Genomic DNA, 57671 nt, shown 5'->3' on the forward strand with positions numbered 1-57671 from the left:
GAGGTGGAGGATGTCATGCAGGAGACTTATATGAAGGCTTTTGAAAAGCTGGCGCAGTTCCGTAGCGATGCCATGTTTTCTACCTGGCTTATCCGGATTGGGATCAACAAAGCGCTGGCAAGGCTGCGGGAGCAGAAAAAATTGTCTTCAGCCACGTACCTGCTTGACCAGCCGGAGGGTTTGTCTTCTCTCTTAAGCCAGATGAACGCTGCGAACCCGGAGCAGGCTGCTATCCGGCAGGAAGTAAAACAGCTGGTGGAAAGCGCCATCGATAGCATACCTGAAAAGTATAGGATTGTCTATACGCTCCGCGAAGTGGAAGACTTATCTATTCATGACATCGCACAGTGCCTCGTTCTTTCTGAAAGTAACGTGAAGGTGCGCCTGCACCGGGCAAAGTCCATGCTCAAGGAGAGTCTGTTCAAGCTGTCGATCGTTGGTGATGTGTTTGAGTTCGGCAACAGGCGCTGCGATGCAGTAGTGATACGTGTGCTCCGTGCCTTGCCTCCGGACTGGAAGGTATAGAGCTAAAATAAGCAGAGTCTGAGACGGAGTGCTATGCCCTGGCTGGCAGAAGACGTAACGCAAGTGTAGTTTATAGGAAGTGCTGATGCTAAGTAGTTATGGATTAATAAGATAAGGAGAATGCGATCTGTTCGTGAGCAGAAGCACCAAAAAAAACAGAGCCTGGGGGCAGGAATTAGGCTGGGGCATGACCGAAAAAGCCGTAATTTGCAGTCGGTTTTTTCAACTATTACACCATTACCATGCACATTGCGATCGTCGGCAATATTGGCGCCGGCAAAACCACCCTGGCCACTAAACTTTCCCAGCATTTTAAGTGGGAGCTATACCTGGAGGCAGTAGAGAACAATCCTTACCTGAAGGACTTTTATGAAGACATGGAGCGGTGGTCCTTTCACCTGCAGGTGTTCTTTTTGAACAGCCGCTTTGGTCAGGTGCAGCAGATCCAGTCCAAAGACGGGCATGTGATCCAGGATCGCACCATTTATGAGGATGCTTACATCTTTGCCAAGAACCTGCACCAGTCAGGCTTGATGAGCACGCGTGACTACGATAACTACTTCGCCCTGTTCCAGTCGATGATCAGCATGGTGAAAGCGCCTGACCTGATGATTTACCTGAAGGCTGACCTGCCTAAACTGATCGGACAGATCGAGAAGCGCAACCGCGACTACGAAAACAACATCAGCATCAACTACCTGCGTAACCTCAACGAGCACTACAACAACTGGATGAGCACTTATGATCAGGGCAAACTGCTGGTGATCGATGTGAATAACATGGACTTTGTGGCCAATCCCGAGGATTTAGGTTCTATTATAGAGAGAATCAATAGTGAACTGTTCGGATTGTTTTAGGTATACTGAAGCAGTTTCAAGATATAAGCCGCTGTGCCGTAAGGTGCAACGGCTTTTTCTTTTAACTCAAATCCTGTATCTTCCATCTTGAATATTTCTCATCTTGATAAACACTAACCTTATACCTACATGAAATCACGCCACCTGATACTGGCCTCTGCTGTGGCCGCCATGACCGCCGCCTGCACAAGTAGTACCACCAACGAAGCGCAAACAACTGAAACTGTGCAGACCGATGCTACAGCCACTGACCTACAGCAGAAGCTAGGCATGTACACCAATGTGCGCCTGACCGCTGACCTGAGTGGACTGAACGAAAAAGAGCGCCAAATGATACCCCTGCTGATCGAGGCCGGTAACATCATGGACGAACTGTTCTGGTACGAAGCTTATGGCAAGAAAGACTCTTTGCTGAATGCGCTGACTGACGATGCCGCACGCCAATTCGTGATGATCAACTACGGCCCCTGGGACCGCCTGAACAACAACGAGCCTTTTATACCTGGCGTGGGACCGAAGCCGGATGCGGCGAATTTCTACCCGCAGGACATGACAAAAGAGGAGTTTGAAAAAGCGAATCTGAAAGACAAAGCCAGCCAGTATACCTTCCTGCGTCGCGACGCCAATGGTAACCTGATCACGGTGCCTTACCATGTGCAATTCAAGGAGCAGGTGAAGCGTGCCTCTGACCTATTGCGCCAAGCAGCCGGGCTGGCCGAGGAGCCGGGGCTGAAAAAATACCTGACCCTGCGTGCGGATGCCCTGCTCAACGACAATTACCAGCCAAGCGACCTGGCCTGGATGGACATGAAAAACAACCGCATAGACGTGGTGATCGGTCCGATCGAAACGTACGAAGACAAGTTGTTTGGTTACAAAGCAGCACACGAGGCTTATGTGCTCATCAAGGATATGGACTGGAGCAAGCGCCTCGAGAAGTATGCGGCCTTCCTGCCAGAACTGCAGCGCGGTTTGCCAGTACCTGCCAACTACAAGAAAGAAACGCCCGGCACTGACTCTGACCTGAATGCCTACGACGTAGTATACTACGCCGGTGACTGCAATGCAGGCAGCAAGACCATTGCCATCAACCTGCCCAACGACGAGGAGGTGCAGCTGAAGAAAGGCACGCGCCGTCTGCAGCTCAAAAACGCGATGCAGGCCAAGTTCGACAAGATCATGCTGCCTATCGCCGATGAGCTGATTGCCGACGATCAGAAGCAGCATATCACCTTCGACGCTTTCTTCGCCAACACCATGTTTCACGAGGTAGCGCATGGCTTGGGTATCAAGAACACCATCAACGGTAAAGGCACTGTACGTGAGGCTTTGAAAGAGCACGGCTCTGCCCTGGAAGAAGGCAAAGCCGATATTCTGGGTCTGTACATGATCACGCAGCTGCACAAGAAGGGCGAGGTGAGCGGCAGCCTCGAAGATTACTATACCACCTTTATGGCGGGCATTTTCCGTTCGGTGCGCTTCGGAGCGGCCAGTGCACACGGCAAAGCCAACATGGTGCGCTTCAACTTCTTTAAAGAGAACGGAGCCTTTGAGCGTGATGCCAATACTGGCAAATACCGTGTGAACTATGTAAAGATGGGCGAAGCGATGGACAAATTGTCCGAACTGATCCTGACGCTACAGGGCAATGGCGACTACGCGGGCGTGGGCAGGCTACTGAACGAACAGGGGCAGATAAGTACCGAACTGCAGGCCGACCTCGACCGCCTCAGCCGCAACAACATTCCGGTGGATGTGGTGTTTGAGCAGGGCGTGGATGTGCTTGGCTTAAAATAACAGGTATGGAGTTGCTGCACTGGAAACAGGAGAACTTAGCTTCACGAAGGTATACCGTGAGCGGAGAAGACGGGCTAGTTGGGGAGCTTGCTTTCAGAGGCTGGGCCAGCAACGACGCCGACTTCAGTTCGGAGCGCATCAATCTTTATTTCCAGCGAAAGGGTTGGCTTGAGCATGATGTCACGATTCATTTCAAAGATGAAGTGATCGGTATGAGTAAGACGTCCGGCTTTGGCAAAACCACGACAACCTTGGTTACAGGGGAGCAGTTTACTTTTCAGGGCAAGTCATTAGACCCCAGCAGAGACCTACTGGACGAAGCTGGCAACATCCTGATGCATTTCGAGCAAGGTAGCTTAAGCATAACAAACGGTCGGATTTCCGTTGCCCGTGACATTCCAGAGCTAACCAAGCTGTTGCTGGTAGCAACCGGGCTTTACTTTAAACACCTCGGGCGATAGCGCAGTTACTCTTTCTGACATACATTATTATCAGATCCGAGTATATAAGTATTTGATATTCTGAATAAAAGGCCCTGCTGATTGGTGGGGCCTTTTCTATTTTTATCTCCTCTAGCAGTCTTTTAGGGGTTTGCAGACACTGAGGGCTTATTGTGGAAAATTGCTTCTGAATATAGACAACTTTAAAAGTAGCATGGGAGTAAAACTGTTTTCCAACTCACTTTAAATCAAATATTTAATCATGAAAAATTTTGTAAGATCCTTTTACGATTTTAACAGAGACAGTCCGCAGGAGCGCCAGGAACGCAATCAGCTATACCCTGAACTGGCCAAGTTTCATATTGCCCTTCGCGAAGAAATGAGCGAAGAAGAGTACCAGGAGTTTTTTAGGGCAGAAAAAGAAGCCAACAAACACCTGATGATCCCCAACCCTAATCCCTCGAATCAATGGATACGAATGTAACTCGTACTGACTATAATATTTGAAAAAGGTAAACCGCTGATGGTTTACCTTTTTTGTTTTAGGAAAATGCCTAAAACACTTTTTTATTGGCTTTGAATGATGGTCTAAAATCTTTTGAGCTTAAAGAAAAGTGTGATGATTAAAGTTTCTCAAGCACCAGGGCTGCCCCTTCTTCACCTACCAACGAACCGATCGCTACGCCCATGCCGCCCATGCGCACGGCGCAGCATATATGCTGCGATACAGGCTGCACAATGGTGGTCTTGCTTGACCCTACGCCCATAATGCCGCTCCAGCGCTGCTCTACTTCGTAGGGTGTACCAGGCAAAATAACTTCCCGGAGCAGCTCGTCGAGTTTGTTTTGCACGAGATTAGTCAGCCCCATTTCGGTAGTTTCTTCGGTTTTGAAGTCAAGGTTGCGGCCACCGCCGAACAGCACCCGGTTGCCAATGTTGCGGAAATAGTAGTAACCCCTGTCGTAGTGGAAGGTGCCTTTGAAGCGCAAGTCAGGTATAGGCTTGGTGATGAGTACCTGCGCCCGGGCCGGGGCCACCTGCAACTGCGGCAGCAACTGGCGGGCGAAGCCGTTCGTCGCAACCAGGGCCGCGCGGGCAGTTATAGCAATGCCTTGTTTGGTGAGGGCAGTTATACCTGCGCTCTCTTCCTGCAGACTTGCAATCTCCAACCCGTTCAGCACGATCACACCCAGGGCCTGTACCTTCTGCGTGAGCGCCAATATCATCTTGCCCGTATCAATCTGCCCTTCTGCAGTACTCTCAATCAGGTGCGCTACCTGCTTAAAACCGAACTCACCTATTTTGTGATCTGCCTGACGGTAGATGTCCTGCTCACCCGTTACCTGCTGCAACTGCTTGTTGAGGTAGGTCATTTGCTCGAGGCAGGCTTCATAGAGCGGTTGCTGGCTTTCCTCAAACAGTTCGTAGCCGCCCCAGCGGTGGAAGTCGATGGCCTGGTCGCCGAGGTTCTGGCGTAGGCGCTGCAGTCCACGCCAGCGGCGCTCTACCAGTGCAAACACCTCCTCTTCGCTGTGGTGGCTCAGGTCATCGAGCAGCTCGGAGGGGCTGCCGAAGCAAGCGAAGCCGGCGTTGCGGGTACTGGCCCCGGTGGGCAGCAGGCCGCGCTCCACCACCAGTACTTTCAGGGCAGGCTGCTGCGTTTTCAGGTAGAGCGCCGCATTCAGACCCACGATGCCGCTGCCCACGATCAGCACATCCACGTGGCTGAAATACGATTCCTTTTCCCAAAAACTCAACTCCATGGCTACTCGTCTTCGCGGGTGTAGGTATGCTTATAGTTACGAGCCGTCGCTTCGTCTATGATCTCAAAGCCGGTCAGCATGATCTCACGCTCGCCGCTGTTATAGCCGCGCACAAATACGCCTTCCGGACTTTCGTAGATGGAGTAGTTGTGACGTCCGAAAGGGTAGAGGTTATTGCTTCGGAGGGTAGTCGCATTGGTGAGGTCAGCCGTTTGTCCGTCCGGCGTTCTGATGATGAATTTCTTTTTATCTGTTGTCATGTTTCGCAATCTTCTAAAATCTTATCCAAGATAGCACTTATCTCGGAAGCATGGCTCAAAACCATGAGGTGGCCAGCTCTTTTTACCTTGATAATGCCCGGGTAAGTGCCCATCGGCAGGATGCGGTCGGCGGTGCCATGGAGCATCACGCAGTTCTCGTAATGGTCTGGTTGGTGCCAGTTGAGCAGCTGCCCGAGGGCCCAGCGCAGGAATTGGGGATCGGTTTCGAGGATCACCTGCTTGAGCAGCGCTTTTTCGGCTTTAGTGCTGGCTCCAAACAGCAGAGGGCCCATAAAATGGAAGCGCTTGAGCCAGGGCACAGGTATAATGCGGTGCAGCCGAAGGAAACCCATCAGGCGGTAGTACCAGGGGAGGACTTTGCTGCTGGCGATGCTTGAGATCAGGATGGTTTTGCGCGGGTTCAGGAATTTGGAAAGCTCAATTGCCACCACACCGCCAAAGGACATGCCTATCAGCACCGGGTTGGGTTCGGTGATCTGCTCTGCCAGCCGCACGGCATAGTCGTGTAGCGGTTCATCGTCATAGGGCTGAATCCAGCGCACGTATACCTTGCTGCTACACTTGAGGTGCAGAAACTGAAACATGCGCTCGTCCGCTCCGAGGCCGCTGATAAAATAAACGGTGCTCATACAGCTTTGCGTTTACGGCAAGTGGCCGTGTACGGCAGCAAAGCTACAAAAAAGCAGCCTGCCATACCTGACAGACTGCTTTTCAATTATGCTTTAGGGTTATTCCTACAAACCGGACTCCTTCTTGAACTTGCTTCCGAAGAAATAATAGACAGGTATACCCAGCGCTACGATGATCAGGCCCGGCCAGGTATAGACTGGCTTGTAAATAAGCAGGATGATGCAGATGCCGGACGCAATCAGCACATAAAGCGCTGGCAGAATTGGGTAGCCGAATGCTTTGTATGGGCGCTTCAGGTCTGGCCGGCGCACACGCAGCACAAACACACCAGTCACTGTGATGATGTAAAAGAGCATTACTGCAAAGATCACGTAGTCGAGCAGGTCGTTGTAAGTGCCGGAGAGACAGAGCATGCAGGCCCATATGCACTGTAGCCACAGAGCCGCAGCTGGTACGCCGTTTTTGTTCAGATGCCCCATCTTCTTGAAGAACAGGCCGTCTTTGGCAATGGCATAGTATACCCTCGCCCCTGACAGGATGGCGCCGTTGTTACAACCGAAGGTCGAGATCATGATCAGAATGGCGATGCCTACCGTAGCTGGATACCCGCCGATCACTTCCGCCACGGCTGTGGCTACACGGTCGTTGGAGGCATACTTAATGCCCTGGCCAATCACGTCTGTTGCGTTCGGGTCGCCGTTGAGGGGGAGCACGAGCAGGTATACCAGGTTGATGATCAGGTATAGCCCCATCACAATGGCACTACCGATCACCATGCTGAGCACGATGGTGCGCTTCGGGTTCACGATCTCATCGCCCGAAAAGCCGATGTTATTCCAGGAGTCAGCCGAGAACAAGGCGCCTACCATGGCAATGCCGATGGCTGTGATCAGCGCCATACCTACCGGAGGTGCTTCGCTGGTTCCAGTGGCCGCTGCGGCAGATCCCCAGAAATCAGAGAAGTTGGCCTGCACCGCCGTGTCGTTGATACCGAACAGCAGACCAAACAGAATCAGGCCAAACAAAGCGATTAGTTTCGTGCTGCCAAAGATGTTCTGGATCAATTTACCGCTCTTCACGCCGCGAGAGTTGATATACGTCAGGTATAGGATGCTCACAATCGCCAGCAACTGCACGGAAGTGAAGTTAAATCCTGCCAGGGAAAACAACACATTGTCTTCGCTGAACCAGGGTATGAGCACCCCGGTAAAGCGGGCGAAAGCCACGGCCACCGCTGCGATCACACCAGTCTGGATCACCAGAAACAGCGTCCAGCCATAAAGGAAGGCCACCATTTTGTTGTAGGCTTCCTTCAGGTATACATATTGCCCACCCACCTTCGGGAACATAGACGATAACTCGCCATAGCTGATGGCGCCCACCATGGTCAGGAATCCCGAAAGCACCCAGACCAGCAGCATGTTGCCTGGACTTACGACCGCCCTGGATATATCGGCTGTCACGATGAATATGCCGGAACCGATCATACCGCCGGTTACGATCATGATGGCGTCGAAAAGGGTGATCTCCCGTTTGAAACCGCTTTCCTTCTCTTCTTTCTGTATTTGCTCTACTTCTTCTAAATCCTGCATTGTAGCTGTCTGATACTTGCTTGTAAAGCCGGTTGCCCAACAAAATGGCAAAGGCCGGAAGGCAAAATTAAAGCTAATTTTTGGGGAAAGGATAATTACGGGTGATTATCTGTAGGAAAGCCAATAGCTAGTAAATAATATATAACGATACCTGGTAATTATTGCTCTTTTTGGCCTTTGTAAACTGTGGTCGTTCGTCTGATTTTTTGGGTCCTTCACGGATATTTCAAGCCCCTTGGTATAAAATAGTAGTAATTGTAGTAACAGTACCTTGCATAACAAAGTACTATAGAATAACTTTGTCACAGTAATTAATTGATAACCACTAAATATTAAAGCCATGAAAGTATTATTCTTAATCGCCGCCACTGTATCATGCTTCGGTCTTGCATTGCAACCAAATACTCAAAACACACAATCAGTAGATGCTGCTGTTGCCAGCACTGTCGATATGGAAATAGAAAAACCTGTGATGACTGTGCTGCTTGACACAGTATTGATCACACCTGTTGCGCCAAGTGCGGTAGCTGCTAACGTGCGCTAAGCCGTTGCAGCCCGCTGGTCGGCAGCCGCAGTGTCATCCTGCTTTCGCAGCCATTCCTCCGCAAGGGGACGTTCGTAAAAGCTTTTCATGCTGACTTCAGGTGTAATTCGCTCCTGGAGCTCACGGGCTGCAAGTTGGCTGAACATATTAAAGGAGTATACATGCGCCATAAACCGCAGGCCGGCTTCCATAGCGCAGGGCAGCCATTCAAACTGAAGCCAGTCATTTGCTTCCTGCCAGTCGCCGGTTACATCTGACTTGTCGTTTAGCAGCTTGGAGCAGCGCTTGCTTTTAAGAAGTTCCAAAAAGGCAAGTGAAGCGCTTACAACATTATCAGCGGTTATGTGCCCTTGCCATTTAGCCTCGATGTACTCTTCCTTATGTTGGATGGTGACATACACATCACCCATTGCATGGTGCAACTTTATCGGTGCAGTTGGTGAGATCTCCGGTCGAATTATTCTGGGTGTCATAGAGGTAACATCAGATGGTTGCACCGCGCAATGTAAGCAAATTGGCCGCTTTGCCGACAAAAATGCGCTTAATTTGAGTGGAGTGCCACTATTGAGGGGTAAAAAGCACCTTTTCAGGCAGTAGAGGCTGTCTGCTCTATTCCCACAAACACACCTTCTTCCCTTAGCTCCACCCGGTGGAGAACTGCCTTGCGTGTGCGGAACTCGCACTCTCGCCCATTCTGCATGTTATACCTGTAGCTGTGCCAGGGGCATACCACTTCATCCAGATAGTTAGTAGTACCTTTACTAAGCGCATATCCCAGGTGCGGACAGGCATCATCGAGCGCAAAAAAGCCGGAGGCAGTATGCGCAAAGCAAATAGTCCGGCCATCCAGCACGAGTTGTTTGAGTTTACGGAGGGGCACCTGCTCGCGGGCTTCAGTCACGCTGTCAAATACTTTGTGCCAGGTATAGCTTGCTTCACTTTGTTCCATCTGTTCTGCTAGTGGCTTACCCGTATGGCAGTGGCATGGGCCTGCACCGGAAATGACTCCATGACCTGCTCGTCAAACCAAGCCTCGACTAAATGACCTTCACGCAAGTGCTCTAATCGGAGTGTTGCTCCTTCGGTGTTCTCAATGTGCGTCTTGCCATCTATGCGGAGAGTCGCTTTGGCGTGATTGGTTTGCATACCTTCCACTGACTCAACCAGTATGACGGCCACGCCTTCTTTCTTTTTGGAATTCGTTTTTTTGATGTTGGTGATGTTGCCCTTTATGTCGGGCTGTGTGTTGGGAATCTGGAAGCCGTCCTGGGTCTGGCATCCAACCAGTAGGAGAGCAGCAAAGGGTAGTATATACAGGTATCTTCTCATGGGTTCAAGCGTCGTCTCAGGCCTTTACCTAGCAGGCAGGGCATACTTTTGACATTTGTACGCATGAGGGAGATGATTAGTAATGGCTCAGGCGCAATTTATTTAAGGCCTATGCTACCCGCATAAACTGGTCTGACAATTCTCTGCGCAGGTTATCGCCCTGTGTGTAGTATGAGAGGAAGTCAGTGCGGCGGCAGGTGGCCAGGCGTGGTTCCTGGCGCAGCGTGAGGCGTGAACGCTTGCCTACTGTCAGCAGACCTATGCCTTTTCGCTCACATAGTTTGGATAGGTAGTCCGCCATGGCGTTACCGCGCCAGCACAGGCTGCTCACCTGTAAGCCCAGCCACTGGTGGTCGGCGGGCTGCTGCTTGAGTTGGTCCACTGCCGCTTTCAGTTGCTGCTGCATGTAGCGCTTGCGCAGATTGGAATGTAGTATAAAACCAGTCACTGCTAGTATAGCAGGTATGAGGGCCATCATCAGCCAATTGCCGGTCAGGTAGCAGAGGTAGGCTGCTGCGCCAAAAATAGAGGCAGCAGTTAAATAACGACTTCTGCCCAGTCCTTTTTTCTTGTAAGTGCTCAGCAGGTGCGCCAGTTTGTTAGAGGCGGAAATATTAAGTGACACGGCAAAAAAGCAATTGTCGTGTTTCTGATAGGCAAACAGCGCATCGGCAAAAGTGCCCTGGTGCGTAGGCACCAGTCTGTTTATAAGTAAGCCAGATTTTTTTTCATGTTTGGCATAGTAGGAACCAAGAAATTCAATAGCTTGGTCTCCAATTCTGTTTTCTGCCATATACGTCAGATGTTTGTAGCCTTCAGATATATTGTTTCATAGTTGGGGCTACCCAGTAAAACTGACGAGCCTTAGGCAGGATGCGGTAAGTGTCTTCCACTTTTTTACAAATATAGGAAGCGTAAAATATAAAGCTAATAATTTGATTATTTTTTTGTAAAATTTACTTTAACCCATAGTATTCTTGGCTAAGTCCTGACTAGTCATATTACAAGACTATATCGCCTGAATTTGAACCATGAAGTAACAGGCTGTTTTAAGTGCAAAATAAATGTGCCAATTGTTATATGTCGGGTTGGAGCGACTTTCTGTCTTGTATAAACAGACAAAACTGGTTAGGCTGACACAATTTTTTTAGATTTACAGCATAGTGATGAAGGTTCAATTCACTGCTTCTTTAACTAAAACCATGAAAAAAAGTTTTTCGCTCTTTTTTGTCTTGTGCTCGCTGCTTTCTGTAGGGATACTCAAGGCGCAGTCACCTGCTAAACCGCATGCTGCCGAGCTACTGCAGGATATCAAAAAGCTGAACGTGCTGGGTACCGTGCTGTATGTGGCAGCGCATCCCGACGATGAAAATACCCGCTTTATTGCCTACCTGTCTAACGAGAAACTCTACAACACAGGCTACCTGTCGGTGACCCGCGGTGATGGCGGGCAAAACCTCATCGGACCAGAGATCCGGGAGGGGCTGGGCCTTATCCGCACGCAGGAGTTGCTGCAGGCCCGTCGCACGGATGGAGGGCAGCAGTTTTTTACCCGCGCCAACGACTTTGGCTTTTCAAAAAATCCTGAGGAGACTTTTGCGACCTGGGATAAGGAGAAGGTGCTGCACGATGTGGTATGGGCGATCCGCAAGTTCAGGCCTGATGTGATCATTACCCGCTTCTCTCCCCGTCCATCTGAAACGCACGGGCACCACACCGCTTCGGCTATGCTGGCCAATGAAGCGTTTGAAGCAGCTGCTGACCCAAAACGCTTTCCCGAGCAGCTTAAGCACGTGCAGGTATGGCAGGCCAAGCGGGTGCTTTGGAATACCGGCGTATGGTCCTTCCGTAGCCAGAAAGAGTTTGAGGACTATGGTTCACAACTATTAAAAGTGGATGTGGGTGGCTATAATCCGTTGCTGGGCAAGTCCTACCCGGAGATCGCCGCCCTGAGTCGCAGTATGCACAAGAGCCAGGGCTTCGGCTCGACAGGTACACGTGGTGTTACGATAGAATATTTGGAGCATACTAAAGGCGAGAGAGCTAAAGAAGAACTGTTTGAAGGTATAAATACCAGCTGGAGCCGCGTGAAAGGCAGCGAAAAAGTAGCAGCACTTTTGCAGCAGGCGGTAACAGAGTTTAAGCCGGAGCAACCGGCAGCCGTAGTGCCGACGCTGTTGGCAGCCCGAAAAGAACTGGCCAAGCTGCCTGATAGCTATTGGAAACGACTCAAGACGCAGGAACTGGAGCAGGTGGTGAAGCATAGCCTGGGCCTATACCTGGAGGCTGTGGCTACGGAATATGCCGTAACACCGGGCGAGCAACTGAACCTGCAGCTGGAGGCTATCAACCGCTCGGCTATACCTGTGCAGCTAGTGAGCATGCGCCATAGCTTTGCTGCCAAAGACAGCAGCCTGAATAAAACACTCGCTCCGAACGAAGGGCATCTTATACCTTTCAGAATGCAGGTTCCGGTTTCGGCACCACTCTCGCAACCGTACTGGCTACGGCAGGAGGGAACGCTGGGCCTGTTCCGGGTAGATGACTTGCAGGAGATCGGAGCACCTGAAAACCAACCGGCCGCTGAGGTACAGCTTGACCTGCTGATCAGCGGCGAGCCTTTCCGCTATACTGTGCCGGTGGTGTACAAGCGCAACGATCCCGTGGATGGCGAACAGTACCGACCGCTGGCCATTACGCCGCCCGTGTTTGTGAACATCTCCGAGAAAGTACTGATGTTCGCCTCGCAGGAGCCAAAACCGGTGCACGTGCTGGTGAAATCGGGCAAGGCAGGTATGAAAGGCAATCTGGCACTGCAGCTGCCGAAAGGCTGGCGGGCGGAGCCGGCGCAAGTGGCATTTGATCTGGAGCAAAACGGAGCCGAGCAACTGGTGCGCTTCATGGTGCATCCACCCAAAGGGCAGCAGGAAGTAGAATTGAAAGCCGTGGCCACGGTAGCAGGCAAGCCCTATACCCGTGGACTCAACGTGATCCAGTATAGCCATATCCCAACACAGACCACTTTCCCGGAGGCTGTGACCAAAGCCGTGCGCCTCGACCTGAAGCGCAATGGAGAGCAGATCGCCTACCTGATGGGAGCCGGTGACGACATTCCTGCGAGTCTGCAGCAGATCGGGTATAACGTGACCCTACTCAAAGACGAGGATATTACAGAACAGAATCTGAAGCGCTTCGATGCTGTGATACTTGGGGTTAGGGCCTACAACACGGTGGAGCGCATGAACTTTTACCAGCCACGTCTGCTCAATTACGTGCAGCAGGGCGGTACAGTCATCGTGCAGTATAACACCGGGCACAGTCTTAAGACGAATAACATCGCTCCTTATCCTTTGAAGATTTCCAGTCAGCGGGTGACGGTAGAAGATGCTGAGGTTCGTTTCCTGAAACCGAATCACCAGGCACTGAACAGCCCGAACAAAATCACTAAAAAGGACTTTGAAGGCTGGGTACAGGAACGCGGCTTATATTTCCCGAGCGAATGGAGCAAGGAGTTTGAAGCGATCCTTTCGAGCAACGACCCGGGTGAGCCAGCCCGCGACGGTGGCCTTTTGATTGCCCGCTATGGCAAAGGGCACTTCGTGTATACCGGCTACTCCTGGTTCAGACAACTGCCCGCCGGTGTGCCAGGTGCCTACCGCATCTTCACCAACCTGATCTCGCTTGGAAACGGTCACGGTGGCCAGGGAAGCAGCGCTGAAAGTGCTGTTAAATAAAAGGAGCCATTCAAAATCTGCAGTTCAAGATACCCAGTGAGTAGTCCTGTACTTTTTGCTACAATGACTACTGTCTAAAGAAAACCATGAAAGAAACCGATAGTAAGCCTAACGAGGAGCTCGACAAGCCGCCTTTTTTTGAGAGTTGGAAAAGTATGTACTGGCTGGTGCTGGGCAATCTCGCTTTTCTGATCACCCTGTTTTACATCATCACCCGCATCTATTCATGAGGCTGCTTGACTGGATTGTACTGCTCGGTACGCTGGGCTTTATTGTGAGCTACGGCGTCTGGAAAACCCGCGGAAGCAAGGATATTGAAGGCTACCTCAAAGGCGACAACAGCATGAAATGGTGGACCATCGGTTTGTCTATCATGGCGACCCAAGCCAGTGCTATTACTTTCCTTTCCACGCCTGGCCAGGCCTATGAGGATGGTATGCGCTTCGTGCAGTTTTACTTCGGACTCCCGATCGCGATGGTCATCATTTCGATCACGGTCATCCCGATTTTTTACCGGCTCAAGGTATACACTGCCTACGAGTACCTCGAGAGCCGCTTCGATCTGAAAACCCGCTCTTTGGCTGCCCTGCTCTTTCTGGTGCAGCGCGGACTGGCGGCCGGCATCACTATCTATGCGCCGGCGATCATTTTGTCCACTATCCTGGGCTGGAACCTGACGGCAACCAATCTGCTGATCGGCATACTGGTGATCATCTATACTGTGTCGGGCGGCACCAAGGCGGTGAGCGTGACACAGAAACAGCAGATGGCCGTGATGATGGGCGGCATGCTGGTGGCAGGTTTTATGGTGGTGCGCTACCTGCCCGAGAGCGTGTCCTTCGGCGATGCCGTGGCTGTAGCCGGTAAGATGGGCAAAATGAATGTGGTGGATTTCTCCTTCGACTGGAACGACCGCTACAACTTCTGGTCAGGGATGACGGGCGGACTGTTTCTAGCCCTTTCCTACTTCGGTACCGACCAGAGCCAGGTGGCTCGTTATCTGGGTGGCAAATCGGTAGGGGAGAGTCGGTTGGGTTTGCTGTTCAACGGTTTGCTCAAAATCCCGATGCAGTTTATCATCCTGTTTATCGGCGTAATGGTGTTTGTATTCTACCAGTTCAACCAGCCACCGCTTTTCTTCAACGAAGCCGCTAAAGACAAGGTATACGCCACCGAGTTTGCCCCGGAAATGGAGGTGCTTGAAGAACAACACACCACGCTGTTCAACCAAAAGCAGGAAGCAGTGCACGGTCTGGTTGCCGCCCTGCGAACTGATGACGAGACGGCCATTGCCGCTGCCCAGGCTGAGGTGCAAGGTATAACCGATGCCTCCAAAGCGGTGCGTAATGATGCAAAAGCACTTATTGCCAAGGCTACGCCTGATGCCGAGACCAAAGACACAGACTACGTGTTCATTTCCTTTGTGATGAAATACCTGCCGGCCGGTCTGGTAGGCTTGCTGTTGGCTGTGATCTTTTCAGCGGCCATGTCATCCACGGCATCGGAACTCAATGCGCTGGCCTCCACAACGGTAGTGGATATCTACAAACGATCTGTCAAAAAGGAGAAAGATAATTTCCACTACCTGCGGGCATCCCGTGTTTTCACCGCAGCCTGGGGTACGTTGGCGATTATTTTCGCGACCTATGCCTCCCTGCTCGACAACCTGATACAGGCTGTCAACATCATCGGCTCCATCTTCTATGGCACTATACTGGGCATCTTCCTGGTGGCCTTCTATGTGAAGTACATCAAAGGACACGCCGTGTTTATTGCCGCGCTGCTAGCTGAAGCAGTAGTGCTGTACTGCCACTTCTACACTGACATTGCCTTCCTGTGGTTCAACGTGATCGGCTGTGTAGCAGTAGTGGTATTCGGAGCGATCCTTCAGTTTTTCATAGGGCAGAAAGATGAGAGGTTGTATGCTTAGCAGTTGAGTTGCTAATAGCGCGAGCGAAGACGACCCGAATTAAGTATGGGATCCTCAGCTCGCGCCATTGGACTAATATCGCGGCTTCTGCCCCGCCACAATATAAACCAGACTACCGCCTGCCGAAACATACTCTTCGTTCAGCAGCCGTTGCTTAAGCGCAATCTTGTTGTAAAGCAGCCGCTGCCAGTAGGCGTCAAACTTGTCTTTATCGCCACCACCCGCCATGAAGTAATTCAGGTTATCCTGGTAGTCGTAGCCCATGGAGTCGGAGTCGATCCATTGCAGCATCTGCTCTACGCGCAGCATTTTCTCCTGCGTGTCGTAAGGCGGGATGATCGAGAGGGCTTTGTCGGAGATCCATACTTTGATGTTCTCGAGACCTGCCTTCAGGTATAGGTCAGGTATAACGTCGCCGAGTGAGTTGAAGCCCTCACCGAGTCGCTTTTTGCCTTTCTCAATGCGCAGCTTTATCTCCAGCACTTCGAGGGTGCTTTCCACGTCAAAATCCGTTTCGCCGTAGCGGTCGAACATCAGGTTAGGCACGAGGTTGTTGGGCTCCAGCGCCAGCACCCAGCCGCCCGGCTTCGTAATCCGGATCATCTCGTCGATCACCTGCCTCGGATCCTTCACATGGATCAGCAAGGTTTGGCAGAGGGTAATGTCAGCCAGGTTATCAGGTAGGGGAATATTGGAGGCGTTGCCCACCCGGAAGTCGTAAGAGATGTCGTTGTGCAGGTAGATGCTCTGGGCTTTCTGCTTGGCCTCCTCAATGTACTCCGGCTCAAAATCGACGCCGTATACCTTGGCGCCCGGTGGCATGTGCCGCGAGAACATAAAGCCCATCATGCCTTTTCCACAACCGATATCCACCAGCGAGCCGGTATAGTCCAGGTGCAGACGATGGGCCAGCAGCTCCAAGTAGTCGTCGTTCCACCAGTACTCACGGGCCGGGCCTAAGTGATCTTCTGAATGTTTTTTCTCTTCCAACAGGTATAATTTAACAGGTAATAAAAAGGAAAGCCCCTGCCAGAGCAGAGGCTTTCGGTAGTGAGTAGGCAGCTAGGCGCTTACTTCATTTTCTTCCACTCGGCTATGGCTTTTTCATTCATACGCACATAGTCGGCATTGTTTTCCTTCTGGGCCAGTGCCATTGACTGCTCAGCTGTTTTCACTGCGCCCTTATAGTCTTTCATCTTTGCCTGGATTTTGGCCTGCGTGTGCAGGTGCCAGAACTTCGGGTCGTTGGCATTGGCTTTTTTCATCCACTCCAGCGCCTGTTTCAGGTCTTTGTCATTATCATAGTAGTAGCTGGCAGCTTGCGCGTACAAACCAACCGGTACTTCTTTACCGTTTACAACACGCTCCTGGATCTGGGCCATTACCTTGCTGTCCACGTCGGTTTCGATGGTGAATCTAGCAATCGTTTTGTCCCACAGAATCTCCAGATCAGCGCTGTTCGCTTTCAGGTTAGCAAAGTTGATTGTGAAGGTCTCAATTGTTCTTGGGTTCGTCTGTGGCTTTATAGTAAAGCGTGCCTGATCTTCCTCCTGCTTGTAAGCCTGTCCGCCATCACCCCAGTGTTTGGTGTTTTTGTGGATGATGATTGTCCACTCGTTCTGATTTGGAATGGTATAAAGTGCGTACTCACCAGCCGGAATCTTGTTGCCCTGGATGGTCACATCTTCGCCGAACGTAATTTTAGTAGCAGCATTAGCACCCGTGCGCCACAGTTTACCGTAAGGCACCACGTCGCCTCCATAAATAGAACGGCCTTTCATAGAAGGGCGGGAGTATTCTACTTTAATATCCGAAAGACCAACTTTCTGAGTCACAGTGGCCATCGGGCTAGCGGCCGGCATGGCAATGCCTTGTTGTTGGGCCTGAACGGTTACGGCTGTACCGCCAACAAGCGCAGCAGACAGCAGCATGCTGAATAAAATCTTTTTCATGGTTTTATATTTGAATATGAAGGTTTGCGACTCGAAAATAGTGAAAAATGCTGATTATTCCCCTTAACCGTATCTTTCAGAATAAGTTTTGGTGTTTTGTTAAAAACTTCGCCCTACACTGAAGCCAAAGCGGGGAATGAAAGCAGGTCCTGGCGACTTGGTGTTACTTTCTGTGGAAAGAAAGGGTGTAAAGCCAACCCGCACCACAAGTCCTCCGGTTGGGTTCTGATACCGAAAACCGATGCGGCTGAAGTACATATTGCGCAGCAGGTCAGGCTCGTTGGTGAAGCGGCGGGTATAGCCCAGCCCGAATTCAAAGTGCTTCTGAAAACGCCCGATCATGCCCAGGGCTTCTACCGGCACAACCGGATAAAAGCCTGGTTCCTCTGCAGAGAAGAAGGTATTGCTGGCTATGCCTATCCTGAAAGCTGCCTTCAACATGGACTTCTGGTACACGATGCGGTCAAAATTAGCGGACAGCAGGTCGCCGTTACCCCCCAGTTCAGCATACACTGCATTGCGCGCCCTGAAAGTGTCACGGAAGTTCTGAGCCGAAGCTGTTAGACTGATCAGCAGTAAGAAGCAGAAGAGAAAGCCTCGGGTGAAAGCGCTGGTTAAGTGCATAAAAAGGTTTAGGGGCGACTAATGCAGGTATAGATAATTTACACTTCGCAAATTAGTGATTAATTAGGATATATGAATGTATGAATCAGGATTTACAGGATTTGAAGATGTTCAGGATTGACAATGTTTGAATGTTAAATGCTTTGTATGGATAGGTCGCGACCCAATGCCATCAACTTAAGCTTTTTTCTGTCATTTCGAACGCTAGTGAGAAATCTGAAATGATGCCATTGCTCTAATTTAATCCAGATCTCTCCATACTGTCGAGATGACAGGTTCGGTATAGCGTTTCTTAAGTTGACAACATTGGGTCGCGGCCCTGCCTTTACAGAAGATTGAAATAAAAGAGCCCTGTCAGTTCTACACCAACAGGGCTCCTATACCTGATAGATTCAAATCTTAACTCATTTCAAACTGCAGCCTGAGCAAATTCGCATAGATACCATTGTCATTAAGCGACAGTACTTCGTGCGAGCCTTCCTCTACAATTTCCCCACCATCAATTACCAGAATCTTGTCCACTTTGCGGATAGTAGCCAGGCGGTGCGCGATCACGATGGTCGTACGGTTCTTCATCAACTCATCCATGGCCTGCTGCACCAAATGCTCTGACTCTGAGTCGAGGGAACTGGTCGCTTCGTCGAGCACGAGGATAGCCGGGTTTTTCAGGATAGCACGGGCAATGGCCACTCGCTGACGCTGACCGCCAGAAAGTTTGATGCCGCGCTCGCCTACCAGCGTATCAAGTCCTTCCGGGAAAGACGAGATAAAGTCGTATGCATTGGCTTTGCGGGCTGCTGCTATGATTTCTTCTTCGGTAGCCTCCGGACGGCCATAGGCAATGTTCTCACGGATAGAGCCACCGAAGAGCAGCACTTCCTGCGGCACGATGCCCACATTGGCGCGAAGCTCTGTCAGGCTCATCCGGCGGATGTCCTGTCCATCGACAGTGATGCTGCCCTGGCTCACGTCATATAGTCGAAGCAAGAGCTGTACAATAGTAGACTTGCCGGCACCACTCGGGCCCACCAGCGCGATCTTCTCACCGGAGTTGATGCTGAAGCTGATGTCGCGGAGCACCTGAATGTCCGGTCGGGTAGGGTAAGAGAAGGCCACCTGGTTGTAGCTGATATCGCCACGTACGCGCCTGATCTCGCTCAGCGGACGCAGGCTCTTATCGGTTGGCTCTTCAGTCTCAGCCAGTATTTCCTGTATGCGCTCCGTTGCACCCAGGGCCGACTGGATCTTACCGTAAAGTTCACCCAGACCACCCACGGAGGCGCCGATAAACACGGTATAAATGATAAAGGAGATCAACTCGCCAATGGTCAGGTCGCCGTTCTGCACCAGGGTGGCACCATACCAGATCACGAGGATGATACCGCCAAACAGACCCACGATCACAAAGGAGATAAAAGCACCCCGATAGTTTGCCGCCGAAAGGGCAGCCTTTACAGCTTTGCCAAGCGAATGTTGGTAACGACCAATCTCAAAGTTTTCGTTTGTATAAGCCTTCACGGTGTTGATCGCCTGCAGGGTTTCCTCCACGATGACGTTCGTATTGGCCAGTTCGTCCTGTGTTTTCTTGGAGAGACTCTTGATCTTGCGTCCGAAAACCAGCGTGAGTGCCACCAGCACCGGGAAGGTCGCGAGCATGAACATGGACAGCTTAATCGATGTCCAAAGGATGATGATGATACCTACCAACAGCGTCGTGATCTGGCGGAAAAGCTCGGCCAGCGTGATGGACATAGCATCCTGTACCTGCGCCACGTCCGTGGTGATGCGGCTGGTGATTTCGCCTACGCGTCTTTTTTCATAAAACGGGATCGGCAGCATCATGAACTTGCTGTAGAGGTCTCGACGGATGTCGGCCACGGCGTTTTCGCTTACCTGCGCAAAAAAGTATACCCGGAAAAAAGAGAAAATGCCCTGCGCCAGAATCACGGCGAACAGGCCAAGGGCAATCATGTCGATGTCTTCGAGGAACCAGTCGGCGTTGCCGGTGGAGGAGTCAACCAGCTTGCCGGTAAGCAGCGGGAAGATCATGAAAGTCAGGCTGGAGAGCACCAGGAAGCCCAGACCGACCAGGAATTTAAACTTGTAGGGTAGTACGTAGCTAAAGATCCTGATGCCGCGACGAAAGCTATCTTTGCTGATCTTCTTTCTGCCTTCTTTCTCCTGCGTGCCGTCGTTTAGCCCGATTCCGCGTTTTGCCATTAATGAAATCTATACTTAATAATATGTGCCAACCACAGGTATGACTGCGCCGGCCCGGGAATGTGCAGGTATAACAGCTGATGCGTGCTAAAAATGCCACATACCCGAAAAATCTTACAAAGGTAAGTAAAGTATGGGATATAGCGGCTCTATTTGCGTTATGACAGTTATCATTAATCTAATTCTGGGCATATCATCCTGTGAGTATAGTGGTAGTGCAACTTGTGGATGTGTATGGAGTAAGTTTTCTATTGGCATAGCAGTGGCTGTAGGTATAGCAGCCTGACTTGTTTCATAGCTTCGCCTATGCGGCGGGCACTCACTTTTTTCCTTGATGAAAAAAGTAGGCAAAAAAATCAAGACGCTCCAAACTCGCTGAACGCTCAAACAGTGGAGCGTCGCAACGCGCACATGGCACTGCTGCTTGTGTCATAGCCACCGTGCGAGTTAGTCTTCTAATGCGTGCCAGTGGTACGTAATGGTAATTACAAAACTTATAACTGGGAATTGACAGATATAGAAAAGTCCCCCTTTGAAGGGGGCAGGGGGATGACAATCGTGCACAAAAAAATCACTCTCGGGCTGAGATTCCACTCTGAAGGTAGGCCCCTCTGCAAAGAGAGGGGCAGGTTGATCGTTCACTCAGACATTATCAATCCTGTAAATCCATGGGGGTAGGGAGGCTTTTAAATCCTGAAAATCCTGATTCAAACGATATTGCCCATAGACCCACAAACGTCAAAAACCCGTTCAATATCAATACTTCAAAACCGAAGGTATAGCCGTTGAACCACTCGGCGGAGTTGGCGCTGATGAGGTAGGTGAGCATGGGAGCAACCAGGCAGATGGCCGGCACGAAGCGGTCGCGGACCTGGCGGCGGGTGTAGAGGCCGAAGGTATAGAGCCCCAGCAGCGGCCCGTAGGTATAGCCCGCCACTTGCAGTAGCGTCGAGATCAGGCTTTGGCTGTTAATTTCATTTACTGCTAAGATCACAAGCATCATCACAACCGAAAAGCCAATGTGCACGATGTAGCGCAAACGCACCCGCTCGTGTTCGTTGCGCTCTTTAAAGTTGAGGAAGTCCACGCAAAAAGAGGTGGTGAGCGAGGTGAGGGCGGAGTCGGCGGAGGCGTAGGCGATGGCGATGATGCCCAGAATAAAAGCGATGCCTACCACAGCCGGGAAGTGGTTTAGTGCCAGGAAAGGGAATACATCGTCGCCACGTGCAGGGAGGTCTATACCTTTAGCGGAGGCGTACAGGTATAGCAGCGCACCCAGCGAAAGGAACATGACATTCACGACTACCAATATCACGCTGAACCAGAACATGTTCTTTTGCGCCTCGCCGATATTTTTGCAGCTCAGGTTCTTCTGCATCATATCCTGGTCGAGTCCCGTCATCACGATTGTGATAAAAGCGCCTGAGAAGAATTGCTTCAGAAAATAGGTGTTCTCCTTGTACTCCCAGTTAAACACATTGCCGTACTCACTGGCTGATATCGTGTCGACCATCCCCTGAAAGCCCAGGTTCAGTTCATCCGAAACCACCCAGATGCTTACCCCAACCGCCAGTAACATGGCCGTGGTCTGGAAAGTGTCAGTCCAGATGATGGTCTTCATGCCACCCCTAAAGGTATAGGCCCAGATCAGCAGAATCGTAATACCCACCGTCACCGCGAAAGGAATGCCCATCTCATCAAACACTGCCAGTTGCAGCACGCTGGCCACCAGAAAGAGGCGTATGGCAGCCCCCAAGGTGCGCGAAAGGAGAAAGAAGCCTGCCCCGGTTTTATAGGACCAGAAGCCAAAGCGTTGGTCCAGGTAGGTATAGATGGAAACCAGGTTGAGGCGGTAGTAGAGCGGCAATAGCACCGTAGCGATGACCACATAGCCTGCCAGGTAGCCCAAGACGAGTTGCATGTAGGTGAACTGCAGGTCGCGCACCATGCCCGGCACCGAGACAAAAGTTACGCCTGAGAGCGTCGCGCCGATCATCCCGAAAGCCACAACATACCAGGGCGATTTGCGGTTGGCCAGAAAAAAGGTGTCGGAATCAGTGCTCTTGCCCGTCAGGAAAGAGATCAGGATCAGGATGCCGAAATAGCCGATGATCAGGCTGAGGATAAGCGTTGCAGACATGTGGGTTGCCGTCGTGAGGCTGCAAATATAGCACAGCCAGCCGATTTTCGGGCTATAGCAGCTCGCGCAGCAGCACCGGCTCCCCGATGGCAGGTATACGCAGGCCCTGCATTATGCCCGAAGTAGCTATCTGCTTCAGCAGCCGCACCGGTTCACCGGCCGGCTCGTCCGACAGGTCGAAGGTGCCGTAGTGCATCGGGATGAACGTACCCCCTCGCAGTACATTATAGGCGCGAACCGCTTCATGCGGGTTCAGGTGACTCTTCTGCATCAGGAAACTCGGACGATAGGCACCCACCGGCATCAGGCACACATCCATCGGACCAAAAAGCGCCTCGATTTCCTCAAAGTGCCCGTTGTAGCCCGTGTCGCCTGCAAAGTAGAGCTGCATGGTCGCGGTTTTGATTAGAAAGCTTCCCCACAATACCTTGTTCATGTCAAACATACCGCGGCGATGCCAGTGTGAAGCCGGTAGAAAGTAGATCTCTATCCCTTCCGGGGTAAGGTCGAACTTCTGATACCAGCCTGCTTCCTGATAAGGCATATGCGGCTCAGCACTGCGCAGCAAATCACCGGCCCGAAGCGGCAACAGCGCCTTCAGGTCAGGGTTTTGACGGTACAGGGTTTTGATGGACCGCTCGTCGAGGTGGTCGCGGTGGCCGTGCGAGAAAAGCACCAGGTCTATACCTGTCAGTTGCTCCGGCGCACAGGGCAGCCCAATGCGGCGCTTTATCATGGGCAGGTCGTAGAACACGGGGTCTGTGATCATGGTCAGCCCGTTTACCCGGATCAGGAAAGTAGCATGCCCCAGCCAGACCACCATGTCTTCTGTGGAGTCGATAAAGTCGGTTCCGTAAACTATGGGAGGGATATAATTGTCGGCTTTTTTCTCCTCCCGCTGTGGATTGCGGGTAGTTTTCCAGCGCAGCACTTTGCTCAATTTAGGGGTATAGAGCTCGCTGCCGTTTACAAACTGTCCGTTAATGGTCTTGTTGCCGCGGAAATCTGGCTTCACCACATCCAGTTTGTCGTTTTTCAGATGTCTTACTGTTTCGTTCTTCTGCCTCAAAATCTGAATAAGCTTGTTTTCAGGGATTATAAACACGATAACGCACCCGAAAGTTGAAACGTGTGCGGAAAATTAATTAAAATACGGCAGCAGGCATAAAAAAACGCCTTCCCTGTTCAGAAAAGGCGCTTTTAATTTTTTATGCGATGCAGGGAGCTGTTACCAAAAGCTACCGCCTCGGCCTACAGATACCGGATGCTGGAAAGGCCCATAGAAGGGGGAAGCACCATTGGAGTAGCGCATGCCACCTGTCACCGAAAAGTGCTCCGTAATTTTATAGGTTGCCCGGAAATCCATGCCCTGACGGCCTGGTGTCATAAAGTTCATGTAAGCCGGATTCTGGGCCGGAACATTCGAGAAGTCCTTCCACACGCTGCCACTCAAAATAAGGCGGTCATTTACCAGGTAGTCAGCACCCACATGGGCAATGTAGTGGTTGCTCGGACTGGTGCGCATCAGCGTTGTGCCTCCGTCTGAAGTAGGTACGCTGTACTGGCCCGGCATCACCGACATATAGGTCAGGCTGCTGAACACACGCAGACGCGGGTTAAGCTGATAACGAACCGTTGGCTCCAGGTAGGTGGCGCCAAAACCACTGCCAAAGCTGGCGCCAGCGGCCAGACTATAGCTGAGGCGTTTTGCCGGCATCTCAAATTTCGTCGGCCGCTCCTCTTCAGAAGCCGGGGCTGGCCTTTCCTGCAGGGCAGGGGCCGGGGCAGCTTCCAGACTGGCTTTCTGGCCTGTCTGTGCCAGGACGCTACCTGCAAAAAGCAGGCTGCAGGTCAGTATGGTGCTTAAAAATATTTTCACGTGAAAACTCGCTGTTGAATGTGGTACTAAGTTAAGGCACAAATGCTTCTGAAACAAACAGGTGTCTATTTCCAAACGAGGCCGCAAGTCTTTTGTTGTCAGTGGCTATACCTGTTGCGTAGAGCCGGCACCAGGAAACGTGATTGCCTGCCCAAGTGCTTTTATCCGGAAACTTATTTCTTGTCTTTCACAGGTATAAGCCTGCCCGTAAAGGCCAACCAGAAGCTGGAACCCAGCAATAACAGGTAGTTCAAGGTATAGGTCGTTGCAACGGAATCAGAAACCAGTCTGCCGGGAGCGAAAAGGATGCCCTTTATCATCCCGTTGTCTAACAAACCCAGGAGCGCGAATACAATGGCGATGACCAACACAAGTCCTGCATGTTGCAAACCCAGTTTCTTGCGCCTGATGGCGATAAATGAGAGTATCACACCAAACAGTGCCCCGGCATAAGGCGCACCCTGTAGCACCAGCTTAAATCTGTCGATGCGGGCATTGTTCACGCCATACCTAGAGGCGCTTTCCTCAAAGGCTCCTAAGTTGTCCGTTTCCAGGTATAGCTCGGCCAACGGCATATCGTAGATGTAGCCCAGCGCAACGAAGGCGTAAGAAGTCAGCAGCACGATCAGACTATACAGCAGGATTACTTTTGGGTTTATACCTTGCATAGTTACTTTGTCTTGGCTCCCAGCCAAGCCTGTCTGAATTGCTGCATGGCCGGCGTCAGCTCTTTGCCAGCCGCCTCAAATGGTACAACCTCCAGGGTTGGGATTTCTTCCATGATCAGGGTGGCCTTCCGGACGGTGCCGTGGCGTTGGTAGGTAAGGGGCACGCTGTGGGTTGGCTTGAGCCTCTTCATGATCTTCTCCATTTCCTTTTCGCTGGTTACCTTCCTGCCATCGATTGTCAGGATGACATCCCCACGGTCGAGGCCGGCTTTATAAAGCGGAGAGGTCACATAGGTGCCGTTCATGAGTTTAGCGCCTTGCTTGCTGTAGGCAAAATTGGCCATGCCAAGGCCTGCTTTGCCCGGGTTGTCTTTCCGAACCTGTAAACCGGCCTCGGCTAGTAGCGCGGCGTAGTCCGGCAATTCACTGCCGTATACCTGTCTTCTGAAAAAATCAGCGGCCCAGGCAGTGTCTTTAGTCACTTCGGCCAGCGTCTGCTCCAGATCGTGCAAGGTATAGGGCTTCTCCGGTTGACCGTATTTCTGCCAGAGCGCCTGCATGTAAGCATCCAGGGTGGTGTTGAAGTCGCGGCGCAGGGTGAGATCCAGTCCCAGGCCCAGCACACTGCCATAGGTATAATAGGAGATGAAGGTGTTGTGACGGTTGTGCGGATCCACGGAGCGGGCGGCATCCACGAAAGGAGCCTGCAGGCTCATCTCCACCAGACTGTGGTAGTGGCGGCCTGGTGAGAGCAGCACGTAGTTCAGGTCTCCGGCCAGGTCGCTGCTGTACTTTTTCAGGTCGAAGATGCCGGTGCGGCGCATGGTTAGGTCGCCGTAGTAGGTCGTAAAGCCCTCGGCCAGCCAGAGCGCCTCCGACATGTTGGCTTCCTGAAAATCAAATGGCTCCAGACTGGCAGGGCGCAGGCGCTCCACATTCCAGGCATGGAAAAACTCATGTGACACTGTGTTGAGCAGTGGATTCATAGAGGTGAGTAATGGCCTTGAGCTGGTCAGGATGGTGGAGTTGCGGTGTTCCATGCCATCGCCCACCGCCTGTGGCCCGTAGCAGGCAATGAAGGTATAGCGGTCAAAGTCGAAGTCGGGCAGCTTACCGAAAACGGCCTGCTGCTCGGCCACAATCTTTTTGGTGCTGGCCACATAGCTATCAAACGCCGCCTGCGTGCCCTGGTGGTGCATGGCCACCTGTATAGTCTTGCTTTTGGCACCGTCCTGTACCTGCCACTCCGCAAAAGCAAAGTCGCTCAGCTCAGTCGGGCTGTCCATCAGGTACTGAAAGTTCGGCGCCTGGAATGTCGAGTCGTTCAGAGGCTGCAGCTGCGTGGCCACTTTCCAGTTGCTGCCCTGCGGCATGCGGAAAATTACACGGGCGGGTGCCTGCTCAAAGCCGCGGGCATACGTGAGCGTAGCGGGCATATTCAGGTGTGCATGTGTCTCGTCGATGCCGGTATAGGTGCCGTCGGCGTGGTCGCCAAACAATGTATAGCTCAGCGTGACTTCTCCCTGGTGTCCGCTCACATGCCACTCATGCGGACTAAAGCGGCTGACACGTAGTTCCTGCCCTTTGCTGTCGGTGGCTTTGACGCTGTACACGTTTTTGGCAAACTCATGCAAGGCGTAGCGGCCCGGCGAACTGCGCGGCATGAGCACCTGCAGTGTATCGCTTTTTATACCTGTAAACGTCACGCTGATCTGTGCCTCGTGGTGCACGGCGTTCGGGAAGGAGAGGTGGTAGCGCACTTGCTGCTCCTGTGCCAGCAGCGGCGTGAGCGTCAGCGACAGGGCAGCACACAGGGCGCCAAAAAGTCTCGTGGACATAAGGGAGTGTTTGGTTCGAAAATAAAAGTAGGGATTTTATAGCTGTTGCGCAAAGCCGCTATACCTTGCGATAGACCTTGGCCTGCACCAGTCCGCCGTAAAATGAAGCTGCCTGTAACTCCTCCAGGGGTAGCCTGGCGAAATGGTGTTCAAAATCAGGCAGGCGGGTAGCGCTCACCTGACTCACTTTTCCGAAGAAGGTGTACATGCTTCTTAGTAAAATCCGCTGCCAGGCCGGAGCCGGTACCTGCGTAGGCCAGAAATCACTGAACAGCCAGAGCCCCTGCGGGCGTAGCGCAGCGCACAGCCGGTCCATCAGGTATGCCAGCCGCTTATACGGAAAGAGGTCGAGCAGGAAAGGGGTGAGGATGACGTCAAAGGTTTCGCCATGCTGTAGGCTGTCTTCTGTGCCAAGCCGGAAGGTGATGTCAGGAAGAGCAGACGGGATTCTCTGCCCGATGCGCCTCCGGGTCATCGCCAGCATTTTCTCCGAGGCCTCCAGGTAAGTGACTTCCGTCAGCGGTCTATACTTGAGCAGCTGCTCCAACAACCAACCCGAGCCTCCTCCGATCAGCAGCACGTTCGCTTTTGCAGGTATAACCGACAGGTGTTCTACCTGTGCCCGCCGCAACGCATTACCAAACACCAGACGCGAAAGGCCGTCATAAACTGGGGCGATGCTGTTGAAATTGGTGTTGCTCACATTTTTTGTCATTTCGACCAAAGGGAGAAATCTGGAGCGTTTCAAACTATTATTTTCTTTTACCGGTTGAATGGCAAAAACCTTTATTGATGTTATGTCTGGTCATAACTATTTCGTTTACATAACCTCTAATCCAAAGAAGACCACACTCTACATTGGAGTAACAAATGAATTGACTCGCAGGATGGATGAACATGTCTTAAATGCGGGCGTCCCTACTTCCTTCGCTGGTCGATACTATTGCTTTAATCTCGTTTACTATGAGCGTTTTACTTACGTACAGCACGCCATAGAACGCGAAAAACAATTGAAAAAGTGGAGCAGGAAGAAAAAGGATGAGCTAATAAGAGACTTCAATCCTGAATGGAAACCATTGAATGACGAAGTTAAGGATTGGGAGGATTAACATGCTGTTTTCGCTCCAGATTTCTCACTGGCGTTCGAAATGACAAAAATGAACAATCATAATGCACAGTCAGAATTTCACCGATCATAATGCTCCTCTACAATCCCTTTGAGTTTCTCGAGCACATACTCTGTGAATTGTTTGAGCAGGCTCTGGCTGTTGCCTTTGAAGACTTCCCTGAACTCCTCTGCCTTGCCATCATATAGAAAAGACACGAAAATAGTGCCCACCGGCTTCTCAGAAGTTTCAGAGCCTCCCTCGCCGGCAAGTCCCGTGGTAGCGACGCTGATATCGGCATCGAGCGCCTTCTTCAATCCCATCACCATCTCATTTGTTACCTGCTGCGACTCGGCGGTGTAGAGGTCCAGGGTATCCTGTTTTACGCCCAGCAGTTTTTTCTTGGCTTCCACATTGTAAACCACCAGGCTGCCGATCAGCACATCGCTGCTGCCTTTGGCTTTTACCAGTTCAGAAGATAGCATGCCAGCCGTGCAGCTCTCTGCAAAGGCAATGGTCAGCCCATTGTCTTTCAGCATCATGGTCAGTTCGGTAAGCTCCGTTTGATTCATAAGGTATAGTCGTATTCAGATAAGGGTGCTTCTCATACTGTTTTGTCCTCCGCGGGGTTACCTGTCAGCGGGTAGCGTTGCAGGATGCTGTAGCGGGGATGCGGCGAACCTAACTCCGAATGCCAGACCGCGATCTCGTTCACCTCCAGCGTGACAGGGTAATGCGGGTGGAAGGGCTCCAGGTTGTGGGGCACCGGACGGTCTTTACGGAAACGGGCCAGCGTGACATGCGGCTTGGGTTCCCGGCTAAGGGGTGGTTCTGCAGAAAGCGCCTGTGTGAGGCTGCGGCTCAGTTGGGCAAAGACGTCATGGCTTTTAAACCGGGCCCAGATCAGGCGTGGGGATCGGGGTTTGGGTCCGGGCTCTATCGCTTCCAGTTGCAACGTAAAAGGGGCAAACTGCTGCGCCATGTGTGCGGTGACATCCTGAATAGTGTCTAACTGACTGGCGGGCACGTTCCCGATAAAGTAGAGCGTCAGGTGCAGGTTGTCGATCGGAACCTGGCGGATGGCTTCGTGCTTATACCTGCCTGCCTGTTCGCTAAAATACTTCTTTAACTCCTCGGGCAGTGGTGCTGCAATGAATAGTCTGGTGGTCTGGCTCATGTGCTGCGGGTCTATCCTGTATGGCTTCGCATACGTAATTAGTCGGCAGGCGTATACTAAACCTATGCTAAAACCAAGAACCCTGGATATTCATGATACGACACTATTATAGGAAGCTGGCAGCAGGCTTTGCCTTGTTCACCCTCGAACTGATCTTTGTGATAGCCGTTTTTCTGGCCTGTGTACTGGTGTTTTTATATGTCAGTGCCGAGGTCGCCTCCGCAGCCGGTCCGATCAAGTTCGACGAAGCCGCTTTTGCCGTGGCTGCAGACATGCAAAGCACCGGTTTTACGCGGTTTATCGAGTTCATTACCTTCTTTGCCTCCCGCCACTTCATGACGGCGGCGGCCCTGCTGCTCATCGCCTACTTTCTGTTTGTGCGGCGGCACAGGTGGTATTCGCTCAAAGTGCCGGTGGTGGCGCTGGGCAGTATCTCGCTCAACCTGGTGCTCAAGTTCTTTTTCGACAGACAACGCCCTGACATGCCGCTGGTAGATGCCTCGGGCCTGAGCTTTCCGAGCGGACACTCCATGATTGCCGCCTCATTCTACAGCCTGATCATCTACCTGACCTGGCAGCACGTGGAATCCAAGCCGCTCCGAAATTTTTTAGTGGCCCTGCTCGTGATTTTCATTTTACTCATCGGATTCAGCCGCATCTACCTGCGCGTGCACTATGCAACCGATGTAGTGGCGGGTTTTGCCGCTGGCATTCTGTGGGTTATCATCGGTATCGGGCTGCTGCGTCGTATCGAAAAGTATACCCGCAAAGAGATCGCCCCGGTGGTGGAGGAAGATTGATTTTTAGTGAAAGCAATTTTTTTTCGGGTGGGCTATTGCAGATAATAATTTCTGTTATACCTTTGCAATCCCAATCAACAAGGGTTAAAGGGTTTTGGGAAACACATTTTGATTACTACCAAGCGCGCACGTGGCGGAATTGGTAGACGTGCAGGTCTCAGAAGCCTGTGCCTTCGGGCGTGGGAGTTCGACTCTCCCCGTGCGCACTAATCCAAAATGTAAAAAAGCCGGCTGCAAAGCCGGCTTTTTTGTTTTTATACCTTTCGTGGCGCTTGTGTGTGAGCCATTGGCTCCTCCTTCTTTATCTCCTCACTTTCTTCAGGCGTGAGCGCAAATTCTTTGGATCGGAAGGCGATGTAAAGACCCGTTAGTGCCACCGTGACTGAGAGCAGATAAAACGATAAGCTGATGGTCAGGGCAGTGTACTTTTCCATTGGGAGCAGGTTGGCAGCCTGCACAAAAACGTATTCCCGGGCACCCAAGCCTCCGACCGTAAAAGGAAACAGGGATACCAGCGAAGAAACCAGAAACGTAAACAAGTAGGCTGTAAAAGGCTGCTCTGTGTTCAACGCCAAAAGAATCAGTACAATGCACAGAACTTGCAGCAATTGCACCACCAACGCTTTTGTGTGACTTGTAACAGCTACCCGGGAACTGATGTCAAAAAATCGCCTGAGTAATACAAAGTATACCACAGAACCGATCATATACAAGGAAACAGGTATAAGAGCAGGTAGTTTGATCTCGGCTATCTGCGTGAAAAGCAGGGTGGCTATACCTGTCATTGCCCAGAACCCGCTTAGTCGATCCAGGAAAATAGCACTCAGTAGCTTTCTGGCTGGTTTTTGAAACCTCACCCGGAGCAGGTAAATCTTGTAGGCGTCTCCGCCAATTCCTGCCGGCAGGAAAAGGTTGTAAAACATACCCAGGAAGTACAGTTTGAGGTTATACAGAAAAGGAAGAGCAAGCCCCTTTGCTTTAAAAAAAACACGGAGCCGCGAGGATGAAACCACCTGGGAGCCAACCAAGGCCAGCAGGGCCAGCAAGAAGTAAAGCAGGTTGCTTTGTCGGTATAGCTCCTGCACCTGGCCGATGTCTATTTTCCTGAAAACAAGGTATAGCAATATACCTGTTACAAGTATTTTGAGGGGAGTCTTGATGGTATGCCATATCGCCCGCTTTCTCATCAGCTTGCCAGCTTCTCTGCCACCACCTGCAAGGGCTCTTTTGAAGGATCAAAAATCCGCCTGACGTGATAGGTTTTGCTGTTGTTGCTCTTAAAGTAAATGCGAACGCATATTTCTGCCAGAATACCGATCGTGATAAGCTGTATACCTCCCAGGACAAGCATCAGCCCCAAAATAAGCAGGGGCTTTCCCCAGATATCCTGCCCCAGCAGCTTCAGAATCAGCAGGTAGAAGTTCACGAGCAAACCCAGGCCTAAGGAAATAAAACCCATCGTGCCAAAAAGGTGCATGGGGCGCTGTATGTATTTGCGAAAGAAAACCATGGTGACCAGATCAGCCATGACGTTGATGGTGCGGCCTATACCGTATTTTGACCGGCCAAATTTTCGGGGATGGTGCTTCACATCCACCTGTGCAATGTTGGCGCCCTGCATTTTGGCCAATACAGGTATAAAACGGTGCAGTTCGCCATAGATGTCAAGTTCCTGCGCTATTTCCCGCTTAAATACTTTTAGGGTACAGCCGTAGTCTTTGATGTGTACCCCCGTCATGCGGCGTATCAGGTTGTTGGCTATTTTTGAGGGAATTTTGCGCAGCAGCACATCGTCCTGCCTGTTTTTTCGGTTGCCGGCTACGACGTCCCAATCTTCTTCCTGCATTTTTTGGAGCATGCAGGGGATGTCAGAAGGGTCGTTTTGAAGATCACCATCGAGTAAGGCAATGTAGTTTCCTGTGGTATGATCTATACCTGCGGTGATGGCGGTGGACTGCCCATAGTTTTTGCGCAGCTCGACCAGACGGGTGTTTTGGTCTGCCCATTTCCTTATTTCCCCGGGAGTGCCATCCCGCGAACCATCATCTACAAAAATGGCCTCGTAATCGATGCCGTGCAGTGCATGCCGGATCGATTCCAGCAGCGGTTTGATGTTCTCGCGCTCATTCAAGACAGGGATAACGACTGATAGCTCTTTCATGGTGCCAGGGATTTATAATTGAATGAGATACATATAGGAAAGCGCCTCCTGCCTCGTGTCAGGGTGGAGGAACTTCCACTTTACTTTGGAAACATGGTAGTCCTGTGCCTGGAACTGTTGCTGAAACGGAATCCCGCTTTTCTGAAGTCTGTCCAGGCCTTCTTCGTCAGTTACAATCCAGAGGTTCTTATTTACCTGACTCAAGGTTTTGATACGGTCCAGCGTAATGGTTTCGTGCAGGTAAGCCGTGTTGAAGTCGTATGAAAAGCTCCTGTCCATCTGGTAGATAAACACCTGGTCAGGGGTGATGTTTTTCTCTGTTGAGAGTTTGGCCAGTGTGGTGCCCGCCTGGTAGTTGAGCAACTGCGGGTAAAAGTTGGTATGGTGCATGAAAAAGAAGAAAACAGCTCCTGTAACAGACCAGTAGATGGTTCTTTTGCTTTTCTCCAGGTTCAGGAATAGGGTGCCGAGCCACACGAGCAGCAGCAGGCCTGCCAGCAACATTACCCACATCGATTGAAAAGGAAAGACCCAGAGGTTGAGGATCAGGCCAAGCAATGCCATGCCAGTGAGTACAAACAGCTGCGTATACCAGTAGATTTTAGTTTGTCTGGGTGAGTTCCGAGTACTGTGTAGGTGGCTGGCGAGCAGCAGCGCGATAAGCGGGAACAGAATATTGAGGTAATGCGGCAGCTTGAACTTAGACAATGAGAAGAGCGCAATAAAGAATACCGGTGCCCCCCATGTTATGAGTTCTAGCGCATGCTGGTAGTGGAACCTGGTGGCTATAAAAATCCTGGCCCGGGCAATCATAGCATAGACACCTAGCAGACTCCAGGGAAGGAAGGCCCATAGGAAAGTGTGCAGAAAGAAGGTGACGTCTCTTTTCCTGGTCGAAAAACTCTCTCCCTGCATCCGCTCAAAATTCTGATCCCAGAGAATAAATCTCGCCCCAGATACATTTGTCTTGCCGCGCACTTCCAGGGCAGGGTGCAGATCAAACTGCACATAGTAGGCATTGAGCACCGGAGAAATAAAGACGAAAAACAGGAGTATTAGGAGTAGCCACCTGCCATGAAAAAGCATGCGCCAGTTGCGCTGGTAAAGCAGGTGCAGCAAAATGGCGACGGCTGGCACGACGGCTCCTACCCAACCTTTGGTAGCAAAGCCCATAGCCAGTCCCAATGCTGCCAGCACAAGGTGAAGGATCTTTTTGTGCGCTATGTAAGCACACAGTTGCCAGATCGCAAAGGTTGCTGAGCCCGTTAGCATAGCATCCATCCTGACATCGTTTGTAGATAGCACATAAGCAAAGGCAGTGGCGAGGATCAGGCCCGCCAGTTTGCCAACTTCTTTATTGTAAAGCAGCCAGCCCAGCCGGTAGGTCGCATAGGTGCCCAGTATGGTGAACAGGAAAGAGGGAAACTTGTAGGCAAAAGCGTTTACGCCAAAGATATGGTACGAAAGTGCTGAGGTCCAGAATAACAGATGGGGCTTGTCCAGGTAGGGTTTTCCCTGGTCTATCAGGTGCGTATAATTTCCGTCGAGGTACATCTTGAGCGCAATGTTGGCATGATGGGCAGAGTCATTGTCCATAAGCGGCACGAACAGCGCAGGGATGTAAAATAAAAGGAGCAGTAAGTAAAGGGCACTATAGGGTACGCTTAGGGCCGATGCCGTAGTCGGAGTAGAGGTTACGCTTGTAGCCTGGTATCCCATTTATATCGTATTCAAAAATCAAATTGTGTCTTGATATTATACTGTTTGAAAATGAAATAGATTTGGTTTTGACCTTCGAAGATTAGTACCAGCTTTATCCATGATCAGCCCCTAACAGCCACCTTTCAGATTTTCATTCCGAATCGTGCACCAAATTTTTGTCTGAACCAGGATTTACAGGATACAAGGATTTACAATATTGATTATTCAGAAGATGAATCCTGAAAATTATAGAATCCTGTAAATCCTTGGGGTAACGGCCCTATGTAAAGATTAAGACCATTCAGCAATTCAACAAATCCCTTTGTCTTCAGGATCAGGTAGCGTATTTTAGGGCTGTCAATCGCCTCTCTAAACAGAAACTATGTCCCGCCTGCTTGTTGCCTGCCTTTGCTATACCTTCTTTCTTGTGGCTATACCTGCTGCCTTTGCCCAGCACCCGGATCAGGTAGCCGAAGTTAAAGCCCGATTGGAGCGTGAACGACAGGAATTGCGACAGGAGAAGGCCAAGTCACTGGCAGACAGAGCCGACCGCATGCTGGATCTCGGCATGTGGCAGGAGGCAGAGGCGCTTCTGCAAAAAGCAGCTGCATCTAGTGACGTGAAGCTGACAAAAGCCCGGCTTGCCATGCTGCAGCACAAGTACCACGCCGCTGAAGCGCTGGTAGGAGAGGTGCTAAAACAAGCGCCTGCCAACCGGGAAGCACTGCTGCTACAAAGCAAACTGCAGATACAAGCCTGGGAACTCCCAGCAGCCATGGCTACAGCCCAGCGGCTATTGCGTAACGACCCGAAAGACGAGGAGGCCACTTTAATCACAGGCCGTATTCTGATGCTTCAGAAGCGTTACAACGAAGCCCTCGCACAGGCTGTGAAAGTGCAGCGTTGGAATCCCAATAATTCGGCTGCTTACCTACTGGAGTCAGATGTGCTGTTCTGGGATCAGAAGCCAGAAGAGGCCGAAAAGCCACTTGTCAGGAGCTTGACGCTGAATCCATTTGATGCTGATGCCCGTTTCAACTACGGCTATGCCATCTGGCGCCGGGTGGATGCCACGCAGCTCAACGCCATGGCCGCGCAATGGGAGCTGGCGCTGGAACTCAATCCGCTGCACTACGTCACGCACTGGCACTGGGGCAACGGCCATACCAATCTCACCTATGCTGACTATGCCCAACCGGAAGATGAAGCTGTGCGCAAAGCGCTGCAGTCGGCTGATCTGTTGATCTCTCAAAGCAAACTGCAGGAGGCCCTGACCGAAATACGCAAGGTGCAGCAGGCATATCCGGCCTCTGTATTGCCTGACATGCTCCGTGGTTCTGCTTATTACATGGCCTTCGACCTGCCGGATCAACCTCGACTCGACTCCGCCGAAGTGATCTTTCAGCGTATTCTGCGCCGGAAGCAGCATTACGGACCGGCGCACAATGCCCTGGCCGCAGTCATCAAGCAAAAGCAGCTCGTGTACCTGGCCGCCTATGATTCGCTCACGCAGATCATCCAGCAAACTAAGATCGCCGACCCGGTCAACTTCGCCCGGGTGTTTCCGGATGTGACGTATTACCCTGGAGAAACCGTGCAGAAAATGGTCTGGTCGCAGCTATACGCCAGTACGGTGTATTTCCCTTTTCTGTCGCGACAGGGAGAAAAGTTCGTGATCCCGCCCCTGCACATTGATCTGGCCATTGCCATGAATTCGCCTTATTTCCGACAGGCCACCACATTCGATAACCGCCAGTGGATGGATATCCGGGGAGTGGGAAGCGGAGCGGCTGCCATTGAGTATGTCATCCGGGGCGCCTACCTGGAGCGCAACGTGGTGCTGCATGAGTACGTGCACCTGTTTCATGGCCGGGTTTTTACAGATGCTGAAAACCGAGCCGTGCGTCGTCTCTACCACAATGCGATGAAGGAAGGCCGTTCCCTTGATTACTATTCCGCCAACAATGAGCATGAGTATCTGGCCCAAACCTATCCCGCCTATTTTGAGCCTGTCAAAGTGCACCCGCTCAACCATAAGTCCATTAACACCACCGGCGACCTCAAAGCAAAGGATCCGGAACTTTATACCTTCCTGGATAAACTGGTGAAGCGGCAGGAAGCTTACCTGGCTGGCGACAAACAGGCCATGGCCAGTAACTGGGCGCAGGTATACCTGAACCTGGCTGAGCGCGAAACCAGAGCGCACAACTTCCCGAAAGCCGCTGCGCTGCTCGACTCTGCCCTGATCTGGGACGCCAATTACCAACCCGCCCTGCTGGCCTATGCCGGACTGAAGCAAAGGCAACTAGCCTTCGATGAAGCACAGCAGTGGCTGGATCGGGCCCGCCAAGTGAATAAAGACTATGCGCCTATCTATACCGCTGAGGCTGACTTGCTGGAGGCCCGACGCAGAGCAGGGCAGCTGACGGTTCGCCGTGCCGTGCAGGAGCAGCAATTGCGCTATGACCAGGCCCTACTGTTGGAGGATGACCTGCTCACCCGCGCCCGCATCAACCAGGCTTTCCGTGAGATGTACACTTCCTACGGACGGCTACCCGAGGCGATTGCAGTAGGGGAACGCTATGTGCAGAATGCCCCGACCATCTCGACCTACCTGCGCGACCGCCGCGACGAGGCGCAGGCCTATACCAGCTGGTTACGTGGCACGGCCGCCCCATCGCAGGAGGCGGAGCGTACCCTGGCGGCACTGGTAGCCCGTAAACCGCAACACTACGAACTTCGCCAGCAGTATGCCGAGGTGCTGGCCACACAGGGCAAGTATACCGAAGCGATTGCGACTTTGGCAGAAGCGCAACGTATACTGGCAGCAGCAGGGACTCCTCGCCCGGGTTACATGGTGCGCATGGCTGCCTGGCAGTTGCAGCTCGGTGACAAAGCCGCCGCGCAGCAGTTGCTGGAGCCTGTCAGCAGCGGAAAAGTGCGTGCCCGCAGCGAGGCCACCCTTTTAGCCCGGGTATATGCCGGCCTGGGGGATGCCCACAAGGCGCAGGAAGAACTCAAAAAACAACCCGTGCAGCACACCCCTGCCGAGCTGGCCGATTTTCTGTTTGCCTCCGGTAAGGTATGGGAAGCGGAGAAAGAACCGAAACGTGCCCAAAAAGCATACGAAGCTGCCCTACGCGAAAACCCGTACCTCTACGAAGCCCGCCAAAGCCTGGTAAGGCTATTGCATCAGGAAGGTAAAAGCGGCCAGGCCGAACGCCTGCTGGCTGCAGGTATAGAGCTGGGGTATAAGTTGTGAGTTGTCTGAATCAGGATTTACAGGATTTTAAGATTTTCAGGATTATCTATAATTGATAATAATATCAGCATCGCCTTTAGCTTCGTACAATGGCAGATGAATCAGGAAGAGCTGACTTTTAAAATAATTGGGTGTGCCATGAAAGTTCATCGAACTCTAGGCAACGGATTTCAGGAGGTGATTTATCAACGATGCCTGGCAATCGAACTTCTGGCTGCAGGTATAGGTTTTGAGCGGGAAAAGGAGCAAGCCATATTCTACAATGGCATTGAGGTTGGTAGCCGCAGAGCAGATTTTATTGTGGAAGATAGCATTGTAATTGAACTAAAAGCTCTTATCGAGCTAGAAGATGTACACTTAGCGCAAGCCAAGAATTACGTTGTTGCTTATAACCTCCCGGTCGGTCTGCTAATCAATTTTGGAGCAACCAGCCTTCAGTATAAGAAAGTGTATAAGAACAAGGTAAAACCATCGTAGTTTTTAATATTTACGATGAACAATTATCAGCCTCTTTCTGGCAAACTAATAATAATCTTTCTGTTTATTTATCAATCCTGAAAATCCTAAAATCCTGTAAATCCTGATTCAGACAAATTTTAAATATTAACTCATGAAAAACTATTTACAAATCAGCCTCTTGCTTTTATTCCTGGGCATATTCAGTGCCTGCAACTCCGGCTCCGCTACTTCTGATCAGCAGATCGAGGAGATAGAGACCGCTACGGAAGTGACCACGGTATACCTGGTGCGACATGCTGAAAAGGATACCACGGAAGCGTCTAACGAAGATCCGGAGCTGACAGAGGCGGGGCATGCCCGTGCCGAGGCCCTGCGTGCTTTACTGGAAGGGCAGGAGGTAGACGCCCTGTACGCGACGAAGTACATGCGCACCGGTCAGACGCTTTATCCGCTGGCGCAGGAACGAAACATCGAGGTGGTGCAGTATGAAGGTCATGATTTTGAAGGCCTGAAGGAGCGCATTCTGCAAAAGCATCGCGGGCAGACGGTTGTGGTAGCCGGACACTCCAATACGCTCCTGCCGATCATTGAGGCATTCGGTGCGCAAAAGCCCTTCGAGGAGATTGCAGACAGCCAGTATCGCTATCTGTTCAAACTGACGGTGCGTCCGGATAATACGGCGACTGTAGAAGTGACAGAGTTCGGGGCTTAGCGCTCAGGACAGCACCCTGGTTTTGCAGATGCGGTCGTGAAAGAGGCGGGAGTAGGAAGTGACTGAAGTCCCTGTCAATGCCTGCAAGAGCAGCACAAAGATGCTTACTGGCTTGAGCAGGTAGCGGAGGCTGGCGCGTCGGAACGAAATGCGGTCGCCGCTATGCCCCACGACGCGAAGCCCCAGCAGGTGCTTGCCGATGGAGCCCTGCCAGGCAGCACTTTCGGCGCCAGCAAAGTACAACCAGCCCAGCAGGATATGCAGCAGGCGCTCCGATTTAAACAGCAGAGCCTCCTCGTTGCTGCTGAAGGTAAAGTACTCGATCAGGCCGATAATGGAAATCAGAAAGAGTGAGTCCAGGCAAAAAGCGAGTACCCGCGTACCCAGCTGGGCTTCGAGCAGGTCTGATTTCGCTTTTTGGTAAGACAGTTGCATACGTAATACATGGTAAAGGCACCTTAACACAGGGTGCTTTTACTTTATACTACATACATGCAAGTGGGTTGCAGTATTTTGGTTAATATTAGAATTTTTAAAAGAGCGGAATTTGTGTAGCAGTTCGCAGGGCACCTTCATGTCGCAGCAGCCACTCTTTTCGCCAAAGGCCACCCGCATAACCGGTCAGACTTCCGTCGCTGCCGATCACCCGGTGGCAGGGCACCGCAATGCAGATCGGGTTACGACCGTTCGCAGCTCCCACCGCACGTATGGCTTTCTCACCCGAAACAGCCCTTGACACAGCCAGGTAACTGGTGGTTTTGCCATGCGGTATACCTTGCAGTTCCTGCCATACCTGCTTCTGGAAGGCGGTGCCTGCAGGGGCGAGTACCAGGTCAAAATCCTGACGTTCGCCTGCAAAATACTCTTCCAACTGCTGTGCGCAAGCCTGCAGACAAGTTGGTATCGATGATTCCGGAAGAGCAGGTATAGCCTCCTCTTCCTCAAACCTGATCTCACTTATACCTTGCTCGGTGCCACTAATGCGTAAAAGACCCAGCGGACTTTTGATATAAGTTGTGTAAGTGATTTCCTGCATAAGACTGTTTGCTGTCATACCTGCAAGTTAACTTTTTCACACCTCTTTCACCACGTTTATACCACGTCATTCTGAACTTCTGACAGCAACTTCAACAATAATTTCAGGCTATCCGCTAATCCAGATCTCTCCTTTCGTCGAGATGATAACAAGCTCCCGCTACTCTCCCTACTTCTTAGCAACAGCCCCTGGTGGGCTATAGCGCTCTACCTTGTTGTTTTTTGGCTCCACAGACATCAGGTATTTATAGATGGCGCGCAGGTCCTCTTCTTTCATGCCGGCATACATGGCCCAGGGCATTATCGTGTTGAAGGCGTCGGGCTCCAGTTTTGCGGCAGTGGCCTCGGGTGCTTCATAGTTCTTAAAGCGTTGCACAAAGGCGTCTTCAGTCCAGTTGCCTATACCTGTCTGCTTATCAGGTGTGATGTTGAGAGAGCGCAGCACGGCTCCGTTCGGGAAATTGAATTCAAAACCACCCGCCAGGTACTTGCCTTCAATGGGAGCTCCTTTTTCCTGCGGCGTATGGCAGTCGGCACAGGCCGCGATGGAAAGCAGGTACTTGCCGCGCAGCACTTCGCTTGTTAAGCTGCGCTCATCCGTAGGCGTAGGACTGCCGGAGGGGATAGTACGTAGAATCAGGTTCATCGGGAAGTCCGGATCGCCCTTCGGCACCTTGTGTTTGATAGGATCAAGGGTGCGGATATACGAAATGATGGCGTACACATCATTGGTGCTCATGCTGGCATAGGACTTATAGGGCATCACCGGGAAGAGCGGATCGCCGTTGCGGCTGACACCGGTCGTGATGGCGCGGTAGATCTCGCCGTCGGTCCAGTTGCCTATACCAGTTTCCTTGTCGGGTGTGATGTTGCGGGCATAGAACGTGCCGGGGAAGCCCATGGAGTGGTCAAATACATCACCTCCCTTGCCATAGGTGCCTTCAACGATCGGCCCGGAGAAGCGGGAGAAGTCGCGGGTCGAGTGGCAGTCGATGCAAACCGCCACATGATTGGCCAGGTATGCTCCCCGCTCCACCATCTCCGGTGTTTTATCGATCGTGATGACCGGTGCCGCATCTACCTTCGGGAAGGTATAGCGCAGGTATACAATACCCGCTGCCGCCACCACTGCCAGCGCCACAAGCAGTATACCGATGATTTTAAATGCTTTTTTCATAATCGTGAGAAGTATGAGGTTTAGAGATTAGGATCAGGTTAGACTATAAACCGTAATATTTTAAATAAATATTTTTATAATCAAGAGGTGATGTAGCTTTGATTATATATTTTTAGTGCATCGCTGTTTTCAGGAAGCAGAAGTGAAATATATTTGAGTAGAATCCTGAACTATGTTGTTGTATTAAATGTATGTACATATATTTGTAGGAGGGGTGATCTTGTCTGATTCTCTACATAGGGCCCCTACCCCAAGGATTTACAGAATTTAAGGATTTACAGGATTAATTTATAGATACCCTCGCTCGCGTCCCGCGAGTGTGTGCTATTTAGCGGACTCCGGCCGCTTTGTGAGGTATAGGATTCCCCAACTATCCCTCAAGTTTGAGCGAAGCGGTAACTTGCGGCATGGGTGGATAAGGAAGTTGAATCCGGCATATGCGAGAATCCTGTTAATCCGTGGGGGTAGGGGCCCTCTTTAATCCTGCAAATCTTGATTCAGATAATTTTCAGGAGGAGCAGGTTAATACCAACAACGAAACAACAGAAAATGAAAATAGAAGAAGAAATTAAGCAGTCGGTATTCAGGAGCCCGCACCAGAAGGCCTATATCAACCTGGTGTATACCGCCGGGTGGGTGGAGCAGCAGCAGAGTGGGCAGTTCAAGCCATTTGGCGTAAGTTTGCCGCAGTACAATATTTTGCGTATCCTGCGTGGACAATACCCGAAGCCCGCTACCGTTAGCATGCTGATCGAACGGATGCTCGACAAGACTTCCAACGCTTCCCGCATCGTGGATAAGCTGGTTGCCAAAGAGTTGGTGACCCGCCAGCAGTGCCCGAACGACCGGCGTACCGTAGATGTGCTGATCACCGACAAAGGCCTGGACTTGCTCAGGCAGATGGACGAGCTGGAAGGAGGAAAGGGAACAGGCATTACCAACCTCTCAGATGAAGAGGCGCTGCAACTAAGCAAACTGCTGGATAAAGTAAGAAGCTGAAATCCCCTCCTTGGAGGGGCTAGGGGTGGGTTAATCGTGCACCCAACAATTATCAACTCGATCATTAAACCATTTTAAAAATAAAACATCCAACCACTTAAAAATCAATAAATCAACACATGAAAAAGACCGCTATTCTGGCATCATTCGCAGCTGCGCTGATGCTATCTGCCTTCACCGGCACCTCCCACACCGATCTGAATGCAACAGAAGTGGCTGCTCCTGCCAAAGGACGAACTTTTGCTGTTGAGACGAGCGCCAGCGAAGTAAACTGGAACGCCAAAAAAGTGACAGGCGAGCATTATGGCAAGATCTCTCTGAAAAGTGGTCAGCTGCAGGTAGATAAGAACCGCGTGACCGGTGGCACCTTTGAATTTGACATGAGTTCGATCACAGTGGAAGACATCAAGGATGCCGGTATGAACGGTAAATTAGTAGGTCACCTCAAGTCGGATGATTTCTTCGGTGTAGACAAGCACCCAGGCGCTACTTTTGTGATCACTGAAACTACCCCAATCGCAAAAGCCGCCGCTGGCCAGCCGAATTACAACGTAAAAGGCAACCTGACCATCAAAGGCATCACCAACCCGGTTAGCTTCCCTGCCACCATCACCGTGAAAGACGGCGTAGCCACTGCCAAAGCTGATGTGACGGTGGACCGCACTAAATACGACATCCGCTACCGCTCCAGCAATTTCTTCGAGAACCTGGGTGACAAAGCGATCTATGATGAGTTTACTGTGAGTTTCAATGTAAAGGCAAAGCAGACGAATAGTTAATAGGTATAACCTCAGGATTTAGCAAAGCTCTCCTCTGTGAAAGAGGAGAGCTTTTTTTGTATATGTGCTTATGCAGGTATAGCAACCAGTATTGTTTTATAGCTTGCCCTGGCCGGGCGGGCCTCACTTTTTGTCTTGACACAAAAAGTAAGCAAAAAAGTCAAGACGATTTTAAACTCGCTGACCGCTCAAACACAAAATCGTCAAGAGCGCACTTGGCTCAGGTGATCTGTTTTATAGCTGGAAGGGCAAGTTAGTCTTGTTATACCTGCCAGCGGTGCGTGCTGTTACAGAACCTACAGCGCTTATACCTGTGAAGAGGCAGTAATAGAAAAGTCCCCCTTCGAAGGGGGCAGGGGGATGACAATCGTTCCCAATTCCCCTCTGGGGGAAGGGAACCTCTTAAATCCTGTAAATTCCTAGGGCAGGGGTCCTATGTGCAGATTCAAACAAAATAATCTGAACTATGTTTGTACAATAAATGTATATACATTAAATTTGTAACTCAAATTCAGAAAACTATTATTATCTAAATTAGAATCACATGAAAAAGACAGCAATCCTTGCTTCTATGGCCGCAGCGCTTTTCTTTACTGCCTGCACCGACAGCAACACTGCAACTGAAAACACAACTGCCGTAACTACTGAAGCTACTGCTACAGCTGAAGGCGATGCGTATGCCGTAGATCCTGCTGCCAGCGAGCTGACCTGGAACGGTAAAAAAGTAGGTGGCGAGCACTCTGGTAACATCAGCCTGCAAGGCGGTGAACTGGTAGTAGCGGACGACCAGGTAGTAGGTGGTGAGTTTACCATCGACATGGCCTCTATCACAAACACTGACATCGAAGATGCCAAGTACAACAGCGACCTGGTAGGTCACCTGAAGTCGGACGATTTCTTCGGTGTAGAGCAGCACCCGACTGCTAACTTCAAAATCAACCGCATCAGCCCGATTGCCGATGCTGCTGCCGGTCAGCCAAACTATAACGTAGAAGGCGACCTGACTATCAAAGGTAAGACCAACCCGGTTAGCTTCCCGGCTACGATCAACGTTACGAACGGCACAGCCACTGCCAAAGCCGATGTGATCGTTGACCGTGCAAAATACGACGTACGCTACGGTTCTAAGAGCTTCTTCGATGACCTGGGCGACAAAGTAATCGACGATAACTTCACGGTAAGCCTGGATCTTACGGCCAAGAAGTAATTGATATTACCTCCCCCAAGTAGGTAAACTCCTCCCAAGCCCTCCCCTGTTTTTAGGGGAGGGCTTTTTGTTTTTACTTTTGTCATCTCGACGATAGGAGAGATCTGAACCTTATAAGAAACAATAATACCGCAAGTTTCCGTTGCACTCAAACTTGTGGCATAAAAAGAAAGTCCTCCTTGGGGGTAGGGGGCCTCGACAGAGAAGGGGGCAGGGGGATGACGCATTATTAGGATAGTACTTATGCACGATTCGGACAGGTCGCGACCTGTCCCTACGATGAAACGGTAATTTGAAAATTGATTAACTTGCATGCAATTAAAACCCACCACACCATGGCACCCAAAGCACTTTACGCTCTATTATTTCTATTCCTGATCTCCATTACTTCCTGCCAGACTGAAAAACAGCCCGATGCGCAGCAGATCGTGGATCAGGCGATTGAGGCGCATGGTGGTGAGCGCTTTTTGAAGAGTGCGATCAGCTTTGAGTTCCGGGACAGGCAGTACCGGGCTTTGCGCGATGGTGGGGTATTTGTGTACAGCCGTACTTTTGCAGACTCCACCGGGCAGGAGGTGCGCGATGTGTGGCGTAACAGCGGCTTTACCCGCACGGTGAATGGTGCAGAGGTAGACCTTCCTGAAGAAAAACAGAAAGCCTATACCGCTTCCGTTAACTCCGTGATTTACTTTGCCCTGCTGCCTTACGCCCTTAACGACGAGGCTGTGCAGAAAGAATACCTGGGCGAAAGCACCATCAAAGGCGAGCCTTACCACAAGGTGCGTGTCACCTTTGCCCAGGAAGGCGGTGGGGAAGGTTACCAGGATGTCTACATTTACTGGTTCCACCAACAGCGCCACACCATGGACTACCTGGCCTACTCTTTCCAGGAAAACGACGGCGGCACCCGCTTCCGCGAAGCCATCAACCCCCGCACCATCGGCGGCATCTTATTCCAGGATTATAACAACTATACCTTAAAAGACGAGACTATTCCGCTGGAAGCCTATGACCAGGCCTTCGAAGCAGGGCAAATGGAGAAAGTCTCTGAGATTGTGCTAGAGGAAATTGAGGTGAAAGAGATAGAAAGCCTGTAGGGACAGGTCGCGACCTGTCCAATCGTGCAAGGAGAGTCCCCCTTGGGGGTAGGGGCCCTCGACAAAGAAGGGGGCAGGGGGATGACATTCGTGCATCACACTCACTCACCCATCAACAAAACCTTCCACGCCGCCAGCACCTGGTGGTCATCAAGCAGCTTTTTACCCAGTTTCTCAAGTTCTGCACGTAACTGCGCTTTATCATGCACGTACTTGCTCAAGGTATAGCTAACCAGCGGATCAGATTTAAATGCCTCCACTTCCTCAGCAGTAGGGATTACTTCTGTATTTCCCAGGCGAGCCAGGTGGTTTCCAGTCAATAACTTACTGTTTCGAATAAAATCAGGTATCTGGTCCACCCCAACTCCTTTGTTACGCACTGGCTTAGGAAGCTCGAATATGGAGTCACCGTTTGCTCGCAGGTAATAGTCACCACCCATACGTGCGACGGCATCCAGTTTATAAGGATCAATTTTGCCTTCTTCGTTCAGTATATTTTCATTTACATGAATCAGCAGCACCTCACAGATCACCAGGTTGCCAGCACCGCCATCCGGCCCGAGGCTGATCACCTCATTCACCCGGCATTCCATGGCAACAGGCGCTTCCTTCACCCACGGGGCCTTCACCATCACCGATGGTTCCGGCGTCAGACCTGACTTGATAAACTCGTTAATGCCCTTGTCATACTCCGTGCTGGCTAGCGACATTTGCTCCACAATATCATAGTTGCAGATGTTGATTACCACCTCCCGGGTCGTCTCCACATTCTCCAGGGTATGCTTGCTCGTATTGTCACGCACGCGGCGGGCAGGGGAGAAGACCACGATCGGCGGCTTGGCGCTGAACACATTAAAGAAACTGAAAGGGCTCAGGTTCACATTTCCCTTCTCATCCACCGTGCTGGCAAAGGCGATCGGCCGCGGCGCAATCGCCCCCAGCAATAATGCGTGCACTTCCGCCGTTTTGGTTTCCTTCGGGTTTATCGTTTTCATGGTGTAGCGGGTTATAATGGTGGGCTGCAAGTTAATAATAATAAGCCATTCTTAAATTTGAGCAGTTTACTAGGCTTTACTAAAAACATTGCATTTTACTTCCTAAATTTGATCAAAATACGCAAGTTTGCAGATTGAACAATACGTTGATCAAACAAACTTATGCTATTCAATTCCTTCGAGTTCCTGCTGTTCTTTCCGACCGTGGTTGGGCTCTACTTCCTGCTGCCTTACCGCTTCCGTTGGCTCCTGCTGCTTGTTGCCAGCTACACCTTCTATATGTTCTGGCGGGTGGACTACGCCATCATCTTGGTCATCTCCACCCTGATCGACTACACCTGTGGCATCATGATGGACCGCTACCCGGAGGAGGAGCGGGAGCGGCGCAAGCCCTGGCTGTGGCTGAGCCTGCTCTCCAACCTGGGTATTCTCTTCACCTTCAAGTACTACAACTTCTTCAACGGCGCTGCCTCTGATCTGGCCGATCTGATGGGGGTGAGCTACGCGGCGCCCGCCTTCGAGCTGCTGCTGCCCATGGGTATCTCCTTCTATACCTTCCAGACGATGAGCTACTCGATCGACGTGTACTACGGCAGGATCAAGGCGGAGAAGCACCTGGGCATCTTTGCGCTCTTCGTGACGTTCTTTCCGCAGCTGGTGGCGGGTCCTATCGAGCGGGCGGGCAACCTGCTGGGCCAGCTCAGGCAGAAGCACGACTTTGATTATGATAGGGTTACAAGCGGGCTTAAGCTAATGGCTTGGGGGCTGTTCAAAAAAGTGGTCGTGGCAGACCGCTTGGCACCAATGGTGAATACGGTCTACAACAATCCGACAGAATATGAAGGCATACCGTTAATCACTGCCACCGTGTTCTTCGCCTTCCAGATCTACTGCGACTTCTCGGGCTACTCGGACATGGCCATCGGGGCGGCTCGGGTGATGGGCTTTGACCTGATGGAGAACTTCCGCAGACCCTATTTCTCTAAATCCATCAAGGAGTTTTGGGGCCGCTGGCACATCTCCCTCTCCACCTGGTTCAGGGATTACCTCTACATCCCGCTCGGAGGCAACCGGGTGGTGAAGTGGCGTTGGTACTACAACATCTTCGTGGTGTTCCTGGTGAGCGGCTTCTGGCACGGGGCTAACTGGACTTTTTTGGTGTGGGGTGCTCTACACGGTATTTATCAGGTGTTCGGAGAGGTGACTAAAGATCAGCGTAACGGGTTAGCAAAAAGATTTGGATTGACGAAGGCATCGAGCATGGAAAGTATCTTGCAGATGGTAACTACCTTCACTGTGGTTTGCCTGGCTTGGGTGTTCTTTAGAGCCAACACGATTGGGGATGCCTGGTACATTTCTACTCACATGTTTACAGGTTTAGAAGAATCAGTGAGAACAATAGTATTTAACATAGAAGGATTAAGGGAAGAATGGCTCATTCTAGGGAGGTCAACTATATTTTTCGCGCTAGGCATACTAGCTATTATGGTTTTACTAGTAATTGATTGGTTTAGGGAAAAGAATATGAATATTTCACTGGAAGTGCTTCCGTCATCGATAAGAGTTTTTGCTTATGGAGCTGTGATAGCATTTATCCTGCTATTCGGAAGATTCGATGAAACAGAGTTTATATATTTTCAATTTTAAAATATGAAAAAGTTATTCATTAGAATTCTTCTTGTATTTTCTGCTTTCGTAATTATATACCTAGGTGCACTTACTCTATTACTTATTTTAGGCCACGTAAATAAACTCCCTAATGCAAAATATAAAGTAGGTGGCTATGGGTATACTTTGCTTCGACTGGATGAAGCAAAAAAAGTGAAAGAATTAGATGTGTTAATTTTGGGGTCTTCACACGTGTATCGAGCGTTCGATACACGGATTTTAGAAAAACATGGTTTTAAATCATTCAACTATGGAACTTCAGCCCAACCGCCGTATGTGACATACTTTCTTTTAAGGGATTTTCTTAAGCGAGAAAAACCCAAACATATTGTAATGGATCTTTATTGGTCAATGTTACAAAAAACTGGAGTAGAAGCTGGTGTAGATATAATATCAAATTCAGAGATAAATGAAACTGCAATAGATATTGCAAGAGAGAGTGATGACATCATGTTGTATAATACACTTTTGATAAGTTATATAAGGCAGCTTTACAAACCTATTTCTACTGATGAGCAAAAAGATTTTAAAAATGACCAATATGTTCAGAATGGGTTTGTAGAATCATTTATAAAACAAAATGCAGATGATTCATTAAAACTTGCATCATTAAAGAAAATCACTTTCAAGCCTGCGGATATACAGGTTAATTCTGTCAAGAAAATTGTAAAGCTTTGTAAGGAGAATAATATTGACTTGACATTCGTTGTAACTCCTGTCACGAGAGAAAAAAAAGAGACTGTTTTGAATTATAATGAATATAGTCGATTCATAAATCAGTTAGCACAAGAGAATAATATTAGATTAATAGATTATAACCAAAGACCAGACTTAGAACTAAATTCACAAACTGATTTTTATGATGCTAGTCACCTAAATCAATCTGGAGTTGTTAAGTTTAATAAAGTTTTCATTAATGACTTTATCAAGTTATATAATGGAAAGTTAGCTAATAGCGACAAATAAATGATATTTAATGTGAACGAAGTTATATTAAATTTTAATAATTTAAGTCTCCGAATACTATTGTCACTAAGATAATTTATCTAATTAAATTTCTAAAAATCTGTATTCATAAACATTTTACGTAATTTTGCTTTCTGGCAAACTTATGTATTTGCCTTTGGACGCTTAATTTGCTTTGCTGGCGAGAGCCTTAGCAAACATGTTTACCTGTATGAAAATTAAACTGGCACTTTTTCTAAGTCTTCTCTTTTTCGCTTCTTGCAACTCGCTCCGTACCCGGAATATTGTTTATTTGAGTGACCTCGAGCAACAGGCTCTCATAACTGAGCCTGTTGAAATGAAACGCTTGTCTATAAAGCCTGGTGATCTCCTAACAATAGAGGTCCTTACGCCAAACCGCGAAACCAATATGATGTTCAGTAGAGGATTAATAGATGATGAAGGTGTAGGTGGCGGGGGTAATCAGATGCGGCAGGGTGGCAGGGGAAGTGAGTACCTTGTGGATACGAAAGGAACAATAGATTTTCCTGTATTGGGAAATTTAAAGGTACAAGGCCTGACAACGGAACAAATACGAGATAGCGTCCTGTTGCAGGTTCAGGAGTATGTTCAAGACCCTATCGTAAAGGTAAGACTTCAGAATTTTAGATTTACGATGCTGGGTGAAGGAGGGAATAGAATTATTGAAGTACCAGGGGACAATGAAGATGTGAATTTGTTAGAAGGCTTTGCTATGGCAGGTGGTATTTCCGTGTATGGCAAAATGGAAAAGGTGCTCATAATTCGTGAAGAAAACGGTGTCAGAACAATGGCAAGGGTTAATCTAAATAAAAAAGAAACGTTGTATTCTCCCTACTTCTATCTGCAGCAGAACGATATAGTTTACGTTGAACCTACAAATGCAAAGGTTTCTGGTACAAGTTTTATCAGAAGGAACTGGGGATTTGCAGCTGGATTAATATCATCTGCTTTCGTGTTGTATAGATTATTGTAATTTCTTAGATTTTCCCTATGTCTGATTTGGAGTTCAATGATTCGCAAAACGAGTCAATTGATTTAAAAGGCTTAGTACTAAAGTATCTCAAATACTGGTATCTGTTTATTTTAGGTGTAATAATCAGCTTTGCTGTCGTTCACGTTTATTTACGATATACAATTCCAGTTTATAAAATAAGAGCGAGTATTCTTATTAAAGATGAGTCTGTAGGAGAAGGACCTAGTACACAGGCATTAGGCGAATTGGCTTTTTTTCGCACTACTAACTCTTTGTCAAATGAACTTTTAATATTAAAGTCAGTTGGCTTGATGGAGCGCGTCCTCACTGAATTGGATTATCAAACTTCATTTTACAGCGTAGGTCGGTTTAAGACGACAGAACTGTATGGTAAAGAGCTTCCACTTAAGATAATAATATCTAACCTTGACTCAGCAACTATCGGTAAAAGTTTTATAGTGCATAACAAAGATGGACAATTTTATGACCTGTATCGTGGAGAGAATAAGATTGGGAGTCATCGGTATGGTGAAAAACTAAACATGTATGGGTCCTCTTTCACCATAATAGCGGATACAGACGTTGCTGCCAATAGAAGGATCTCTGTTAAGTTCAATGATATAAGAAAATTGGCAAATCATTACAGCGGCAAGTTAAACATTAAAAGTATCAACAGTGCCTCGTCAGTGATGGAAATTAGTATGAATGATGCCGTGCCTGCTAAAGGTAAAGATGTAATTAACAAACTGATTGAAGTCTATAACAGGGAAGGTATCGAAGATAAAAATCAAGTGATTGCCAACACCATTAAGTTTATAGATGAAAGGCTTATATACTTGACTAAGGAACTAGATGCAGTAGAACAGGACGTTGAAGAATATAAGCGAAAAAATAAACCAGTAGCTATCCCATCATACTCAGGGCTTTATTCAGGTACGGTAAATGAGTTTAGCAAACAACTTATCAGTACAGAAATTGAGTTAGAGGTACTCAAGTCAATTGAAAAGTATATAAGTAATGAAGAGACTAAGTTCGAGGCTGTTCCTACTACGTTAGGGGTAGGAGATGGAACACTTTCTAACTTAATAGGAAGTTTTAATCAATTACAGTCCCAGAGGCAATCCATGCTACGCAGTGTTAAACCAGGAAGTCCCTTGGTTCAAAACGCAGAAAGTCAGCTTGAAAGCCTGAGAACGAATATTTTAGAGACTATTAAGAACCTTCGGGAAAATATACTGCTACTTAGAAAAAATTACCAAGCGAATATAGATCGCTATGAAAATCAGCTTATCGAACTTCCTTCTATGGAGCGGGATCTGTTGAAAATTAACAGGCAACAAGGAATTAAGGAAGGGCTGTACTTATACCTATTACGGAAACGAGAAGAAGCTGCAATTTCTCAAGCAGTGACAGTTTCAAATTCAAGAGTAGTAGACAAAGCTTCAGCAAGTGGCACTCCAATCGAGCCGCAACCAAGTACTCTATATTTGTATGCTTTAATTGCAGGGTTAGCCATACCTTTTGCGGGACTTTTCTTAAAGGATATGCTTAATGATACGGTTCAAGAATCAAGGGATGTCGAAAAATCAACCTTAACGCCAATCTTAGGTGAAATTGCACATAATGATACCGGGAATCTGCTTGTGGTCAACCAAGAAAGCCGTAGTACCAGTGCTGAGTTGTTTAGATTATTGCGGGCAAATTTTCAGTTTGCTGCTGGAGGTAAAGAGAATAAAGTCATACTAATAACTTCCAGTATGAGCGGTGAAGGAAAGACTTTCTTTAGCTTAAACTTAGCGGCAAGCTTGGTAATGACAGGAAAAAAAGTCATTGTATTAGGTTTTGACTTACGTAAACCTAAATTAACGCAAGGTGTAAATCTTCCCAATAATATTGGAATTACCAATTACCTTATCTCCGATAATGTACAAATTGACGACCTAATTCAGTTTGCTCCGGATCTGCCAGAACTTGCTATTATTGGTTCCGGGCCTATTCCACCTAATCCAGCCGAACTAATGTTGCTACCTAAAATCGGGGTGCTGATCGACGAACTGAAAGCTGGTTTTGACTATATTATTATTGATTCTTCCCCGATCGGGCAGGTAGCAGATTCATTGGCACTAGCACCATACATTGATTCCAGCTTGTACATTGTGCGCTATAATTATACAAGCAAAAAGCAATTGCAAATTATTGATGACCTTTATAGGTCACGCAAGCTAAAGCATCCGATGATTGTGCTGAACGATGCTAAAAAGAATAACAGCTATGGCTACTCTTATGGCTACGGATACGGCTATGGTAATTATTATGAGGAAGAGAAAAAAAGCATTGGGAGCAGGATTAGGAAGTTAGTGAAGTAAACCACCCTTGACTCTCCTGAGAACAGGAAGAAAGAATGGATAGAGCTAACGTGGAAATAAATGTGTGGGGATAGGTCATGCTGTCCGAATGGTGTAGTATAATTTGGAACAATAAAAACAAATATAAAAGACATGCCACAATATATGACAACAGACATAGAGGATGCTAAGATTGCTGTAATCGGCTTAGGCTATGTTGGCCTGCCATTAGCGGTGGAATTTGCAAAGCAATTCCCTACTGTTGGTTTTGATATTAATGAAACTCGTGTTCGCGAGCTGAACAACGGGCACGACCGTACCTTAGAGGTAGAAGACGAAATCCTGAAAGCTGTATTGGAGAGTGAGATAAATGATAAAGGGCTCTATTGCTCGAATAAACTGAGCGATATTGAACATTGTAATTATTACATTGTAACAGTACCAACACCAGTAGATAAAAACAATCGTCCAGACCTAACTCCGCTGTACAAAGCAAGTGAAACAGTTGGTAAAGTACTTAAGCCTGGAGATATTGTAGTGTATGAGTCAACAGTCTACCCCGGCGTAACCGAAGAAGAGTGTGTACCGGTGCTGGAGCGTATGTCTGGGCTAAAATTTAACCATGATTTCTTTGCTGGATATTCGCCAGAACGCATCAATCCGGGAGACAAAGAGCATACAGTGTCGAAAATACTAAAAATAACTTCCGGTTCTAATCCTGAGACTGCTGAGAAAGTAGATCAGCTATATCGTTCCGTTATTACAGCTGGTACGCATAAAGCGACCTCCATCAAGGTGGCAGAAGCAGCTAAGGTGATAGAGAATGCGCAGCGCGACATCAATATCGCCTTTGTCAATGAGCTGGCCAAGATTTTCAACCGGTTAGGGATTGATACAGATGAAGTTTTAGAGGCTGCTGGGACTAAGTGGAACTTCCTCAAGTTTAAGCCAGGTTTAGTGGGCGGGCACTGCATAGGCGTAGACCCCTATTACTTGGCCCAGAAAGCGCAGGAGGCTGGCTACCACCCTGAAATCATTTTGGCCGGTCGTCGACTGAACGATGGCATGGGCGAGTATGTTGCCCATGAGGTAATCAAGCTAATGGTGAAGAAGGACATTCCAGTAAAGGGAGCTAATATACTGGTACTAGGTATCACCTTTAAAGAGAATTGCCCGGACGTACGCAACACCAAGGTAGTGGATATTCTACACACTCTGAAAGACTACGATACGAACATCACTATCTACGACCCATGGGCCGAGCCAGCCGAGGTGAAGCATGAATATGGGTGGGACTCTGTGAAAGAACTTAACGGAACTACTGACTGTGACGCTATCATCTTAGCCGTATCTCACAATGAATTCAAGTCATTAGATATAAACAAGCTCTGCAAAGAAAAAGCTGTGATATACGATGTTAAGGGAGCATTGCCAAAAGAACTTTCCGACGGTAGGCTTTAATGTTATTACTTCGAAATTAACTTCATCAGTAAAAGAAGTACTGAAAACAGCAAAGTGCTCTAATTAAACTTTTAAACCTGACAGAGTAAACCGTGTACGACATAAAATATCACACAACTGACATAAGCCAAAATAGCTTTCTTATCACTGGAGGAGCTGGCTTTATTGGATCTAATATCGTTGAGTATCTACTAAGGTACGGTGCTGGTAAAGTAAGAATACTGGATAATTTCTCTACAGGCTCGCATGCCAATATTGAGGACTTTAAAAATAACCCTGCATTTGAATTGTTAGAAGGTGATATTCGCGAGATGGAAACCTGCCGCAGAGCTCTAGCAGGAATTGATTATGTTTCCCATCAAGCTGCATTAGGCTCAGTACCCCGATCAATAAATGATCCGATTACCAGTAATGAAGTTAATGTAAATGGTTTTTTAAACATGTTAGTAGCTGCACGGGACTATGGTGTAAAGCGTTTCATCTATGCGGCAAGTTCTAGCACTTACGGTGATCATCCAGATTTACCTAAAGTTGAAGATAAAATTGGAAATCCGCTGTCTCCGTATGCTGTGACTAAGTATGTTAATGAATTATATGCAAGTGTTTTCTCTAAGACTTACGATTTTCATGCAATTGGTTTGCGATATTTCAATGTATTTGGACCAAAACAAAATCCTAAAGGACCATATGCAGCTGTCATCCCATTGTTTATAGAGGCAGCTCTGAAAGATTATACTCCCTATATAAATGGCGATGGGGAAACTAGTCGAGATTTTACATTTGTAGAAAATGCTGTGCAGGCTAATATAAAAGCATTATTGTTAGATAAAGTTGATAAAGATGAAATAGTGAATATCGCCTTTGGTAAGCGCACGACCCTCAATGAACTGTGGAGAAGTATAGCTAGTACATCAATGACAGCAGTTATTCCTGAATATAGAGAGGAGCGTAAAGGCGATGTACGTCATAGTTTAGCAGATATAAGCAAAGCCAAAAAACTAATTGGATATTCCCCAATGTTTTCGGTAACAGACGGCTTAGATTTAACTGTTAAATGGTATAACAACCAAGCTAAAATGTAAAATAAAGTTACTTTTTTGTAGCTGCGATATGTTGATTATTTTATCTGTTGTCTGGTAAACCTTTTGAAGACTTATTCTATTGAAAACAATAAAAAACTTAGTAAAGAAATACTTTGCTCATTTTGCTTACTTCTATTCCCATCTTAAAAGCAAATTATTTTTAGCACTAGCCCTAAGTTTAATTGTTGGTGTATTAGATGGTTTTGGACTAGCCATGTTCTTACCACTATTGCAGATGGTGGATGGAAATGAAGAAGTTACATCAGAAGGATTAGGCAATTTAAGTTTCTTAATAGAGGGGTTAAGTTATTTAGGGATTAATCTCACTATAAATTCTATCTTATTTGTGATTCTATTTTTCTTTACCTTAAAAGGTATTTTCAAATTTATTGAATCATATAATAAGGTGCTGACACAGCAGTATTTTATTAAAAAACTTCGTTTTAATAATGTTAGCAAGTTAAATAACTTTAGCTATAAATCTTTTGTTATGGCCGATTCTGGTCGTATACAAAATACATTAAGTGGAGAAGTTGGACGTGTAGTCAGAGCTTATCAAGCTTACTTCATGACAGTGCAAGCTGGGATTATGGTTTTTGTCTATGTTGTGATGGCATATTTAACCAATCCGCAATTTGCCATTTTAGTAACTCTTGGTGGAGGCTTATCAAACCTTGTTTTCAGACAGATCTATAAGAAAACAAAAGAGACATCCAGAAAAATATCAAATGCAGGGCATAAGTTTCAGGGTTTATTAATCCAAAATGTAGCTTTTTTTAAATATTTAAAGGCAACAGGTTTAAGTCCTGTGTTTGCGAAGAAACTGAAGCAAGCAGTTATTACAATTGAGAATAATAATAAGAAAATAGGTTTCTATAATTCAATTCTTTCAGCTACCAGAGAACCGTTGGTTATAGCTGTTGTGGTAGCTGTAATTACTATTCAAATAACTTATTTCTCAGAAAGTTTAGGCCTGATAATTCTAAGTCTTTTGTTTTTTTATAGGTCTCTTACTTTCTTAATGGTTTTGCAAACACAATGGAATAACTTTCTGAATGTTTCAGGGTCATTAGAAAATATGACTGAGTTTATGCAGGAATTATCTGCTCATCAGGATAAGTTAGGTGGTGAAAAAATAAAAGCATTTAACAAGTCTTTAGAAATTAAAGGTGGTGGATTTAAGTATGGTGAAGCAAGTATTTTACGGAACATCAATTTACATATTGATAGGAACCAAACAATAGCATTTGTAGGGGAGAGCGGAAGCGGAAAAACTACTTTAGTAAATTTACTTTCTGGGTTAATACCTTTATCTGATGGCTCATTCTTAATTGATAGCAAGCCTTCTTCGGAGATTGATATCTCATCATTTCAAAAACGAATAGGCTATATAACACAGGAGCCTGTTATATTCAGTGATAGCATTTATAATAATGTCACTTTCTGGGCAGAAGATAATCCTGAAAATAAAGCTAGATTTTGGGAGGCACTCCATAAAGCTGCTATTGCAGATTTTATTCAAGATTTACCAAATAAGGAAAATTCTATGTTAGGGAATAATGGAATATTGATTAGTGGCGGGCAGAAGCAAAGGCTCTCAATAGCCAGGGAACTGTACAAAGATATTGATATACTCATCATGGATGAGGCTACTTCTGCATTAGATTCGGAAACTGAAAAGGTTATTCAGGAGAATATAGACTCACTAAAAGGAAAGTATACAATCTTAATTGTTGCCCATAGATTAGCAACTGTTAAAAATGCAGATCAGATTGTGTTACTTGAGAATGGAGAAATATCGGCAATAGGGGACTTTGTTAGCTTAACCTCAAAATCCGAAAACTTTAAAAGGATGGTGAGTTTGCAAGAAGTTTAGACTTGAGCAATATTATTATCCTTAGCCTCCCGAGTAAATTTAAAAGCCGACAGTTTGTTTTCAATTAATAATATTAGTTAAGAATGTCTCAAGAAGTTAAAAATATAAAAGTATCTGGAGCTAAGAACTCTGCCACACGCTTGTTAGCTGCAGCTGCTTTAAGCGATAAAGAAATTCTACTAAAAAATTTTCCTACAAAGCTTGTAGATGCCGGACATAAAGCGGATTTTTTAGAAAAGTCAGGCGCAAATATTATAACAAATCATAAAGAGAGCAGTCTTAAAATTAAATCAGAAGGTTTATCTAATAGAGTTACAGAATTTAACTTTCCGATAAGAACAACCTACCTTTTAGCAGCTTCTTTACTTAAAAGAGAAGGTTGTGCTAAAATCCCATATCCAGGAGGCTGTAAAATAGGACAAAGAGGTTATGATTTGCACATCATGGTATGGGAGCGTTTAGGATGTACTGTAGAAGAATATGCAGATTATATATTAATTACTTCCCCAGGTAAGTTAAAAGGGAATAGTATTTCTTTCCCTATTAGTACAGTAGGTGGTACAGAAAATGCATTGATTACAGCCTCAATCGCAGAAGGAGAAACGGAAATTTTCAATGCCTATGTATCTCCCGAAGTGAATGACCTGATCAGGTTCTTAACTGCAATGGGGGTGTCCATAGAAGTGATAGGAAATAGCTATATCAAAGTTAAGGGTACAACCGAGTTTAGAGCTACTACCTATAACGTTATGCCGGACAGGATTGAGGCACTGACTTGGCTTGTATTTGGGGTCTTGTCTGGTTTATCTTTAAAAATTGATGACGTTCCATTCGATATAATGGAGATTCCCTTAAAGCACATAAATGAAGCTGGTATAGATTTCTTCAGAAATAATAAAAGCATTTATGTGTCACCTGAATGTCTAAACTTAGGTGAAATACAACCCTTCGAGCTTGCTTGTGGAACTCACCCTGGTGTGATATCTGATATGCAGCCTTTTTATGTACTCTTAGCACTTAAAGCTAAAGGAATCAGCAGAATCTATGATTACAGATATCCTGAAAGGACAGCTTATCTTGACGAGCTAAATAAACTATGCGGTAATGCAATTTCATATGAACCTGGAAAAATTGTTATTAATGGGCCTGCAAAATTCTCCTCGCATCCTATTGTATATTCAAAAGACTTAAGGGGAAGTATGGCGGTAGTTTTAGCAGCACTTCTGGCTGAAGACACAGCTAAAACAGAGATAAAGGATTTCCAAATGGCGTTAAGAGGTTATAATAACCTTTTGGACAAACTTGAGCAAATTGGTATCGAGTTAGAGGCTAATGATAATACCGTAATTATTTGATAAGTCTTTATGGATGTTATTGAAAATTTTGATCTTACTTACTCTAACTCCTATAGGGTAGGCGCTATATGCCGAAAAGCATACTTCCCAAATACAATTGATGATGTTGTTAGAATTTGTGAATACAAAAATGAGCAGCTTATATTTTTAGGAGGCGGCTATAATGTAATTTTATCCAAGCCCTATTATGAAGAATCTTTCGTGCTATTAAAAAAAAACTTTAGCAGATACTCATTTGAAAATGATTTAATAAAGGCACAAGCAGGTGTAGAGTTAAAAGAGTTAAGTGAACAAGCTTTGCAGCATGCGCTTACTGGCCTTGAAATGTTTTATGATATACCTAGTAGCTTGGGTGGCGCTATTGTCATGAATGCAGGAGCTAGTGGCGAGGAAATAAAAGATGTATTAGTAAATGTTACTTACCTGAACAAATCTACTTTGAAAGTCCACACGATTGATCGGAGTGAAATGAATTTTGAATACCGGAATAGTATATTTCAGGAAAACTCAGGTG

General features: G+C 48.5%; 54 protein-coding genes and 1 tRNA gene (2 of these 55 cut by a window edge). 28 read left to right on the forward strand and 27 right to left on the reverse strand.

Translation table 11 applies throughout. From position 1 onward, the window contains the following. The 5 genes from BW972_RS11065 to BW972_RS11085 form a co-directional block, all read left to right on the forward strand. Positions 1–525, forward strand: partial view of an RNA polymerase sigma factor gene (locus BW972_RS11065; protein ID WP_076422179.1) — the 3' portion only. It extends 156 nt beyond the left edge of the window; only the last 525 of its 681 coding nucleotides appear in the window; its start codon lies off the left edge, out of view; the stop codon is at positions 523–525. 242 nt (positions 526–767) lie between these two features. Next, positions 768–1382 (forward strand): deoxynucleoside kinase, encoded by a 615-nt coding sequence (locus tag BW972_RS11070; protein ID WP_007658965.1) that lies wholly within the window; start codon positions 768–770, stop codon positions 1380–1382. A 129-nt stretch (positions 1383–1511) separates the two neighbouring features. Next, the gene (locus BW972_RS11075; RefSeq protein WP_076422180.1) at positions 1512–3179 is read left to right on the forward strand and encodes a dipeptidyl-peptidase 3 family protein; all 1668 of its coding nucleotides are present in this window, start codon (positions 1512–1514) and stop codon (positions 3177–3179) included. Positions 3180–3184: 5 nt separating this feature from the next. Beyond that, complete coding sequence (locus tag BW972_RS11080; RefSeq protein ID WP_076422181.1) at positions 3185–3640, forward strand: hypothetical protein; 456 nt, start codon at positions 3185–3187, stop codon at positions 3638–3640. 241 nt (positions 3641–3881) lie between these two features. After that, the gene (locus BW972_RS11085) at positions 3882–4103 is read left to right on the forward strand and encodes a hypothetical protein (protein ID WP_007658962.1); all 222 of its coding nucleotides are present in this window, start codon (positions 3882–3884) and stop codon (positions 4101–4103) included. 139 nt (positions 4104–4242) lie between these two features. Here the strand turns inward: BW972_RS11085 and BW972_RS11090 are convergent, their stop codons facing one another. The 4 genes from BW972_RS11090 to BW972_RS11105 form a co-directional block, all read right to left on the reverse strand. Beyond that, positions 4243–5382: an NAD(P)/FAD-dependent oxidoreductase gene (locus BW972_RS11090; RefSeq protein ID WP_076422182.1), complete on the reverse strand. Its 1140-nt coding sequence runs from the start codon at positions 5380–5382 to the stop codon at positions 4243–4245. A gap of 2 nt (positions 5383–5384) precedes the next feature. Beyond that, positions 5385–5642, reverse strand: a complete 258-nt coding sequence (locus tag BW972_RS11095) for a hypothetical protein (RefSeq protein ID WP_007658959.1) — start codon at positions 5640–5642, stop codon at positions 5385–5387. After that, positions 5639–6292 (reverse strand): alpha/beta hydrolase, encoded by a 654-nt coding sequence (locus BW972_RS11100; protein ID WP_007658957.1) that lies wholly within the window; start codon positions 6290–6292, stop codon positions 5639–5641. The genes BW972_RS11095 and BW972_RS11100 overlap by 4 nt, the downstream gene beginning before the upstream one ends. A 105-nt stretch (positions 6293–6397) precedes the next feature. Then, positions 6398–7885, reverse strand: a complete 1488-nt coding sequence (locus BW972_RS11105; RefSeq protein ID WP_076422183.1) for an APC family permease — start codon at positions 7883–7885, stop codon at positions 6398–6400. A gap of 340 nt (positions 7886–8225) precedes the next feature. On the opposite strand from BW972_RS11105, the gene BW972_RS11110 reads away from it, so the two are divergent. After that, positions 8226–8429 (forward strand): hypothetical protein, encoded by a 204-nt coding sequence (locus BW972_RS11110; protein ID WP_007657408.1) that lies wholly within the window; start codon positions 8226–8228, stop codon positions 8427–8429. Here BW972_RS11110 and BW972_RS11115 read toward each other — a convergent pair. From BW972_RS11115 to BW972_RS11130, 4 genes are all read right to left on the reverse strand, one after another. Beyond that, positions 8426–8902, reverse strand: a complete 477-nt coding sequence (locus BW972_RS11115) for a hypothetical protein (RefSeq protein ID WP_234986355.1) — start codon at positions 8900–8902, stop codon at positions 8426–8428. The two genes, BW972_RS11110 and BW972_RS11115, sit on opposite strands and share 4 nt — an antisense overlap. A gap of 113 nt (positions 8903–9015) precedes the next feature. Beyond that, on the reverse strand, positions 9016–9378 hold the full coding sequence (locus tag BW972_RS11120) for a Rieske (2Fe-2S) protein (protein ID WP_076422185.1): 363 nt from the start codon (positions 9376–9378) through the stop codon (positions 9016–9018). Positions 9379–9386: 8 nt separating this feature from the next. Further along, positions 9387–9758, reverse strand: coding sequence for a DUF3221 domain-containing protein (locus BW972_RS11125; protein ID WP_076422186.1), 372 nt, complete (start codon positions 9756–9758; stop codon positions 9387–9389). Between the two features lie 109 nt (positions 9759–9867). Continuing rightward, the gene (locus BW972_RS11130; RefSeq protein ID WP_076422187.1) at positions 9868–10551 is read right to left on the reverse strand and encodes a hypothetical protein; all 684 of its coding nucleotides are present in this window, start codon (positions 10549–10551) and stop codon (positions 9868–9870) included. Positions 10552–10960: 409 nt separating this feature from the next. Between BW972_RS11130 and BW972_RS11135 the strand changes: the two genes are divergently transcribed. From BW972_RS11135 to BW972_RS11140, 3 genes are all read left to right on the forward strand, one after another. Further along, a complete protein-coding gene (locus tag BW972_RS11135; protein WP_076422188.1) occupies positions 10961–13492 on the forward strand; it encodes a PIG-L family deacetylase in 2532 nt (843 codons plus the stop codon). Between the two features lie 86 nt (positions 13493–13578). Further along, positions 13579–13722: a hypothetical protein gene (locus BW972_RS19960; protein ID WP_192811680.1), complete on the forward strand. Its 144-nt coding sequence runs from the start codon at positions 13579–13581 to the stop codon at positions 13720–13722. Next, complete coding sequence (locus BW972_RS11140) at positions 13719–15422, forward strand: sodium:solute symporter family protein (RefSeq protein ID WP_076422189.1); 1704 nt, start codon at positions 13719–13721, stop codon at positions 15420–15422. The genes BW972_RS19960 and BW972_RS11140 overlap by 4 nt, the downstream gene beginning before the upstream one ends. Before the next feature lie 72 nt (positions 15423–15494). Here the strand turns inward: BW972_RS11140 and BW972_RS11145 are convergent, their stop codons facing one another. From BW972_RS11145 to BW972_RS11190, 10 genes are all read right to left on the reverse strand, one after another. Then, positions 15495–16412: a class I SAM-dependent methyltransferase gene (locus tag BW972_RS11145; protein ID WP_007657388.1), complete on the reverse strand. Its 918-nt coding sequence runs from the start codon at positions 16410–16412 to the stop codon at positions 15495–15497. 80 nt (positions 16413–16492) lie between these two features. Further along, positions 16493–17374 carry a DUF2911 domain-containing protein gene (locus tag BW972_RS11150; RefSeq protein WP_076422190.1) on the reverse strand — a complete coding sequence of 294 codons (882 nt, stop codon included), beginning with the start codon at positions 17372–17374 and terminating at the stop codon, positions 16493–16495. A 99-nt stretch (positions 17375–17473) separates the two neighbouring features. Then, positions 17474–17998, reverse strand: coding sequence for a hypothetical protein (locus BW972_RS11155; RefSeq protein WP_007657386.1), 525 nt, complete (start codon positions 17996–17998; stop codon positions 17474–17476). Positions 17999–18397: 399 nt separating this feature from the next. Continuing rightward, on the reverse strand, positions 18398–20218 hold the full coding sequence (locus tag BW972_RS11160; protein ID WP_076422191.1) for an ABC transporter ATP-binding protein: 1821 nt from the start codon (positions 20216–20218) through the stop codon (positions 18398–18400). A 652-nt stretch (positions 20219–20870) separates the two neighbouring features. Beyond that, complete coding sequence (locus tag BW972_RS11165; protein ID WP_076422192.1) at positions 20871–22358, reverse strand: sodium:solute symporter; 1488 nt, start codon at positions 22356–22358, stop codon at positions 20871–20873. 52 nt (positions 22359–22410) lie between these two features. After that, entirely contained in the window at positions 22411–23427 is a 1017-nt protein-coding gene (locus BW972_RS11170; RefSeq protein WP_076422453.1) for an MBL fold metallo-hydrolase, read from the reverse strand. A gap of 159 nt (positions 23428–23586) precedes the next feature. Continuing rightward, a complete protein-coding gene (locus BW972_RS11175) occupies positions 23587–24237 on the reverse strand; it encodes a porin family protein (protein WP_234986356.1) in 651 nt (216 codons plus the stop codon). 173 nt (positions 24238–24410) lie between these two features. Beyond that, positions 24411–24905 carry a hypothetical protein gene (locus BW972_RS11180; RefSeq protein WP_076422193.1) on the reverse strand — a complete coding sequence of 165 codons (495 nt, stop codon included), beginning with the start codon at positions 24903–24905 and terminating at the stop codon, positions 24411–24413. Between the two features lie 2 nt (positions 24906–24907). After that, positions 24908–26743, reverse strand: coding sequence for a M61 family metallopeptidase (locus BW972_RS11185; RefSeq protein ID WP_076422194.1), 1836 nt, complete (start codon positions 26741–26743; stop codon positions 24908–24910). A 58-nt stretch (positions 26744–26801) separates the two neighbouring features. Continuing rightward, entirely contained in the window at positions 26802–27446 is a 645-nt protein-coding gene (locus tag BW972_RS11190; RefSeq protein WP_234986357.1) for a class I SAM-dependent methyltransferase, read from the reverse strand. Between the two features lie 94 nt (positions 27447–27540). On the opposite strand from BW972_RS11190, the gene BW972_RS11195 reads away from it, so the two are divergent. Then, positions 27541–27852, forward strand: coding sequence for a GIY-YIG nuclease family protein (locus BW972_RS11195; RefSeq protein ID WP_007660292.1), 312 nt, complete (start codon positions 27541–27543; stop codon positions 27850–27852). Positions 27853–27929: 77 nt separating this feature from the next. On the opposite strand, the gene BW972_RS11200 is transcribed toward BW972_RS11195, so the two are convergent. Further along, on the reverse strand, positions 27930–28421 hold the full coding sequence (locus BW972_RS11200; protein WP_007660293.1) for a CinA family protein: 492 nt from the start codon (positions 28419–28421) through the stop codon (positions 27930–27932). Positions 28422–28453: 32 nt separating this feature from the next. Next, positions 28454–29026, reverse strand: coding sequence for an RNA 2',3'-cyclic phosphodiesterase (gene thpR / locus BW972_RS11205; RefSeq protein ID WP_076422196.1), 573 nt, complete (start codon positions 29024–29026; stop codon positions 28454–28456). Between the two features lie 92 nt (positions 29027–29118). Here thpR and BW972_RS11210 point away from each other — a divergent pair, with 92 nt between their 5' ends. Further along, positions 29119–29826, forward strand: coding sequence for a phosphatase PAP2 family protein (locus BW972_RS11210; protein WP_076422197.1), 708 nt, complete (start codon positions 29119–29121; stop codon positions 29824–29826). Positions 29827–29950: 124 nt separating this feature from the next. After that, positions 29951–30032 (forward strand) — tRNA-Leu (locus BW972_RS11215). A 48-nt stretch (positions 30033–30080) separates the two neighbouring features. Here the strand turns inward: BW972_RS11215 and BW972_RS11220 are convergent. From BW972_RS11220 to BW972_RS11230, 3 genes are read right to left on the reverse strand one after another with little or no spacing between them, the layout of a single operon-like run. Then, complete coding sequence (locus BW972_RS11220) at positions 30081–31013, reverse strand: lysylphosphatidylglycerol synthase transmembrane domain-containing protein (protein WP_076422198.1); 933 nt, start codon at positions 31011–31013, stop codon at positions 30081–30083. Further along, the gene (locus BW972_RS11225; RefSeq protein WP_040574836.1) at positions 31013–31987 is read right to left on the reverse strand and encodes a glycosyltransferase family 2 protein; all 975 of its coding nucleotides are present in this window, start codon (positions 31985–31987) and stop codon (positions 31013–31015) included. Before BW972_RS11225 ends, BW972_RS11220 begins: the two co-directional genes overlap by 1 nt. Before the next feature lie 12 nt (positions 31988–31999). Continuing rightward, positions 32000–33706 carry an ArnT family glycosyltransferase gene (locus tag BW972_RS11230; RefSeq protein ID WP_083674152.1) on the reverse strand — a complete coding sequence of 569 codons (1707 nt, stop codon included), beginning with the start codon at positions 33704–33706 and terminating at the stop codon, positions 32000–32002. Between the two features lie 364 nt (positions 33707–34070). On the opposite strand from BW972_RS11230, the gene BW972_RS11235 reads away from it, so the two are divergent. From BW972_RS11235 to BW972_RS11245, 3 genes are all read left to right on the forward strand, one after another. Next, a complete protein-coding gene (locus BW972_RS11235; protein ID WP_076422200.1) occupies positions 34071–36950 on the forward strand; it encodes a tetratricopeptide repeat protein in 2880 nt (959 codons plus the stop codon). A 96-nt stretch (positions 36951–37046) separates the two neighbouring features. After that, positions 37047–37427 carry a GxxExxY protein gene (locus BW972_RS11240; RefSeq protein ID WP_076422201.1) on the forward strand — a complete coding sequence of 127 codons (381 nt, stop codon included), beginning with the start codon at positions 37047–37049 and terminating at the stop codon, positions 37425–37427. A gap of 133 nt (positions 37428–37560) precedes the next feature. Continuing rightward, entirely contained in the window at positions 37561–38121 is a 561-nt protein-coding gene (locus tag BW972_RS11245) for a SixA phosphatase family protein (RefSeq protein ID WP_007657696.1), read from the forward strand. Positions 38122–38124: 3 nt separating this feature from the next. Here the strand turns inward: BW972_RS11245 and BW972_RS11250 are convergent, their stop codons facing one another. The 3 genes from BW972_RS11250 to BW972_RS11260 all read right to left on the reverse strand — a co-directional run bounded on the left by BW972_RS11250 (position 38125) and on the right by BW972_RS11260 (position 40333). Then, positions 38125–38556 (reverse strand): RDD family protein, encoded by a 432-nt coding sequence (locus BW972_RS11250; RefSeq protein WP_076422202.1) that lies wholly within the window; start codon positions 38554–38556, stop codon positions 38125–38127. 97 nt (positions 38557–38653) lie between these two features. Continuing rightward, positions 38654–39175: a methylated-DNA--[protein]-cysteine S-methyltransferase gene (locus BW972_RS11255; RefSeq protein WP_083674153.1), complete on the reverse strand. Its 522-nt coding sequence runs from the start codon at positions 39173–39175 to the stop codon at positions 38654–38656. Positions 39176–39325: 150 nt separating this feature from the next. Beyond that, positions 39326–40333 carry a c-type cytochrome gene (locus tag BW972_RS11260; protein ID WP_076422203.1) on the reverse strand — a complete coding sequence of 336 codons (1008 nt, stop codon included), beginning with the start codon at positions 40331–40333 and terminating at the stop codon, positions 39326–39328. Between the two features lie 549 nt (positions 40334–40882). Between BW972_RS11260 and BW972_RS11265 the strand changes: the two genes are divergently transcribed. From BW972_RS11265 to BW972_RS11280, 4 genes are all read left to right on the forward strand, one after another. Further along, on the forward strand, positions 40883–41332 hold the full coding sequence (locus BW972_RS11265; RefSeq protein WP_076422204.1) for a MarR family winged helix-turn-helix transcriptional regulator: 450 nt from the start codon (positions 40883–40885) through the stop codon (positions 41330–41332). A gap of 119 nt (positions 41333–41451) precedes the next feature. Further along, a complete protein-coding gene (locus BW972_RS11270) occupies positions 41452–42111 on the forward strand; it encodes a YceI family protein (protein ID WP_076422205.1) in 660 nt (219 codons plus the stop codon). Between the two features lie 544 nt (positions 42112–42655). Next, the gene (locus BW972_RS11275) at positions 42656–43318 is read left to right on the forward strand and encodes a YceI family protein (RefSeq protein WP_040574285.1); all 663 of its coding nucleotides are present in this window, start codon (positions 42656–42658) and stop codon (positions 43316–43318) included. A 335-nt stretch (positions 43319–43653) separates the two neighbouring features. Next, positions 43654–44415: a DUF6503 family protein gene (locus tag BW972_RS11280; protein ID WP_076422206.1), complete on the forward strand. Its 762-nt coding sequence runs from the start codon at positions 43654–43656 to the stop codon at positions 44413–44415. Between the two features lie 101 nt (positions 44416–44516). Here BW972_RS11280 and BW972_RS11285 read toward each other — a convergent pair whose 3' ends face one another. After that, entirely contained in the window at positions 44517–45410 is an 894-nt protein-coding gene (locus BW972_RS11285) for a flavin reductase family protein (RefSeq protein ID WP_076422207.1), read from the reverse strand. Positions 45411–45572: 162 nt separating this feature from the next. Between BW972_RS11285 and BW972_RS11290 the strand changes: the two genes are divergently transcribed. From BW972_RS11290 to murB, 9 genes are all read left to right on the forward strand, one after another. Further along, entirely contained in the window at positions 45573–47057 is a 1485-nt protein-coding gene (locus BW972_RS11290; RefSeq protein ID WP_076422208.1) for an MBOAT family O-acyltransferase, read from the forward strand. A gap of 3 nt (positions 47058–47060) precedes the next feature. After that, complete coding sequence (locus BW972_RS11295) at positions 47061–48044, forward strand: DUF1574 family protein (RefSeq protein ID WP_076422209.1); 984 nt, start codon at positions 47061–47063, stop codon at positions 48042–48044. 211 nt (positions 48045–48255) lie between these two features. Further along, complete coding sequence (locus BW972_RS11300; protein WP_076422210.1) at positions 48256–49038, forward strand: polysaccharide biosynthesis/export family protein; 783 nt, start codon at positions 48256–48258, stop codon at positions 49036–49038. A gap of 17 nt (positions 49039–49055) precedes the next feature. After that, positions 49056–51404: a GumC family protein gene (locus BW972_RS11305; protein ID WP_076422211.1), complete on the forward strand. Its 2349-nt coding sequence runs from the start codon at positions 49056–49058 to the stop codon at positions 51402–51404. A 144-nt stretch (positions 51405–51548) separates the two neighbouring features. Next, positions 51549–52844: a nucleotide sugar dehydrogenase gene (locus BW972_RS11310; RefSeq protein WP_076422212.1), complete on the forward strand. Its 1296-nt coding sequence runs from the start codon at positions 51549–51551 to the stop codon at positions 52842–52844. A gap of 92 nt (positions 52845–52936) precedes the next feature. Beyond that, on the forward strand, positions 52937–53926 hold the full coding sequence (locus tag BW972_RS11315; protein ID WP_076422213.1) for an SDR family oxidoreductase: 990 nt from the start codon (positions 52937–52939) through the stop codon (positions 53924–53926). A gap of 79 nt (positions 53927–54005) precedes the next feature. Further along, on the forward strand, positions 54006–55802 hold the full coding sequence (locus BW972_RS11320) for an ABC transporter ATP-binding protein (RefSeq protein WP_234986358.1): 1797 nt from the start codon (positions 54006–54008) through the stop codon (positions 55800–55802). A gap of 83 nt (positions 55803–55885) precedes the next feature. Further along, positions 55886–57157 carry a UDP-N-acetylglucosamine 1-carboxyvinyltransferase gene (locus BW972_RS11325; protein WP_076422215.1) on the forward strand — a complete coding sequence of 424 codons (1272 nt, stop codon included), beginning with the start codon at positions 55886–55888 and terminating at the stop codon, positions 57155–57157. 9 nt (positions 57158–57166) lie between these two features. Beyond that, positions 57167–57671: the 5' portion of a UDP-N-acetylmuramate dehydrogenase gene (gene murB, locus BW972_RS11330; RefSeq protein ID WP_076422216.1), read on the forward strand. The gene runs 353 nt beyond the window's last position; the window shows 505 of its 858 coding nt (coding positions 1–505); it begins with the start codon at positions 57167–57169; its stop codon lies off the right edge, out of view.

This window comes from Pontibacter lucknowensis (genome assembly GCF_900156415.1).
GTDB classification, from domain to species: domain Bacteria; phylum Bacteroidota; class Bacteroidia; order Cytophagales; family Hymenobacteraceae; genus Pontibacter; species Pontibacter lucknowensis.

Excerpts from the sequence above, each read along its gene's own strand:
- BW972_RS11070 (WP_007658965.1), top strand. The coding sequence starts at position 768 with ATGCACATTGCGATCGTCGGCAATATTGGCGCCGGCAAAACCACCCTG.
- BW972_RS11075 (WP_076422180.1), top strand. The coding sequence starts at position 1,512 with ATGAAATCACGCCACCTGATACTGGCCTCTGCTGTGGCCGCCATGACC.
- BW972_RS11080 (WP_076422181.1), top strand. The coding sequence starts at position 3,185 with ATGGAGTTGCTGCACTGGAAACAGGAGAACTTAGCTTCACGAAGGTAT.
- BW972_RS11085 (WP_007658962.1), top strand. The coding sequence starts at position 3,882 with ATGAAAAATTTTGTAAGATCCTTTTACGATTTTAACAGAGACAGTCCG.
- BW972_RS11090 (WP_076422182.1), bottom strand. The coding sequence starts at position 5,382 with ATGGAGTTGAGTTTTTGGGAAAAGGAATCGTATTTCAGCCACGTGGAT.
- BW972_RS11095 (WP_007658959.1), bottom strand. The coding sequence starts at position 5,642 with ATGACAACAGATAAAAAGAAATTCATCATCAGAACGCCGGACGGACAA.
- BW972_RS11100 (WP_007658957.1), bottom strand. The coding sequence starts at position 6,292 with ATGAGCACCGTTTATTTTATCAGCGGCCTCGGAGCGGACGAGCGCATG.
- BW972_RS11105 (WP_076422183.1), bottom strand. The coding sequence starts at position 7,885 with ATGCAGGATTTAGAAGAAGTAGAGCAAATACAGAAAGAAGAGAAGGAA.
- BW972_RS11110 (WP_007657408.1), top strand. The coding sequence starts at position 8,226 with ATGAAAGTATTATTCTTAATCGCCGCCACTGTATCATGCTTCGGTCTT.
- BW972_RS11115 (WP_234986355.1), bottom strand. The coding sequence starts at position 8,902 with ATGACACCCAGAATAATTCGACCGGAGATCTCACCAACTGCACCGATA.
- BW972_RS11120 (WP_076422185.1), bottom strand. The coding sequence starts at position 9,378 with ATGGAACAAAGTGAAGCAAGCTATACCTGGCACAAAGTATTTGACAGC.
- BW972_RS11125 (WP_076422186.1), bottom strand. The coding sequence starts at position 9,758 with ATGAGAAGATACCTGTATATACTACCCTTTGCTGCTCTCCTACTGGTT.
- BW972_RS11130 (WP_076422187.1), bottom strand. The coding sequence starts at position 10,551 with ATGGCAGAAAACAGAATTGGAGACCAAGCTATTGAATTTCTTGGTTCC.
- BW972_RS11135 (WP_076422188.1), top strand. The coding sequence starts at position 10,961 with ATGAAAAAAAGTTTTTCGCTCTTTTTTGTCTTGTGCTCGCTGCTTTCT.
- BW972_RS19960 (WP_192811680.1), top strand. The coding sequence starts at position 13,579 with ATGAAAGAAACCGATAGTAAGCCTAACGAGGAGCTCGACAAGCCGCCT.
- BW972_RS11140 (WP_076422189.1), top strand. The coding sequence starts at position 13,719 with ATGAGGCTGCTTGACTGGATTGTACTGCTCGGTACGCTGGGCTTTATT.
- BW972_RS11150 (WP_076422190.1), bottom strand. The coding sequence starts at position 17,374 with ATGAAAAAGATTTTATTCAGCATGCTGCTGTCTGCTGCGCTTGTTGGC.
- BW972_RS11155 (WP_007657386.1), bottom strand. The coding sequence starts at position 17,998 with ATGCACTTAACCAGCGCTTTCACCCGAGGCTTTCTCTTCTGCTTCTTA.
- BW972_RS11160 (WP_076422191.1), bottom strand. The coding sequence starts at position 20,218 with ATGGCAAAACGCGGAATCGGGCTAAACGACGGCACGCAGGAGAAAGAA.
- BW972_RS11165 (WP_076422192.1), bottom strand. The coding sequence starts at position 22,358 with ATGTCTGCAACGCTTATCCTCAGCCTGATCATCGGCTATTTCGGCATC.
- BW972_RS11180 (WP_076422193.1), bottom strand. The coding sequence starts at position 24,905 with ATGCAAGGTATAAACCCAAAAGTAATCCTGCTGTATAGTCTGATCGTG.
- BW972_RS11185 (WP_076422194.1), bottom strand. The coding sequence starts at position 26,743 with ATGTCCACGAGACTTTTTGGCGCCCTGTGTGCTGCCCTGTCGCTGACG.
- BW972_RS11195 (WP_007660292.1), top strand. The coding sequence starts at position 27,541 with ATGTCTGGTCATAACTATTTCGTTTACATAACCTCTAATCCAAAGAAG.
- BW972_RS11200 (WP_007660293.1), bottom strand. The coding sequence starts at position 28,421 with ATGAATCAAACGGAGCTTACCGAACTGACCATGATGCTGAAAGACAAT.
- thpR (WP_076422196.1), bottom strand. The coding sequence starts at position 29,026 with ATGAGCCAGACCACCAGACTATTCATTGCAGCACCACTGCCCGAGGAG.
- BW972_RS11210 (WP_076422197.1), top strand. The coding sequence starts at position 29,119 with ATGATACGACACTATTATAGGAAGCTGGCAGCAGGCTTTGCCTTGTTC.
- BW972_RS11220 (WP_076422198.1), bottom strand. The coding sequence starts at position 31,013 with ATGAGAAAGCGGGCGATATGGCATACCATCAAGACTCCCCTCAAAATA.
- BW972_RS11225 (WP_040574836.1), bottom strand. The coding sequence starts at position 31,987 with ATGAAAGAGCTATCAGTCGTTATCCCTGTCTTGAATGAGCGCGAGAAC.
- BW972_RS11230 (WP_083674152.1), bottom strand. The coding sequence starts at position 33,706 with ATGGGATACCAGGCTACAAGCGTAACCTCTACTCCGACTACGGCATCG.
- BW972_RS11235 (WP_076422200.1), top strand. The coding sequence starts at position 34,071 with ATGTCCCGCCTGCTTGTTGCCTGCCTTTGCTATACCTTCTTTCTTGTG.
- BW972_RS11240 (WP_076422201.1), top strand. The coding sequence starts at position 37,047 with ATGAATCAGGAAGAGCTGACTTTTAAAATAATTGGGTGTGCCATGAAA.
- BW972_RS11245 (WP_007657696.1), top strand. The coding sequence starts at position 37,561 with ATGAAAAACTATTTACAAATCAGCCTCTTGCTTTTATTCCTGGGCATA.
- BW972_RS11250 (WP_076422202.1), bottom strand. The coding sequence starts at position 38,556 with ATGCAACTGTCTTACCAAAAAGCGAAATCAGACCTGCTCGAAGCCCAG.
- BW972_RS11255 (WP_083674153.1), bottom strand. The coding sequence starts at position 39,175 with ATGACAGCAAACAGTCTTATGCAGGAAATCACTTACACAACTTATATC.
- BW972_RS11260 (WP_076422203.1), bottom strand. The coding sequence starts at position 40,333 with ATGAAAAAAGCATTTAAAATCATCGGTATACTGCTTGTGGCGCTGGCA.
- BW972_RS11265 (WP_076422204.1), top strand. The coding sequence starts at position 40,883 with ATGAAAATAGAAGAAGAAATTAAGCAGTCGGTATTCAGGAGCCCGCAC.
- BW972_RS11270 (WP_076422205.1), top strand. The coding sequence starts at position 41,452 with ATGAAAAAGACCGCTATTCTGGCATCATTCGCAGCTGCGCTGATGCTA.
- BW972_RS11275 (WP_040574285.1), top strand. The coding sequence starts at position 42,656 with ATGAAAAAGACAGCAATCCTTGCTTCTATGGCCGCAGCGCTTTTCTTT.
- BW972_RS11280 (WP_076422206.1), top strand. The coding sequence starts at position 43,654 with ATGGCACCCAAAGCACTTTACGCTCTATTATTTCTATTCCTGATCTCC.
- BW972_RS11285 (WP_076422207.1), bottom strand. The coding sequence starts at position 45,410 with ATGAAAACGATAAACCCGAAGGAAACCAAAACGGCGGAAGTGCACGCA.
- BW972_RS11290 (WP_076422208.1), top strand. The coding sequence starts at position 45,573 with ATGCTATTCAATTCCTTCGAGTTCCTGCTGTTCTTTCCGACCGTGGTT.
- BW972_RS11295 (WP_076422209.1), top strand. The coding sequence starts at position 47,061 with ATGAAAAAGTTATTCATTAGAATTCTTCTTGTATTTTCTGCTTTCGTA.
- BW972_RS11300 (WP_076422210.1), top strand. The coding sequence starts at position 48,256 with ATGAAAATTAAACTGGCACTTTTTCTAAGTCTTCTCTTTTTCGCTTCT.
- BW972_RS11305 (WP_076422211.1), top strand. The coding sequence starts at position 49,056 with ATGTCTGATTTGGAGTTCAATGATTCGCAAAACGAGTCAATTGATTTA.
- BW972_RS11310 (WP_076422212.1), top strand. The coding sequence starts at position 51,549 with ATGACAACAGACATAGAGGATGCTAAGATTGCTGTAATCGGCTTAGGC.
- BW972_RS11325 (WP_076422215.1), top strand. The coding sequence starts at position 55,886 with ATGTCTCAAGAAGTTAAAAATATAAAAGTATCTGGAGCTAAGAACTCT.